Genomic DNA, 54,958 nt, shown 5'->3' on the forward strand with positions numbered 1-54,958 from the left:
CCCCCGTACTGGACGTACTTGGGCTTTCGGCCGGTGCGGCGAGAGTGCGTGCCGGGCACCGCGACGCCGCGGACCTCCGTCAGACACCCCCTAGAGGCCCTCCGGGGCTCAGAAGCCCTCCGGGGCGGCCCGGACCTCGGCCAGGCGGGCTTCCTCGGCCGCGGCCGCCGTGAGGACGCTGTCGAGCAGGCCCGGGAAGAGCTCCTCCAGTTCCTCGCGGCGCAGGGCGTTCAGCTTGGTGGTGCCGCGGTAGGTCTGACGGACGACACCGCTCTCCCGCAGGACGCGGAAGTGGTGGGTGGTCGTGGACTTGGTGACCGGCAGCTCGAAGGAGGAGCAGGCCAGGGCCGAGGCCGAGCCGTCGAGATCCCGGACGATGGAGAGCCTGACCGGGTCGGAGAGGGCGTGCAGAACGCCCTCCAGGCGGATGCCGGCCGCCTCGGGGTGGGCGAGGGCGCGGGCCGCGTCACGTTCCGTCATGTCCCTGCTCCGCTCGCTCGCCGTGGTCGGGCCCCCATCGTACGAGAGTCATCGTATGAGCAGGGCCGGATGCGGGCCCGCCGTCACCAGGACCGGTGGTACGGGGCGGGCGTACGGATCTCACCGCCCAGTTCGGCGGCCGCGCGGCGGGCCCAGTACGGGTCGCGCAGCAGCTCCCGGCCCAGCAGGACCGCGTCGGCTTCGCCGTTGGCCAGGATCTTCTCGGCCTGCTCCGGTTCGGTGATCAGGCCCACGGCGGCCGCGGGCAGGCTCGTCTCGGCCTTCACCCGGGCCGCGAAGGGGACCTGGTAGCCGGGGCCGACGGGGATCGTCACCCCGGGGGCGAGGCCGCCGGTGGAGACGTCGAGGAGGTCCACCCCGTGCTGCTCGAGCAGTCCGGCCAGCCGGACCGTCTCGTCGGCGGTCCAGCCGGCGTCCTCCAGCCAGTCGGTGGCGGAGATCCGGAAGAACAGCGGGAGCTCCTCGGGCCACACGGCCCGTACGGCGTCGACGACTTCGAGGGCGAAGCGGGTGCGGTTCTCGAAGGAGCCGCCGTACGCGTCGGTGCGCCCGTTGCTGTGCGGGGAGAGGAACTCGCCGATCAGGTAGCCGTGGGCGCCGTGGATCTCCACGACCTCGTAGCCCGCCGCGAGGGCGCGCTCGGCCGCGGCCGCGAACTGCCCGACGATCTCGTGGATCTCATCGATGGTCAGCTCGTGGGGGACCGGGTGGTCTTCGGAGAACGGCACGGCGCTCGGCGCGACCGGCTGCCAGCCGTGCGCCTCGGCTCCGACGGGTCCGCCGCCCTTCCAGGTGCGGTCGGTGGAGGCCTTGCGTCCGGCGTGGGCGATCTGGATGCCGGGGACCGTGCCCTGCGCCTTGAGGAAGGAGGTGATCCGACGCAGTGCCTCGACCTGGGTGTCGTTCCAGATGCCGAGGTCGTAGGGGGAGATGCGCCCCTCCGGGGAGACGGCGGTGGCCTCCTGGATGATCAGGCCGGTGCCGCCGACGGCGCGGGCGGCGTAGTGGGCGAAGTGCCACTCGTGTGCCACGCCCGCGTTCGGACCGGAGGCGTCGGCGCTGTACTGGCACATCGCGGCCATCCACACGCGGTTCGGGATCGTGACCGAGCGGAGGGTGTAGGGCGCGAACAGGGCTGCGAAGGCAGCGGGGGCAGCACTCATCAGGGCTCTCCAGACGTCACCGGGCGCACCGGGGATCGGCGGCTAAGTACGAGAGTCACCGTACTACGAAATCTCTCGTACTACGAGACCTCTCGTACAAGAGCGTCGAGCTCCGCCCGCAGCGCCTGCGCGAGGGCGGGCAGGTCGGGGACGGCCGCGGCGTCGGCGACGAGGCCGTAGTGGGCGGTTCCCTTGTAAGTGGAGACCGCCACGGCCAGGGACTGCCCGTGGGCCAGCGGGGCGAGCGGGTAGACCTCGCGGACCCGGCTCCCGCCGAGGGAGAAGGTCAGGCCGGGCAGCGGGACGCTGGTGATCAGGATGTCGAAGAGCAGCCGGGCCGCCTGGGCGACGATCGGGCCGCCGAGCCGGTGGCCCAGCGGGTGGACGTGGTCGGCGAGCAGGGCGACGGCCCCCGCGCCGCGGGCAGGCCCGGCGTCCTTGTTCCGGTCCATCGCCGCCCGTACCCGGTCCAGGCGCAGCAGCGGGTCCCGCTCGGCGAGCGGGAGCCGCAGCAGGTACCCGGACAGCCGGTTGGCCCCGCCGCCCCCGGGCCGGCCGCGGCGGGAGACGGGGATCAGGGCGCGCGGCCCCGGCCCGCTGGGCGCGGGGTCGCCCCGGCCCTCCAGCCAGCGCCGCAGCGCTCCGGCGACCACGGAGATCAGCACGTCGTTGACGGTTCCCCCGGCGGCCTTGCGGACGAGGTTGACCTCGTCCAGGTCGAGCGCGAGCCCCGCGACCGTACGGGCTCCCGCGCCGGAGGCTCCGGCGGTGAGCGCCCCGGGGACCCCGAGCGGCAGCCCGGCGCGGGCGACGGCTGCGCCGATCTCCAGGGCCTGGCCGACCCCCTGCACGCGGGCCGCCAGGACGCCGGGCAGCCGGCGCAGGGCGGCGCCGGCCCGCTGCCCGGGAAGGGCCGGCTGCTCGGGGAGGGGGCGGGGCGCGGGGCCGGGCGGCGCGGATGGCCGCAGGGCAGGGTCCTCGTCGAACAGCGCCGCGGCCAGGGCGAGCGCCCCCAGGCCGTCGGCGAGGGCGTGGTGGAACTTGAACAGGACGGCGAAGGAGTCCGGGTCCGGCCCGGCCAGCACGTGCGCCTCCCAGGGCGGCAGGTCCCGGTCCAGGGGCCGTGCCATCAGCGGGCCCGCAGCGGTGTGCGGGAGGGGGTCGTCCGTCGGGACGAGGAAGACGTGCCGTGCGGGGTCGAAGCCCGGGTCGGGGGACCAGGCGGCGGCGCCGACCGGCAGCAGGACGTCCCGGATCCGGCGGCGCAGGCCCGGGACGGCGGCGCAGCGGGCGGCGAGCAGTTCGGCGGCGTGCGCGGCGGCGTGCCCGGCGGCGCCGGATCCGCGGCGGCCGCCGGCCGTGAAGACGGCGAGGGCGCCCAGGTGCATGGGGTGGGCGGCGGATTCGATCCGCCAGAAGGCAAGGTCGAGCGGAGACAAGTGCTCGGTGGCCACGTACGTCCTCTCGCGTGCGACTGCGGTGGCCTGAAGTCAACCCATTCCGAACACCCGCATGCAAGCAACCACCATTTCACGGTCGTAAACGAGTGGTAAATGATCAGTATGAATCAGTGATTCCGAGCACCGCGCCGCCCGCCGGGCCGCTGTCGGTGGGCGGGTGCAGACTGGCCGGAAAGCACTGGAGCATGGACGACGAAGTCCGGAGGTGCGGCCATGGCCGACGTACTGCTGCTCGTGGGTACCCGCAAGGGGCTCTTCATCGGACGCCGCCGGGGCGGAGGCCCCTGGGAGTTCGACGGTCCCCGGTTCAACGCCCAGGCCGTGTACGCCCTCGCCATCGACCGGCGCGATCCGCAGCCCCGGCTGCTGGCCGGCGCGGACAGCACGCACTGGGGGCCGTCCGTCTTCAGCTCCGACGACCTCGGGGCGACGTGGCGGGAGCCGGCCGGGGCGCCGGTGAGGTTCCCCAAGGACACCGGCGCCTCGCTGGAGCGGGTCTGGCAGCTCCAGCCCGCCGGGCCGGAGGCGCCGGACGTGGTCTACGCGGGCACGGAGCCGGCCGCGCTGTTCCGCTCGACGGACCGCGGCGAGTCCTTCGAGCTGGTGCGCCCGCTGTGGGAGCACCCGAGCCGGGGCAGCTGGCAGCCGGGCGGCGACGGCGAGGGGCTGCACACGGTGATCACCGATCCGCGCGACCCGGACGCGGTGACGGTGGCCGTCTCCACCGCGGGGGTGTTCCGCACGAAGGACGGCGGGGCCAGCTGGGAGCCCTCCAACGACGGGGTGTCGGCGGTCTTCCTGCCCGATCCGCACCCCGAGTTCGGCCAGTGCGTCCACAAGATCGCCCAGGACGCCGGGAACACGGACCGGCTGTACCTGCAGAACCACTGGGGCGTCTACCGCAGCGACGACGCGGGGGCCCGGTGGACCGACATCGGCGGCGGACTGCCCTCCGACTTCGGCTTCGCGGTCGCCGCCCACCCGCACCGGCCGGACACGGCCTACGTCTTCCCGATCAACGCGGACTCCGACCGGGTGCCGGCCGAGCACCGGTGCCGGGTCTTCCGCACGCGGGACGCGGGCGCCAGCTGGGAGCCGCTCTCGAAGGGCCTGCCCGCCGGGGACCACTACGGCACGGTGCTCCGCGACGCGCTGTGCACGGACGACGCCGACCCCGCCGGGATCTACTTCGGCAACCGCAACGGCGAGCTGTACGCCAGCCACGACGACGGCGAGACCTGGCAGCTGCTGGCCGAGCACCTGCCCGACGTCCTGTGCGTACGGGCGGCGACGATCGGCCAGTAGAGTGATCCACCGTGGCAGCACGACCGTTGAACGAGATCGTCGAGCCGGGCTGGGCCCGGGCTCTGGAACCGGTGGCGGGACAGATCGCCGCGATGGGCGACTTCCTGCGCGCCGAGATCGCGGCGGGCCGGACCTACGTTCCCGCCGGGGCCCACGTCCTGCGCGCCTTCCAGCAGCCCTTCGACGAGGTCAAGGTCCTCATCGTGGGCCAGGACCCGTACCCCACCCCGGGGCACGCGGTGGGCCTGTCCTTCTCGGTCGCGCCCGAGGTCCGGCCGGTGCCGCCGAGCCTCGACAACATCTTCCTGGAGCTCCACCGGGACCTCGGGACCGGCCGGCCCGCGAACGGCGACCTCACCCCGTGGACCCGGCAGGGCGTGCTGCTGCTCAACCGCTCGCTGACCACCGCGCCCCGCAGGTCCAACGCCCACCAGGGCAAGGGCTGGGAGGCCGTCACCGACCAGGCCATCCGGGCGCTCGCCGCGCGCGGCAAGCCGCTGGTGTCCATCCTGTGGGGCCGGGCGGCCCGCAACCTGCGGCCGCTGCTCGGCGAACTGCCGGTGGTGGAGTCCTCCCACCCCTCCCCCAAGTCCGCCGACTTCGGGTTCTTCGGGTCCCGCCCGTTCAGCAGGACGAACCGGATGCTGGTGGAGCAAGGATCACAGCCTGTGGACTGGCGCTTGCCGTCCGTCAGTTGACCCTGTCTGCTCTTCACCGGATAAATGCGGACAGATGCCACCGGGGACGGCCCTGCCCGAACACCCGGTTCCGATAAGCCAGTAGCATGCGGCGCCATGAGCTCCCCCACTGGGCCCGCAAATGGCCTGCCCGTACGAATGCCGCGACCCCGCCAGACCGGACGGCACCGCCGGCCCGAGCCCGCGGCGGCGCCCGAGGGCGCGCCCGCGCTGGTGCTCGCCGTGCCCGGTGTCCCTTCGGCCGCCTCGCGCGGGCTGGCGGAAGAGATCATCAGCATCGGCCGTTCCGAGCTGCCCGGCCTCGATGCCCGCGTCGGCTTCCTCGAGGGTGACGACGCCTCCGAGTTCCCGTCCCTGTCCGGCGTCCTGACCGCCGTCGCGACCGAGCGCGCCGCGCGTGCGGAGTTCGCCCGCGCCGCCGGCCACGAGGTGCCCGCGCCCACCGGCCCGGACGCCGTGGTGGTCCCGCTGCTGGCGGGCCCCGACGGCGACCTGCTGCGCCGGGTCCGCCAGGCGCTCATGGACTCCTCGGCCGCGGCCGAGCTGGCCGACGTGCTCGGCCCGCACCCGCTGCTCGCCGAGGGCCTGCACGTGCGCCTGTCCGAGGCGGGCCTGGCCCGCGCCGACCGCGCCCGGCTGTTCACCGTGACCACCGCCGCCGACGGCATCGTCCTGGCCACCACCGGCGGCGAGGAGGCCGTGCAGGCCGCCGGGATCACCGGGATGCTGCTGGCCGCCCGGCTCGCCGTGCCGGTCAAGGCGGCCGCGCTGGACCAGGAGGGCTCGGTGGCCGCCGTCGCCGAGCAGCTGCGCCGCGAGGGTTCCACGCAGCTCGCGCTCGCCCCGTACCTGATCGGCCCGGAGGCCGCCGAGGGGCTGCTGGACACCGCCTGCAAGGAAGCCGACTGCGCCGCCTCCGAGGTGCTGGGCGCCTACGGCGCGCTCGGCAAGCTCGCCGTTGCGCAGTACTCCGCGGCCCTCGGGCTCACCCAGGGCACCTCGGCGCACTGACCTGCCCCGCTCCCGGACGGACGGAAGGGCCCCCGCCGACCGGCGGGGGTGCCCCGTCACGGGGTCGACGTCGAACCAGGTGACGTCCCCCGAGTGCTCGTTGGCCGCGTAGAGGCGGCGCCCCGCGCGGTCCGCGGCGAGGTCCCGCGGCCAGCTGCCGCCGCAGCCCACGGCTCCGCCGGGCTCCGGCTCCTCGGCGCCCGCGGCCAGGGAGAAGGTCGCGATGGTGTCGGCGCCGCGGACGGCGACCCAGACGAACCGCCCGTCGGGCGAGGCGACGACCGCGGAGGGGTAGGCCCGTACGGCCGCTGAGGGGCCCGTGGAGGCGACCGGAACCTCGGCGACCGGTTCCAGTTGCCCCGCGGCCGCGTTCCAGCGACAGACGGTCAGCTGCGGCTCCAGCTCGTGCAGGACGTAGGCGACCGTCCCCTGCGGGTGGAAGGCGAGGTGGCGGGGTCCGGTCCCGGCCCGCAGGGCGGTCTCGGTGTGCAGCCGCAGCGCGCCGGTGGCCGGGTCGAGCGCGCAGACCCGTACGGAGTCGGTGCCGAGGTCCACGCTGAGCACCCAACGGCCGCTCGGGTCGGGCAGCACCTGGTGGGCGTGCGGCCGCTCCTGCCGGTCGGCGTCGGGGCCGGAGCCCTCGTGCGCGAGGACGGCGGCGGGCCCGCCGGGGCGGCCGTCGGCGGCGAGCGGGAGGCTGCTGACGCCGCCCGAGGTGTAGTTGGCGGTGAGCAGCCGGTGCCCGACCAGGGCGAGATGGGTGGGTCCGCAGCCCCCGACGGGGACGGGTGCGCCGAGCGGGGCGAGGCCCTCGGCCGTGGGCGTGAAGGCGGCCACCGCCCCCTGCGCGGTCTCGCTCACCGCGTAGAGCACGCCGGAGTCCCGGGCGAGCGCGAGGTACGAGGGGTCCGCGACGGCGGCGCCGGTGGCCGCGAGCGGGGTCAGGGCCCCGGTGGCCGGATCCACGGCCGCGGTGGTGACACCGCGGCCGCCCCCCGAGGTGAACGAGCCGATGTAGGCCCGGTGTCCGCCGCTTCGGTCCGTGCTGTCCGCGCCGTCCACGGGATGCCCCTCTCCGCCGTTCCGGATCCGTCCGGGGCCGACGGTAACAGAAGGTCTATACCAAATCCCGCCCTTGGGCCCGCTCCTGGGCGCCCGGGTGGTGGACGTACGCCGTGCTGCTCGGCCGGTCCTCGTACGTGCGGTGGAAGACCGGGGTCGCCGAGCCGGAGATCGGCGGCACGATCCAGGACCAGTCCGCGCCCACGTCCCGGCCCTTGCGCTCCTCCCGCTCCAGGTGGGACAGGAAGCGCCGGGCTTCGGAATGGTGGTCGGCGATGGTGACCCCGGCCCGGTCGAAGGAGTGCAGGACCGCCCGGTTGAGCTCGACGAGCGCGCGGTCCTTCCACAGCGAGCGGTCGCTGGAGGTGTCCAGGCCGAGCCGCCGGGCCACGGCGGGCAGCAGGTTGTACCGGTCGGTGTCGGAGAGGTTGCGGGCGCCGATCTCGGTGCCCATGTACCAGCCGTTGAACGGCGCGGCCGGATAGTGGAGGCCGCCGATCTCCAGGCACATGTTGGAGATGGCGGGGACGGCGTGCCAGCGCAGCCCCCAGGCCGCCCAGCCCTCGTCGTCGGGGTGCCCGATCGGTACCTCCAGGACGGCGTCCCGGGGGGTGTCGAACCACCGGGGCTTGTCGTCGACGCCCTGCACCACGAGCGGCAGGAGGTCGAAGGGGGTGCCGGCGCCGCCGGGCCAGCCGAGCCGGAGCAGGGCCTCGGTCAGCGGGGCGTTGCGGGCGTCGCCGACGGTGACGGAGTGGTGGTCCCCGTAGCCGGCGTAGCGGACGAGCTGTTCGCTCCAGATCAGCGGGCCGGGGCGGCCCGGGGCGTCCGGGGCGAAGACCGTGATCGTGGGCCGGACCCGGCCGCCGTTGGTCGCCTCGCGCAGGTGCGCGAAGCATTCGGCGGCGATGTCGTCGGCGTCGGTCAGCTCCCGGCGGTCACGGACCCGCAGGGAGTTCCAATAGAGCCTGCCTATGCAGCGGTTGCTGTTGCGCCAGGCCACCCGCGCCCCGTGGACCAGCTCCTCGGGGGTGTGCCGGTAGGTACCGGTCTCCGCGAGTTCGGCCCGAACAGCGGCGAGCCGGTCACGCGGATCGCCGGCATCACGGTTCTCCCTGTGGAAGAGTCGGATGAACTCCTCGGCCGCTTCCCACACCTGGGCGGTGGTGGAGCGCTGTTGAAGTATTTCCATCCCGGGCCGGTACCCCCTGTTCGACCAGATCCACCCTGTACGTGCCGGATGAATGTGCAATGAACACTCACCCGTTGTACATGCCGCAGGTCAGCGCCGCGGGCAAGGGAGGCACGGAACACTCCTCCGGGTGATCTTCACCGATAGGCCTGCGGTCGGCACTCGAAGGGGCGTACGATCCGCCGCAACACGGGAGTTGACCCGGTCCGCCGACGCGTCAGCGGCAGGGCCGGCTCATGAAGAGCGCCCGCTCCCCCGCCGCGGGCGTACCTCCGTACAGCGTGGTGTCGAGACCGCACAGGGTGAACCCCATGCGCCGGTAGGCGTGTACGGCCGGGGCGTTGACGGAGCTCACCTCCAACCAGAGGTGCTCGGCGCCCCGTTCACGGGCGAAGCCGGCCGCGCACTCGATCAGCGCGCGGCCGATGCCGCGGCCCCGGTGGCCGGGCGCGACCTCGATGTCCTCGATGGTCAGCCGCCGGTTCCACGCGGCGTAGCCCACGGCGGCGAAGCCGCACACCCGGCCGCCGTCGACGGCCACGTAGGTGCGCGCGTCCCCGCCCGCGCCGGCCCCGCCCCCGGAGCCCTGCTCGTCGTGCTCCTCGGGCGGGAACTCCTTGTAGAGCGGCGGGTCCGCGGGCACCTCGCGGAGCAGGAACCCGAGGCCGGCGCCGCCGGAGGGAACCACCTCGAAGACCGTATCGGTGGTGAAAGAACCGTCGAGGGCCTCGATCGCCCCCGCGTCCTCGGGGCGGGCGAGGCGGTAGACGATGCCGTCGGCGGAGCCGTGTGCGGTGGTCATGGGACCACGGTACGCAAAAAATCCCCCGGCCGAATTCGCTGCCGAGGGAGGAGAGAGCGTATATTGAATGGTTCATGACTTCGCTGGGAAAGGAAGGCATGGAGAAGCATTCGAGGACACTGTATCGCGGCAGGAGTGCAATTGTCAACCGAGGAATTCCGGAAAGAGCAGCAATTCGTCACCGACCTCTACCTGCGCCTCGACCACCTGCGTGACCAGGCCGAACGTGCTGTCGCAGGGGCTTTGCGCGAGGTCGCCAACGGGGCTCAGGCACGTCTCGAGCGCGATGTCCTGGTCGCTGAGCAGTCCGGCCTGCTTTCCGCACTGAATGCAGGAGAGAACGGCCTGTGTTTCGGCCGTCTGGAGTTCTCCGACGGCCGTGACCACCACATCGGCCGGCTCGGAATCCGCGCCGACGACGCGGAGCGCACGCCGCTGGTCCTGGACTGGCGCGCGGAGGTGGCCCGCCCGTTCTACCTCGCCACCGGCCACACCCCCATGGGCCTGCGCCGCCGCCGGCACATCAGCAGCCGCGGGCGGGTGGTCACCGCCCTGCACGACGAGATCCTCGACCTGAGCGACGCGGAGCGCACCGGGTACGAGGGCGCCGACGCGGACGCCGTCCTGCTCGCCGCACTGGACGCCGCCCGTACGGGCCGGATGCACGACATCGTGCGCACCATCCAGGCCGAGCAGGACCGGGTCATCCGCTCCACGCACCGCGGGGTGCTGGTCGTCGAGGGCGGTCCGGGCACCGGCAAGACGGCGGTCGCCCTGCACCGTGCCGCGTACCTGCTGTACGCACACCGCGAGCTCCTCGCCAAGCGCGGGGTGCTGATCGTCGGGCCGGGTCCCGCGTTCCTGGGCTACATCGGCGGGGTGCTGCCGGCGCTGGGCGAGACGGGCGTGCTGCTCTCGACGCCGGGCGAGCTCTACCCCGGCGTCCACGCGACCGGCACCGACCGGCCCGGGGCGGCCGCGGTGAAGGGCCGGGCGTCGATGGCGCAGGTCCTGGCGCGCGTGGTCGAGGACCGGCAGCGCCTGCCCGAGTCGGTGCCGGCGGGCACCGGCGAGGAGTACGACACGGTCCCCGAGCCCGCGCTGGAGATCGACCACGACGACTACGGGACGCTGCTGCTGGACCGCACGATGGCCTACGAGGCGCGGGACCGGGCCCGGGCCACGGGGCTGCCGCACAACCAGGCGCGGCCCTCTTTCGCCTTCGGGATCATCGACGCGCTCACGGCGCAGCTGGCCGACCGGCTGGGGGCGGATCCGTACGGCGGCCCGAACCTGCTGGGCCCGGACGACGTGGCCCAGCTGGGCAAGGAGATCGCGATGAGCCCCGCCGTGCACGCGGCGATCGACTCGCTGTGGCCCTCCCTGACCCCCGAGCGCCTGGTCGCGGACTTCCTGGCCGAGCCCACGCACCTGCCGGCGCACGAGGCCGAGCTGATCCGGCGCGAGCCGTCCGCGCGGCCGCAGTGGAGCCCGGCCGACGTACCGCTGCTGGACGAGGCGGCGGAGCTGCTCGGGGAGGACGACAGCGCGCGGCGCGCGGCCGAGGAGCGCGAGCGGCAGCGGCGCATCGCGTACGCGCAGGGGGTGCTGGACCTGTCGGAGGGTTCCCGGTCCTACGAGTTCGAGGACGAGGAGAACGAGTACCTGGCGGCGCACGACATCATCGACGCCGAGCGGATGGCCGAGCGCCAGGAGGAGGCCGACCACCGCAGCGCGGCCGAGCGGGCCGCCGCGGACCGCACCTGGGCCTTCGGCCACGTCATCGTGGACGAGGCGCAGGAGCTGTCGGAGATGGCGTGGCGGCTGCTGATGCGGCGCTGCCCGACCCGTTCCATGACCCTGGTCGGCGATCCGGCGCAGACCGCCGAGGAGGCGGGCTGCGGTTCGTGGGAGCGGATCCTGCGGCCGTACGTGGGCGAGCGCTGGGAGCTGGTCCGGCTGGGCGTCAACTACCGCACGCCGGCCGAGATCATGGAGGTGGCGGCCGCCGTACTGCGCTCCCGCGATCCCGGCTTCGCCCCGCCGAGCTCGGTGCGGGCCACCGGGGTGCGTCCCTGGGCGCGGGCGGCGGGCGACCTGGCGGGGGCGGTAGCGCAGGAGGTGCGGCGGGAGCTGCCCGCGCAGGGGCGGCTCGCGGTGATCGCACCGCGGGAGCTGCACGCCCCGCTGGCCGGGCAGCTGCCGGGCGTACGGGCCGGGGCGGAGCCGGATCTGACCCGGGAGGTCGTCCTCCTCGACCCGCGCCAGGCCAAGGGGCTGGAGTTCGACACGGTGATCGTGGTGGAGCCGGCCGACCTCCAGCCGAGCGACCTGTACGTGGCGCTGACCCGGGCCACGCAGGCCCTCGGGGTGGTGCACACCCCGGGCCGGCTTCCGCAGGGGCTGGAGGCGGCCGGGGAGGGGCTGCTCAGGCGCTGATGACCAGGGGGGCCCGCGGGTCGGTGCGCAGCGGGGCGGCGAGGGCGACGAGGGCGTGCTCGAGGCCGTGCAGGTGGGCGAGGGCCGGTTCCGCGGGCTCGGAGGGCCGGGGCGCGACGATGAGCTCCGGGGTGCTGTCGGGGGCCGTGAGCGCCTCGACGGCGGCCTCCACGCGCCAGCACGCGGCGGCCAGCCGGGCGTCGTGCGAGGCCTGCGGGTCGGCGGCGACGGCGACCAGCCCGCGCACCTCGCGGGCGCAGTCGTCGAGCAGCGCCAGGACCTGCCGGGCCCTGGCCTTGCGGGCGCGCAGCGGGCTCAGCGGGTGGACGAGCGGCGCGAGGGCCATCCGGACGCGGGCGAGCAGCATTTCCAGCTCGGCGGCGTGGGGGCCCGGGTCGGCGTCGGGGTTCCCCGCGAGCCGTTCCAGCGCGGCCGCTGTGGAGGCGCGGACGCAGTGCAGGGCGCGCTGGATCCAGGCGTCGTTGGCGGCGTGGGTGGTCACCGGGAGGATGATCACGACGGCGAGCGCGGCGCCGAGCGCGCCGATCGCGGTCTCCTGGAAGCGCAGGACCAGCAGGCCGGGGTGCAGGACGCCGAGGAGTCCGTAGAGCAGCCCGGCCATGACGGTGACGAAGAACATCATCCAGGAGTACGAGGGGGCGGCGGTGTAGAAGATGCCGAAGACGCACACGGCGACGAGTGCGGCGGTCGGCGCGGGCGCGCCGTGCAGCGGTACGGCGATCAGCAGGCCGGCGGCGATGCCGAGGACGGTGCCGAGGACGCGCCGGAAGCCCCGTACAAGGGTCTCGCCGCGCGAGGCGGTGTTGACGAAGATCCACCAGGCGGTGCCGACGGCCCAGTACCAGCGGTCCTCGGACAGGGCCTGGCCGATGGCGAGGGCGAAGGCGCAGGCGGCGGTGGCCTGGAAGGCCTGGCGGGTGGTGGGCCGTGCGAGGCCCGTGCCCGGCAGCCCGGGCGGGGCGGCCGCGGGCGGGGTGCGCCGTTCGATGGGCCAGAGCACGAAGCGCACGGCCGCGGCGGCGAGGAGGGCCAGCCCGACGGCGGCGTACAGCTCGGGCAGCTGTCCGGGGAGGGCGTGCAGGAACTGGGTGACGAAGAACATCATGAAGCCGAAGATGCCGAGGGCGTGGCCGCGCGGGCCCCAGCGGCGGGCGTAGACCCCGGCGAAGACGACGGCGAGGAAGGCGGCGTCCCGGGCGAGCGGAACCCCGTGCAGGGTGGTGGCCAGCGCGAGGACGGGGAAGCCGGCGGCGGGCAGCAGGGCGGTGGTGGCGCGCTGGGCGCGCACGCTGGTGTCGACCACGGTGAAGAGGGCGAGCAGGGCGGCCAGTCCCCCGGTGATGGAGGCGGTCAGGGACAGACCGCAGAGTTCCGCGAGGGCCACGGCGGCGGCGACGCCGATCACCGCGCGGGCCGAGTTGCGCAGTCTCATACGCCCCGGGTCCGGAGCCACGAACATCCTCTTCACGGCGGTGTGCCGCCCCCCTTGCAGTGGTGCGCGCCGGCCCGGCGGCCGCCCGGGGGTGGTGGGCGGCGCACGGGCACGGCGAAGCGCCGCGCTCCGGACGGCCTCGTTGCCGTCCGGCGCTGCGCGGCGCCGAAAGTACATGGATACGACACAGATAAACATCTGTGAGCCCACTGGCTCAACACGGCGCCTCGTGACTGTGCCAATGGCCCGATTTTCTGCCGCGATCTTCGGCCATGGGGGTACCAACGGACCGGCCCGGACGCCAGGCACCGACGCGAGGCCCGGGCCGGGGCACCCGGCCTTCGGCGGGCACGAGACGGCCGCGCCGGCCCGTGGACCGGCCGCCTCCTCGGGTGGGGGGCCCGGCGCCTGCTCGGTACGCCGGTGCGCCGGGTCCCGGCGGCCTTGCGGGCACCCGGTGGAATTCAGCCAATCGGAGAGGCCCGGCGCCGCCGCGCGCCGGGCTCGTGTACGGGCGGCGGACAGGTGTCGTACGGGTCCTGGCGGCGCGGACGGCGGGGTCGCGTGATCGGGGCGGGCGGGCGGCCTGGATCCATTTCAGGTCAGGGCGCGCGACGCCAACGCAGGCGGGCGGCCCGCATCGTGACCTGTTGTCAAGTCTCGTGCGCTGAACGGATAAGATCCCGGGCTGTTGTCCAATGATCTTTCGCATTCGATCGTTTGAGGGTTCTGATGGTTCGAGAGGGATCGTCGCCCGGCAGTCCAGGGCCCACCTCACCCGTCGTGTGGGCGTTGCCCGCCCTGCTGACCGCCGCGCTCGCGGCGGTCACGGTGGCGCTGGTCTCCGCACCTGCCCGCACCCCCGTGGCGTGGGTCGGCGTCGCGGCCTTCGTCGCCGTCGCGCTCGCGTGCGGTGAGGCCGCCCGGCGCGGCAGGGCGCTCGCGGAGCTCCGTGCCACGGTCGCCGTGCAGGAGGCAGCCCTGTCGCGGCAGCAGACCGAGACCGTACGGCTGGCCGAGGCACTGCTGCCGGACGTCGTGGCGCGCCTTCGCAAGGGCGAGTTCCCGGAGGACGTGCTCGCCTCCCTGGAGGACGCCAGCACCTACCAGCCCGGGCTGACGCCCGCCTTCCGGGCCGCCCACCACGCGGTGCTGCGGTCGGTGCTCGACGCCGTGGTCGCGGAGGAGGACCTGCGCGACTCGGCGCAGCGGGCCTTCGTGAACATCGCCCGCCGCGTCCAGGCGATCGTGCACCAACAGGCCCAGGAACTGCGGGAGATGGAGGACCGGCACGGCCAGACCCCGGACGTCTTCGGCGATCTGCTCCGGCTCGACCACGGCACCGCGCTCATCGGCCGGCTCGCCGACTCCATCGCCGTGCTCGGCGGTGCGCGGCCCGGCCGCCAGTGGAACAAGGCCGTGCCGCTCTACAGCGTGCTGCGCGGGGCCATGTCCCGGATCATGGACTACCAGCGCGTGGAGCTGCATTCCGTCTCCCAGGTCGCCGTGGTGGGCCCGGCGGTCGAGCCGCTCATCCACGCGCTGGCGGAGCTGCTGGACAACGCCACCCGCTACTCCCCGCCGCAGACCAAGGTCCACCTGACCGCCGTCGACGTGAACTCGGGCATCGCGATCGAGATCGAGGACGGCGGCCTGAGCATGAGCGAGGAGGCCCGCAAGCGGGCCGAGCGCATGCTGCGCCAGGCGCAGGAGGGCATCGACCTCACCGACCTGGGAGAGACCCCGCGACTGGGCCTCGCCGTGGTCGGCCGGCTCGCGCAGGCGTACGGCTTCCGGGTGTCCTTGCGTTCCTCGGCGTACGGCGGGGTACGGGCCGTCCTCGTCGTTCCGCAGGAGCTGATCACCACCGTGTCGACCGCGACCGGCGTCGCCCACGGCATCGGCACCTCCTCGGGCCCCCGCGCGGCCCTGGAGCCGGCGGCCGCGTCCGCGCAGCCGCCCCGGCCGGCCTCGGGCCCGCAGTGGGCGGCGGAGGGGGACGGGGCTCCGGTCGTGACCGAGCGGACCCCGAACGGTCTGCCGCAGCGCCGCCGCAAGGCGCGTGCCACGGCCCACGAAGAGCCCGCAGCCGTCGAGCAGACCACGGCCGAGGTCCCCGACCGGACCGAAGCACAGCCCGGGATGTGGCTGGCCGCCTTCCAGAGCGGCCTGTCCGGGGAAAGCCGCCCCGCCGGAACCCACATCGCGGACAGCCAGACACCAGACGCCTCGCCGGCCTCGGCGAGCAAGGGGGAACAGCCATGAGTCAGCAGCAGACCAATATGGACTGGATGCTCAAGGACCTGGCCGAGAGCGTTCCGCAGACCCGGCACGTCATCGTGCTCTCCGCCGACGGACTGCGGATGGCCCAGTACGGCGCGGAGACCGACACGGCCGACCGTCTCGCCGCCGCCTGCGCCGGACTGCAGAGCCTCGCCGGTGCGGTGGCCTCCGAGCTCCCCCACAGCAACGGCCGGATGCGGCTCGTCGTGATCGAGATGGACGGCGGGTTCTTCTACCTGATGGCGGCGGGCGCCGGGGCGTATCTGGCGGTACTGGCCGACGAGGGCGTCGACGCGGGGCTGATGGGCCAGCGGATGCGCGACCTCGTGGCACGGATCGGAGAGCACCTCAGCAGCCCGCCGCGCAGCGACAGGCAGCCCGCGTGAGGGACCCGGGCAACAACTGGGAAGACGGCAGTCCCGAGCGGCTGTACGTCATCACGGGCGGTCGCAGCGGACCGTTAGTTCCCAGCGGCCTCGACCTGGTCACACTGATCGTCGCCACGTCGGGGCCCCGGCCCGGCATGCAGCCGGAGCACGCGGCGATCATGCGGCTGTGCCAGGCACCCCTCTCGGTGGCCGAGATCTCCGCGTACCTCGGCCTGCCGGTGAGCGTGGTCACCGTCCTGATCGACGACCTGCTCACGGCGGGCAAGGTGCTCTCCCGCGCACCCGTGGCCCGCGCCCAACTCCCCGACCTGGCATTGATTGAGGCAGTGATCGATGGACTTCGAAAGCTCTGAGGCGTCGCCCGCCGGGCCGCGGCGCGAGGACGTACTGCCGGCCACGGCCGCCGCCGCGGTCAAGGTGGTGATCGTGGGCGGGTTCGGGGTCGGAAAGACGACCCTGGTCGGCGCGGTGAGCGAGATCCGGCCCCTGACCACCGAGGAGACGATGACCCAGGCCGGGGTCGGCGTCGACGACCCCGCGGGCGTGGAGCGCAAGACGTCCACCACCGTGGCCATGGACTTCGGCCGGATCAGCATCAACGAGGAACTGGTGCTGTACCTCTTCGGCACTCCCGGCCAGCAGCGCTTCTGGTTCCTGTGGCGCGGTCTGTTCGAGGGCGCGCTGGGCGCGGTGGTCCTGGTCGACACCCGTCGGCTGGAGGTCAGCTTCGACGTGATCGGCCGGCTGGAGGAGCGCGGGGTGCCCTTCGTGGTCGCCGTCAACTCCTTTCCCGACGCGCCCCAGTACCCGGTCGAGGAGCTGCGCAGCGCCCTCGACCTGCCCGCGTCCGTCCCGCTGGTGCTCTGCGACGCCCGGCGCCGCGACTCCAGCCGTGACGTCCTGATGACGCTGATGCGCTATCTGCACTCCCTCGCCGTGACCCCGGAGGCATCGTGACCACTCCCCCCTCCCCCGCCGCTCCCACTCCGCCGCCGGGCTGCCCCGCGCACCGGCTCTACGGGCCGGAGGCCGAGGCCGACCCGATGGGTCTGTACGAGAAGCTGCGGGCCGAGCACGGCACGGTGGCCCCCGTCCTCCTCCAGGGCGACCTGCCGGCGTGGCTGGTGCTCGGCCACCGCGAGAACCTGGACGTGGCGCGCACCCCGTCGCGGTTCTCCCGGGACTCGCGCCGCTGGCGCGACATGCAGGAGGGGAAGGTCCCCGCGGACCATCCGCTGACCCCGGTGGCCGCCTGGCAGCCGGTGTGCAACTTCCAGGACGGCGTGGAGCACGAGCGGCTGCGCGGCGCGGTCACCGAGTCCCTGGAGCGCTTCGACCGGCGCGGCATCCGGCGGTACGTGACGCGCTTCGCCGACCAGCTGATCGACTCGTTCGCCGAGACGGGGCGCGTCGATCTGGTCGGTGACTTCGCCGAGCCGCTGCCGATGCTGGTGATGACCCAGCTGGTCGGTATGCCGGACTCCTACGGCCCGCGCCTCGTCGAGGCCGCCCGCGACATGCTCAGGGGCACCGAGACGGCCGTCGCCAGCAACGCGTACATCACGGACGCGCTGTTCCAGCTGGTGAGCCGCAAGCGGGCGGTGCCCGGCCGGGACTTCACCTCCTGGCTGCTGGAACACTCCTCGTCGCTGTCCGACGCGGAGATCATCGAGCACCTGCGGCTGGTGCTGATCGCGGCGTTCGAGACGACGGCCAACCTGATCGCCAACACGCTGCGGGTGGTGCTCACCGACGGCCGGTTCCGCGCGAACCTCTCCGGCGGCCACATGACCCTGCCCGATGCCCTGGAGCAGGTGCTGTGGGACGAGCCTCCGCTCACCACGATCCTGGGCCGCTGGGCGACGGGCGACACGGAGCTCGGCGGCCAGCAGATCAAGGCCGGCGACATGCTGCTGCTCGGCCTCGCCGCGGGCAACGTGGACCCGGAGATCCGTCCCGACCTCTCCGCCCCGGTGAACGGGAACCGTTCGCACCTGGCCTTCAGCGGGGGCCCGCACGAGTGCCCCGGTCAGGACATCGGGCGGGCCATCGCAGACACCGGCATCGACACCCTGCTGACGCGCCTGCCCGACGTGGAACTGGCCGTTCCGGAGGCGGACCTGCGGTGGACGGCCTCGCTCATGTCCCGCCATCTGGTGGCGCTCCCGGTGCGGTTCACCCCCCGCGGCAGCACGGTCACGGGCAGCACGCCCGTACCCCCGACGGCGCCCGCGCCGCCGGCCGCCCCGTTCTTCGAGGAGCGGCCGCCCGCCCGGGCGCCCTGGTGGGCACGGCTGCTGCGACGCCGCTGATCAGCCGTCGAGCTGCTGCCACCACCAGGCGATGGCCGGGATCGGCAGCGGCTCGAGGCTGGGGTCGCTGGGCGTGTCCCGCCAGGTGATCTCGTACGACGCGCCCTCGACCGGGAGTTCGTTGCGGTTGCGGGGGCTGGCGTAGCGCGGTGCGAGGTTCTGCCACTCGATGCAGCCCGACACGTAGTGGCCGAGCGAGTCGAGGTAGCGGCCGAGCTGCTCGTCGGCGCCCCCGGCGAGCTGCTCGCGCAGCCGGACGAAGAGGGTCATGGCACGGTCCCGCAGGGCCACGGCCGGGACCAGTGCCTCGCGCGGAGTACATCCGTGGTGCCGGGCGACGACGTTGAGCAGGTTCTGCTCCCAGGGCTCCTGGTGGTCCTCCTTGTTGTACGAGTAGAGGTCGTTGTCGCAGGAGACGATGAAGCCCGCGGCGTCGGTGAGGGCCTGTACGGACGGCGAGTACAGGACCTCGGCCGGTACGCGGATGCCGTTGGCCGCGTCGCACCAGGTCAGGGTGAAACGGGTGCCGTTGACCGACATCCGCATCGCCGCGAAGTCGTTGAGGGAGGGCATGACCCCGCGCTCGGCGTTGGAGGTCTGCCAGCCGGCTCCGAACAGCCAGTCCCGGGTCCCCTCGGTGAACCTGCGCAGCTGGAACGGCGTGAGCAGGGCGCGGGTGCGGGCCACGAGGTCCTCGAGGGCCTCGGTGAGCGGGCCCGGCGGCAGCAGCCCGGAGCCGGGGGCCTCGATGGAGCGGACCAGCCGCATGCTGTGGTCCGCGATGTCCGCGGTGCGGGTGGCGGTGGACCCGGAGTCCTGCCAGTCGTCGACCGCGTTGGCCCAGTAGTTCCACTCGATGAACAGCAGCACCGGCTCCACGTCGCCGTACGGGATGATGCGGCTGGTGAAGTCGGCGCTGTGGGTGGCCAGACCCCAGGCGCGCTCAGTGGCGTCGGGGTAGATGCCGAAGTCGTCGATCCATTGCGTCGCCCGCTCTTCGAGCTCGGCGGCCTTGGGATGGATCAGCCCTTCGTTGAACGGGCAGTAGAACGGCGGCAGTTGCCAGCCGATGCGCGAGGGGTGGGCGTCCTTGTCGTACACGGGAGGCATGGTCAGCTGCCCCCGCCCAGCCGGAAGAGCAGCTGTCTGGTCTCCAGCGCGTGGTCGCGCCAGACGCGGAACAGCTTGCCGTGCGTGATGGTCGATTCCCTCAGCCGCTCGCAGGACCAGGCGGAGGGCGTTTTGGTGCGCTCGATCCGGTCCAGCTCGGCGGTATTCCAGGCCATGGACTGGACCCAGAACTCGGCGACCCGGTCGGTGAGGTCCTCGTCCTGCTCCAGCTCGAACCCGGCGGCCTCGGCGGCGGCGATGTACTCGGTGAGGGTGCCGAGGCGGGTCTTGTAGTAGCCGTCGATGAACTCGGTCCACTCGGGACGGCGGATGAAGTGCTCCTGTATCCCGAACCACCCGCCCGGCTTCAGGGCTTTGGCGACCACCTCGAAGAGCCGCTCTCGGTCCATGTAGCCGGAGCTCTCGTTGGCGTAGGCGGCGTCGTACCTCTGCTCGGTGCGGAACGCGTGGACGTCGGCCAGCAGCGGGGTCACCCGGTCGCCGACGCCGGCCTGGTGCGCGAACCGCTCGATGAGGGGCACGTGTTCTTCCGCGACGGTGAGGCCGGTGACGGTCGTACCGTGCTCCTGCGCCCAGTAGAGCGCGCTGCCTCCGAGCCCGCAGCCGATGTCGAGGAGCCGGGCGGGCGGGGTGGTGTACGCGCCCCAGGTCCGGGCGGCGTGGTCGACTATCGCCTCCTGGGACTCGACGATGCGGCACTTGATCACGCGCTGGGAGACCGTGGTGTTGGGTGCCGCGCCGGGAGCGAAGAGCCCCACGTGGAAGTGGACCCGCGGTCCCGGACCGTACTTGTGGAGGATGTCAGCCGTCTTCCGGCTGTAGTAGAGCGGCACTTGGCTCTCGTCGAACGCCCGGCCACCAGTGTGGGGCTGGATGACGAGGTTGCTGTCCATCGGTTCTCCGGTTTTGCGGTCACGTGGGGGTGTTCATCGGCCGCCCCACTCTGCCCATCTGCGATCGGTAAAACGACTTGATCACACAGGCATTGAGCATAGTCACACATGAAATGGCGCGATTTCCGGCCAAGTTGGTCGCATATGGCGATGGGTCAGACCCCGTGGCCGCCGTGTTCCGTCGGTACGCACAGCACCGGGACCGGCGAGAGGTGCAGGAGCTTGTGCGGGGTGGACCCCAGGAGGGCTCCGCGGATCGGGCTGTCGCCCCAGGTGCCGACGATGATGACGCGCGCGTGGTGCCGCCGGGCGGCGTCGAGCAGGGCCTGCGCGGGCCTGTCGTCGACCACCTCGACCATCGAGGGCACACCCGCCTCGTCGGCGGCTTCCACGGCGTGCGCCAGGGCGCTGCGGCCGGCCTGCCGGACGGCTTCCCGGTGCGCCCGGTACTCCTCGCCGCCGGCGCCGGGGGCGGCGGCCCCGTAGACGAGGACGAGCGGCTCCCCGAAGGCGGTGGCGACCTCGAGCGCCACGCGCAGCGCCCGCTCCGCGCCGGGCGACTCGTCGTATCCGAGGACGACGGACATCGCGGCTCCTCAGCTCTTCCGGCCGTGGACGAGGTCCGGATCGGCGACCCCGCGGCGCTCCTGCCAGAACGTGCCGTCCCGCAGCCGCCAGAAGCACATGACGAGAACGCCGACGACGGCGATGGCGATGCCGATGACCAGCGGTGGGCCGAGCCCGAACCAGGACACCCCGCCGGCGGAGTTCTCCGGGTCGGACATGTCGCCGACCGACTCCACCAGCAGCCAGCCGAGCAGACCGGCGCCGAGGACCGGGCCGAGGCCGATGAGCAGGAAGTTGTGCGCGTTCTCCAGCAGGTGGCGCCGGTAGTAGACGGCGCAGGCCAGCCCGGTGAGCGCGTAGTAGAAGGCGATGAGCAGGGACAGCGCGGTCAGCGAGTCCAGGAGCGCGTTCTCGCTGATCTGGTTGACGACGAGGTACCAGCCGATCGCGATGCCCGCCACCCACCACGTGCTCACGTCCGGGGTCCTGAACCGCGGGTGGATGTGCGCCAGGCCGTGCGGCAGCGCGTGGCGGCGGGCCATGGACAGGGCGGTGCGGGAGGCGGGGATGATCGTGGTCTGGGTGGAGGCGAGGGCCGAGGTGCACACCGCCAGGAGGACCACCCAGTCCCAGCCGCCCATGACCTCGTGGGCCAGCACGGCGAAGACGGCCTCCTCCTCGACGGCGTTCTCGGCGAGGAATGCGGTGCCCGCGTAGCCGACGACGGCGAAGCCGACGGACAGGTAGGTCACGAGCAGGACCACCGTCGACCAGATGCCGGCCTTGCCGGGCGCCGTGGCGGAGTTCTGCACCTCCTCGGTGAGGTTGACCGCCGACTCCCAGCCCCAGTAGATGAACACGCCGAGGAGCAGGCCGCCGGTCAGTGCCGCGCCGCCGGCGCCGAAGGGGTTGAGCCAGGTGACGGACGGCTCGATCGCGTCGAGGGTGCTGGTCCCGGCGTAGATCCGGTAGAGGGCGACCACCGCGAAGGTCAGGAGGAAGAAGACCTGGGCGAGGATGAGCACGTCCTGGAGGTGGGCCGACAGCTCGGTGCCGATGACGCAGACGGCGGTCATGGCCACGATCACGCTCACGGTGAGGCTCTGGCGGACCACGTCGTGGGCGGCCCAGTCGTCGAGTCCGGCGGCGAGCAGACCGAAGGTGACGGCGACGTCCGCCAGCGAGCCGATGACCAGGACGCCGGTCATGGCGATGGCCCAGCCGCCGAGCCAGCCCGCCCACGGGCCCATGGCCCGGGTGACCCACGAGAAGGTCGTGCCGCAGTCCTGGTCGACCTTGTTGAGGTAGTAGAAGGCGGCGGCGATCAGGAGCATCGGGACGAAGGAGGCCAGCATCACGCCCGGCGCGTAGATCCCGACGAGGGCCACGATCGGCCCGAGCACGGCCGCCAGGGAGTAGGCGGGCGAGGTCGAGTTCAGGCCGATGACCAGCGCGTCGAGGAACCCGATCGCGTTGGCCTTCAGCCCCTGCTCCGGGGCCGCGGCCTGCGGGCCCTCGCGGCCCGCGCTGTCTTCGGACATGTACGCATGGTCACCCGCCGACGACGACCGCGCGCGGCGGCAGACCCCTACGGGCGGGTGTTCCAGCCCGCGATCACGGGGAGCCCGTGCTCCGTGGAGAGCGTGCTGACGGTGCCGGTGCGCAGCAGGAACAGCCGGCCCTCCGCCGGGCCCAGGCCCAGGTAGCGGGCGGTGAGGACGCGCAGGAAGTGGCCGTGGGCGACGATGACCACGTTGCCGCCGTCCGCGCGCAGCACCGGGGCGACCCGGGCCAGGGCGCGGTCCGCGCGGGCGCCCACCTGGGCGGCGCTCTCGCCGGGATGCTCCTCGTCGCCGGGCGGCACCCCGTGGGTCCACAGGGACCAGTCGGGTGTGGTCCGCTGGATCTCCGCGGTGGTGACGCCCTCGTAGCCTCCGTAGTCCCACTCGTACAGGTCCGGGTCGGTCACTGTGCCGGTGAGCCCCGCGAGCTCGGCCGTGGCGACGGCCCTGCGCAGCGGGCTGGTCAGGACGAGCGCCGGATGGCGGTCGCGGAAGTAGGGGGCCAGCGAGACGGCCTCGTCGACCCCGCGCGCGGTCAGCGGGACGTCGGTGCGCCCGGTGTGCCGCCCGTCGGCGCTCCACGCCGTCTCGCCGTGCCTCACCAGCAGCAGGTCGCTCATCCTCCGGACCCTAAGCCCTCCGGCATGTCGGCGGCGCGGGCCCCCGTGCGCGTGTCACTGTCGGGCCTCATGAAGGTGGGTGCGCGTGCCGTGCGTCCGACGCTGACGGGGCTGATGCTCGTCCTGACCGCGGTCACCGGGCTGGTCGAGGCGGTGAGCCTGCTCGCCCTCGGGCCGGTGTTCACGGCGATGCAGACGGGCAACGTGCTCTTCCTCGCGTTCGGGCTGGCGGGGGCGGGCAGCCTGCCCGCCGCCTCGGCCGCGCTGTCGCTGGCGGCGTTCGCCGGCGGGGCGGTGCTCGGGGCGCGCCTGGAGTCGGCCGCGGAGGCCCGGGGGTGGCGCTGGCTCGGGGTCGGCCTGTACGCCGAGGCCGCGCTGATCCTGGCCGGGGCGGCCCTCGGGTGGGGGGTGGCGCCGCGGTACGGGCATCCGGCCGCCGTGCACCTGGCGGTGACCGGCCTGCTGGCGGCGGCCATGGGCATCCGTACGGTGACGAGCATGCGGGTGGCCCTGCCCGGCGTGCCGACGACTCTGGTCACCCGGTCGATGACGGCGCTGGTCGGCAGCTCGGCGCTGGGGCACGACCATGCCTTCGGCTACGGGACGGGAGCCTGGCGGCGCCGGGCCCTGGCCGTGCTGGCGATGTTCACGGGCGGGCTGGCCGGGGCCCTGCTGGTGCGGGCCGGATGGACGGTGGGCGAGCTGCTGCTGCCCGCCGGGGCCGTGGTGCCGGCGGTGGCCCTCGCGCACCGGGCCCTGCCCCGGCTGCACACCGGATGACCTGGGCCGTTGGTACAGTCGCGACATGGCGGTGGACGAGCTGGACACGAGGATCCTGCGCCTGCTGATCGAGCAGCCGCGCACCAGCGTCCGCGAGTACGCACGGATCCTGGGCGTCGCCCGCGGCACCCTGCAGGCCCGGCTGGACCGGCTCGAGCGCACCGGGGTGATCACCGGGACGGGGCCTTCGCTCTCCCCCGCCGCGCTGGGGCATCCGGTGCTGGCCTTCGTGCACATCGAGGTGACCCAGGGGCATCTGGACGACGTGGGCGAGGCGCTGGCGGCCGTGCCCGAGATCATCGAGGCCTTCTCCATCACCGGTGGCGGGGACCTGCTCACCCGCGTGGCGGCCCGGGACAACGCGCACCTGGAGGACGTGATCCAGCGGTTGATCCAGCTGCCCGGGGTGGTCCGCACCCGCACCGAGGTGGCGTTGCGCGAGCGGGTCGCGCACCGGTTGCTGCCGCTGGTCGAGTCCGTGGGACGGGCGGCTCGCAAAGCCTGACAGGATGGTACGGACAGGACGCGACCGGCAGGACGGGCACAACGGATGATTTCCGTCATATTCGATCTCGACGGCACCCTCGTGGACAGCGAGCCGAACTACTACGAGTCGGGGCGCCGCACCCTGGAGCGGCACGGGGTGCCCGAGTTCACCTGGGAGCAGCACTCCCGCTTCATCGGCATCGGCACCCTGGAAACGCTGGAGATCCTCAAGGAACGGTACGCGATCCCGGCGCCGGTGGAACAGTTGCTCGCCGAACAGAACGCCTCCTACCTGGAACTGGCCCGCGCGGGCACCGAAGTCTTCCCGCAGATGCGCACGTTGGTGGAGCGGCTGTGCGCCGAGGGCGTGCCGATGGCGGTGGCCTCCGGTTCCTCGCGCGGGGCGATCGACGCGGTGCTGTCCGGTACCGGTCTGGACGCGCTGCTGACGACCGTGGTCTCGGCCGAGGAGGTCGAGCACGGCAAGCCTGCCCCGGACGTCTTCCTGGAAGCGGCCCGCCGGCTGGGAGCCGAGCCCGCCGACTGCGTGGTCGTCGAGGACGCGGCGCCGGGGGCCCTGGCGGCCCGTGCGGCCGGCATGGCGTGCGTTGCGGTCCCGTACGTGGCCGCGACCGCGCACGACGCCGCGTTCGCGCAGGCCGGGCTGCTCTTCCCGGGCGGGCAGCGGGAGTTCACGGCGGACGCGGCGTACGACTGGCTGACCGCGCGCTCCGCGCCCTGACTCCGGCCGGGACCGCGGGGGCCGCGACCGCCCGTCGGAGGCGGCCGCTTTCCGACGCACCGTCCTCTGGTGTCCCGGCACGGCGGCTGCCACGATGCCTGCGTGACCGCCACCACGCTGCCCCGGGGCGCCGGGAGCGGGCCGCGCCAGTGGCCCCTGCTCGGGAACCTGCCCGCCTTCGCCCGTGATCCGCTGGCCTTCTTCGAGTCGCTGCGCGACGACTACGGCGACTGGGTGCCGTGGGCGCTCGGGCCGCAGCGCAACGTGCTCGTCTCGCGGCCCGAACACGCCGGCGAGCTGCTCGGGGCTGTGGAGGGCACCTTCAAGCCGATGGAACTGGGCTGGGCCTTCCACCAGTTGCTGGGCGACGGGGTCGTCCTGGCCACCGGGGACGACTGGCGTCGCAAGCGCGCCCTGGTCCAGCCCGCCGTGCGGCCGCGCCAAGTGCGCGCGTACGCCGCCACGATGGTGGAGTGCGCGGACGCGCTCGCCCGCGGGTGGCGCGAGGGCGACCGGATCGACGTGCACCGGGAGATGGCCGGACTCACCCAGCGGATCGCCGTGCGCACGCTGTTCGGCAGCGACGCCGCCGGCCGGGAGGCGCCCATCAGCGCGGCCATGGCCACGGCCCAGCGGGAGCTGGGAGCCGAGTTCCGGGGGGTGACGCTGTTCCTGCCGCCCTGGGTGCGGACGCCGGGCCGGCGCCGGATGCGCGAGGCGGTGGCGGTCCTGGACCGGGAGATCGAGCACGTCATACGCGAGCACGAGGCGGCTTCGGCCGCCGGGGCCGAGCGGGACGACCTGCTGAGCCGGCTGCTCGCGGCCCGCGACGAACACGGCGCGCCGCTGTCCCGCAAGGAGCTGCGGGACGAGTCGATCACCCTCTACATCGGCGGTCACGAGACCACCTCGACCACTTTGACCTGGGCCTGGCAGCTGCTGTCCGGGGCTCCCGCGGCGCGGGCCCGGCTCACCGAGGAGCTGGACCGGGTGCTCGGCGGACGGCTGCCGGCGTACGAGGACTACGCGCGGCTCACCTGGACCCAGCAGGTGGTCAAGGAGGCGCTGCGGATCTATCCGCCGATATGGCTGATCTCGGCGGTGGCCGGGGAGGGAGCGAGCATCGGCGGGCGCCCCGTGGCCGCGGGGACCGGGGTGTGGACCAGCCCGTGGTCGATGCACCGGGACGAGCGCTGGTTCCCGGATCCGGAGGCGTTCCGGCCCGAGCGGTGGGACGCGGACGCCCCGCATCCTGTGCCCGAACACGCCTGGATCCCCTTCGGCGGCGGTCCGCGGGCCTGTCTGGGCGCGCGGTTCGCGCTGGTGGAGGCCGCGCTCGTGCTGGCGGTACTGGCGCAGCGGTTCCACCTGGACAGCGGGAGCGAGCCGGCGGGGGTCTTCCCGGGGCTCACCCTGCAGCCGTCAGGACCGGTGCGGGCGACGCTGCGCCCGGCCCGGGGGGTGTCTCTCGGGGCGGGCCCCGGCGGGGAAGATCCGGCCGCACCCCAGAGTTAGTAGAACCGTGAACGATATGACGCGGGACAGGGCTGCGGCCGTGGACGTGGACGTGGTGGTGGTCGGGGCCGGACAGGCGGGCTTGTCCAGCGCCTACCACCTCGCCCGTGCGGGGATCGACCACGTGGTCCTGGACCACGCGCCCCGTCCGGGCGGGGCCTGGCAGTTCCGCTGGCCCTCGCTCACCTACGGCCGGGTCCACGGGATGCACGCCCTGCCCGGGATGGAACTGACCGGCGCCGATCCGCTGCGGCCCTCCTCCGAGGTGATCGGCGCGTACTTCGCGGCCTACGAGGACCGCTTCGGCCTGCGCGTACGGCGGCCCGTGGACGTCTCGGCGGTCCGCGGCGGCGCCGACGGCCGGCTGCTGGTCGCATCCTCGGCGGGCACCTGGTCCGCCCGGGCCCTGATCAACGCCACCGGCACCTGGGACCGGCCGTTCTGGCCGCGCTACCCGGGGCAGGAGGCCTTCCGGGGCCGGCAGCTGCACACCGCGAACTACCCCGGACCCCAGGAGTTCGCCGGAGCCCGGGTGATCGTCGTGGGCGGCGGCACCTCGGCGGTGCAGCACCTGCTGGAGATCGCGGAGGTCGCCGCGGAGACGACCTGGGTGACCCGGCGGCCCCCGGTCTTCCGCGACGGCGGCTTCGGCGAGGCCGAGGGCCGGGCGGCGGTCGCCCTGGTGGACGAGCGCGTACGCCGGGGACTGCCGCCGCAGAGCGTGGTCAGCGTGACCGGGCTCCCGCTGAACGAGGCCGTACGGGCCGGGCTCGACTCGGGGGTGCTGGACCGCCGGCCCGTGTTCGACCGGATCACCCGCACGGGCGCCGTCTGGGCGGACGGCAGCCGGGTGGAGGCGGACGTCATCCTGTGGGCGACCGGGTTCCGCGCGGCCGTCGACCACCTGGCGCCGCTGCGCCTGCGCGAACCGGGCGGCGGCATCCGCGTCGAGGGGACCAGGGCCGTGCGCGACGAGCGGATCCACCTCGTCGGCTACGGCCCGTCGGCGTCGACCATCGGGGCCAACCGCGCGGGCGGGGCCGCGGTCCGCGAGATCCGCCGGCTGCTGGCCCGCCAACCCGCCGGGGAGCCGGTCGCGGCTCCCGTGGGCTGAGCCCTCAGTCGAGCTCCGGTCCGTCGAGCGGGAACGTCCGGTCCGGGGTTCCGCCGGCGGCGGCGGCCTCCCGGGTCGGGTACACGCGGCCCGTCCCGTCCCGGACGTCCAGAACGGGGTCCGTCCAGTTCTCGGTGTCCTGCGGGACGAGGATGCGCGTGGTGCCGCGCTCCGCGTCGTGGATCAGCAGGGAGACGATGTTGTAGAGCTGGTTGCCGATGTCACCCATCCCCTGGTGCGGGTGGTCCTGCGGCCCTTCGATCCGGATGGTGAAGAACCGCTCGTCCTCCCAGAAGCCGCCCTTGTCCAGCCCCTCGCCCTCCCCCACGCGCACGCCGTCCACCCAGAGCCGGGCCTCGAACGGGTGGTCGCGGAACAGCAGCACCGAGCGGTGGGTGTCGCCGGCGGTGAACGTCACGTCGATCTCGTGCCGCGACCAGCAGTCGAGGAAACTGCTGCACGCCCCGGGGATCCCCCCGTGCCGGTAGCTCTCGATCCTTCCTCCCGGCGGTACGTCGGGATCCTGGCTGCAGATCTCGGCGAAGCGGCAGGCCCTGTCCTCGCGCCGGGTGCAGCCGAGCCCCATCGCTGCGATGTCGCGCGGCGCGGCCTGCGAGAGCAGCTCTCCCAGCCGGTCCACGTAGCGGTCCTCGCCGACCAGAGCGAGCAGGTCGGCCTCGTCGAACCACCAGTGGAGCAGGTCCACGCCGACCGGCGAACGGGCCAGCCAGCCGCGCCACTCGGCCGCGTCGCGGCCCCATCGCCGGGCCACCCGATCGGTCGCTTCCCGCTCGGCGGCCGCAGCGGCCTCGGCAGCCGCGTCCAGGCGCCCCTGGACGCGCTCTTCCGACGCCTGCGCGTCGAACTCGTTCCCGGCCGTCGTTTCCGCCTGTGTCCCGACCGGTGCTCCGGCCGCTGCCTCGGACTTCGCCCCGGCCTTCGTCTTCGCTCTCCATGGCCACTTCACGGTGCGCCCCGCCCCCTCGGTCCTCGCGTCCGTCAGGCCGCCGATCGTAGGACCGCCTCCGGGGCCGGCGCCTCTTCATTTCCCGGGGGCAGCCCCCTGGTTGGGGCGGGAGCCCGCCCGGGCGCGGATCCGGTTGAACTCCGCCACGTGCTTCTTGTGTTCCTCGTACGTCGTCGAGAAGCGGGTGTCCCCCGGTTTGACGGTGACGAAGAACAGCCAGGTGCCGGGCGTCGGCGCGACCGCGGCCGCCATGGCCTCCAGTCCGGGGCTGTCGATCGGCGTGGGCGGCAGTCCCTGGCGTTCGTAGCTGTTGAAGGGGCTGTCGATCCGGGTGTCGCTGAAGGTGGTGTCCACGGTGCTGCGGTTCAGCGCGTAGTTGAGGGTGGAGTCCATCTGGAGCGGCATCGACTTCGCCAGCCGGTTGTGCACCACCCGCGCGACCTTGCCCATGTCGGCGCGGCTGTCGGCCTCCGCCTCGATGATGCTGGCCAGGGTGGCGGTCTGGTACGGGGTCATCCCGTGGGCCCTGCTGCCGTCCGCGACGGCCCGGGTGGCGAGCCGCTCGTTCGCGGTCCGCACCATGGAGGCGAGCAGGGTGTGCGCGGTGGTCCGCGAGGTCACCGGGTAGGTGGCCGGGAAGAGGTAGCCCTCCGGATTGCCCTTCGCCTCGGCGGGCAGCGCCAGGTCCGCGGCGGCCACGGCCGCCTTGGCGGAACCGGGCGGAAGCTTCAGCTCGCGGTCGATCGCCGCATACACCTGGGAGGCCCGCCAGCCTTCGGGGATCGTCAGCCGGCGTGGCTTCTCCGGCTCTGGACCACCTCTCAGCAGCGGGACGAGGGTGACCGCCCCGATCGCGAGCAGCGTGCCGAGGAGGAGCGCCAGCCGGCCCCGGCGGGTGAGCCGGGAACGGCGCTGTGGCGGCCGGTACTCATGACGCATGCGGGCACGCTAACCCGCACGGCGCCGCGTGTCCGGCATCCACCCCGCGCACCGGTCATACGATCACACGTTCACCGGAGCCAGCTCGGCTTCCGGTGCCGTCTCCGGCGGCTGCGCGGCGTCCCGGTCCCGGCGGACCAGTGCGGCGTACCGGCCGTCCGCCTTCAGCAGTTCCTCGTGGGTGCCGCGCTCGGCTATGCGGCCTCCGTCCAGGACCACGATCTGGTCCGCGTCGCGGACGGTGGACAGGCGGTGCGCGATGGTGATGGTGGTGCGGCCCCGCGACAGGTTGTCGATGGCCCGCTGGACGGCGTGCTCGGTGCGGGTGTCGAGGGCGCTGGTGGCCTCGTCCAGGATCAGCACGGGCGGGTCCCGCAGGATGGTGCGGGCGATCGCCAGGCGCTGTTTCTCTCCGCCGGAGAACCGGTAGCCGCGCTCGCCCACCAGGGTCTCGTACCCGTCGGGCAGGGACTGGATGTGGTCGTGGATCTGGGCGGCCCGGGCCGCCTCGGTGATCTCCTCGTCCGTCGCGTCCGGCTTGGCGAAGCGCAGGTTGTCCGCGACCGAGGCGTGGAAGAGGTAGGTCTCCTGGGAGACCACACCGATCGAGCGGGCCAGCGAGTCGAAGTCGAGGTCGCGCACGTCCACCCCGTCGAGGGTGACCCGTCCGCCGGTGACGTCGTAGAGCCGGGGGACGAGGTAGCTGAGCGTGCTCTTGCCGGAGCCGGTCGGGCCGACCACGGCGAGCGAGCTGCCGGCCGGGACGGTGATGTCGATCCCCGTGAGGGTCGGACCGCTCTTGGCGTCGTACGCGAAGTGCACGTCCTCCAGCCGGACCTCGCCCCTGGCCCGGTCCAGGCGTACCGGGTCGGCGCGCTCGGTGATGTCCACCGGCAGGTCCAGGTACTCGAAGATGCGGGCGAACAGGGCGAGCGAGGTCTGGATCTGCACGCCGGTCGACAGCAGGCTGACGGCGGGCCGGAACAGGCCCTGCTGCAGGGTCACGAAGGCGACGAGGGTGCCGACCGACAGCGAGGGGGCGCCCGTCTGGAGGGCCATGCCGGCGGCCCAGTAGATGAGCGCGGGCATGGCGGCCATGACGATGCCGATGGTCGACATCCGCCAGCGCCCGGCCATGCTGGAGCGCACCTCGAGGCCGACGAGCTTCTCCGACTCCTCGGAGAACGCGTCGGTGAGGGAAGCGGAGCGGCCCATCGTGCGGCCCAGCAGGATCCCGCTCACCGACAGCGACTCGGTGACGGTCGCGGCCATGGCGGCCATCTGCTTCTGCCGCTGGGTGGTGATCCTCTTGCGCTCGCGGCCGACCCGCCGGCTGATCCACACGAAGAGCGGGAGCAGGAGCAGCGAGACCAGGGTGAGCCGCCAGTCGAGCGCGAGCATCGCGACGACGGTGGCGATGACCGCCGTCAGGTTGGAGACGAGGGAGGTCGCGGTGGAGGTGACGGTGGCCTGCATGCCGCCGATGTCGTTGGCTATGCGGGACTGCACCTCGCCGGTGCGGGTCCGGGTGAAGAAGGCCAGCGGCATGCGCTGGAGCTGAGCGTAGACGGCGGTGCGCAGGTCGTGCATGACGCGCTGGCCCACCGTGGTGGAGAGCAGGGTCTGGAGCACGCCGAAGACGCTGGTGACGACGGCGGTCAGGATCATGCCGAGCGCGAGCAGGCTCAGCAGCCCGGTACGGCCCTGCGGGATCGCGACGTCGAGGATCTCCTTCAGCAGGAAGGGAGAGGCGACGCCGACCAGCGAGGAGGCGCCGACCAGCAGGCCGACGACGGCGAGGCGGCCGCGGTAGGGCCGGAACAGGCGCACGATACGGCCGAGCTCGCGCGGCTGCTCGGCCGGGGCCGGACGGCTGGGGTCGAGGGATTCTTTCGAGGGGATCCACTTCGGTTCGTCGCGCATGGGCGCCTCTCGGGGTCGGGGTCAAGGCCATTGGAGCACAGGTCATTGTTACCTGTACTCACAATGAACGGCATCCTGATATTGTTCCCGGCATGAGCTCCGCCTCCGACACCGACCGCCTCCTCGCCGAACAGCTGCTGCGCCTGACCCGCAGGCTCCACCGGATCCAGAAGCGCCACATGGAACCGCTCGGGATCACTCCCGCCCAGAGTCGGCTGCTGCGCACGGTCTCGCACTACGAGGGCGCGGAGGCACCCCGAATGGCAGATCTCGCCGCCCGCCTGGAGGTCGTTCCCCGCGCCGTGACCACCCTGGTGGACGGCCTGGAAGCGGCCGGCTGCGTGCGCCGGGCGCCGGACCCCGCGAACCGCCGGGTCATCAGGATCGAGCTCACCGAAACCGGCCGCGCCACGCTGCGCCGCCTGCGCAACGCGCGAACCGACGCGGCAGAGGAGATCCTGGCTCCGTTGACCGCCGAACAGCGCGAGGTGCTCGGCGGTCTGCTGAACGCCCTGTCGGACGCCCCGGCGGAGCGCAGCTGCTGACGAGGCCACGCGTGGGCCGCGACGAGGCGAGGGGCCGCACATGCCGCTGCTGGAACCGGAGCCGGGGGCCCTGCGCCCGCGCCGCGTCAGCGGCCCCGCCCACGACCGGGTACCGGACCACCGGGCCGGCGGCACCCCGGAGCCGCTGCGCACCGAGCTGACCGAGCTGCTCGGCGCCGACAAGGTGCTGTGGAAGGTCTCCGACCTCGTCCGCTACGCCTCCGACGCCTCCCCCTACCGCTTCGTCCCCCAGGTCGTGGTGATCGCCGAGGACATCGACGACGTCTCCGCCGTGCTCTCGTACGCCCACGGCCGGCAGCGCGAGGTCGTCTTCCGCGCCGCCGGCACCTCCCTCAACGGCCAGGCCCAGGGCGAGGACATCCTCGTCGACGTACGCCGCCACTGGGCCGGTGTCGAGGTGCTGGAAGGCGGCCGGCGCGCCCGGATCCGGCCCGGCACCACCGTCCTGCGGGCCAATGCCGCCCTCGCCCGGCACGGCCGCGTCCTCGGCCCCGACCCGGCCAGCGCCCTCGCCTGCACGCTCGGCGGCGTCGTCGCCAACAACGCCTCGGGCATGACGGCGGGCACCACGAGGAACGCGTACCGCACGCTCTCCTCGCTCACCCTCGTCCTGCCGGGCGGCACCGTCGTCGACACGGCGGACCCGCTGGCCGACGAGGAGCTGGCGCGCGCCGAGCCCGCCCTGTGCCACGGGCTGATGGAGATCAAGGGGGAGATCGAGGCCGACCCGGAGCTGGTGGCCCGGATCCGCGCCAAGTACGAGATCAAGAACACCACCGGCTACCGGCTGGACGCCTACCTGGACGGCACCACCCCGGTGGAGATCCTGCGCGGGCTGATGGTCGGCTCGGAGGGGACCCTCGGCTTCATCTCCGAGGTCGTCTTCGACACCCTCCCGCTGGACCGCGAACTGTGCTCCGCCCTGCTCTTCTTCCCCTCGCTGCCCGCCGCGGCCGCGGCCGTGCCCCTCTTCAACGAGGCGGGCGCCCTCGCCGTGGAGCTGATGGACGGCAACACCCTGCGCGCCTCGGTCAGCGTCGCGGGCGTGCCCGCCGACTGGGCGGACCTGCCCAAGGACACCACCGCCCTCCTCGTGGAGTTCCGTGCCCCGGACGAAGCCGCCCTGGACGCGTACGAGAGCCGCGCGGCGCAGCTGCTCGGCGGACTGGACCTCGTGGCGCCGGTGGCCTCGGTCACCAACGCCTTCACCCGGGACCCGCGCACGATCAACGGCTACTGGAAGGCCCGCAAGGCCTTCGTCACCGCCGTGGGCGGCGCCCGGGCCCCCGGCACCACGCTGATCACCGAGGACTTCGCGGTACCGCCGTCCCGCCTCGCCGAAGCCTGCGGGGCACTCCTCGAACTCCAGGCGCGGCACGGCTTCGACGCGGCGGTCGCCGGTCACGCCGCACACGGCAACCTGCACTTCCTGCTCGCGTTCGACGCCGCGAACCCGGCCGACGTCGAACGGTACGCGGCCTTCATGGACGCCTTCTGCCGGCTCACCGTCGAGCGGTTCGACGGCTCCCTGAAGGCCGAGCACTCCACCGGACGCAACATGGCACCCTTCCTGGAACTGGAGTGGGGGCCCGGGGCCACCGAGCTGATGTGGCGCACCAAGCGCGTCGTCGACCCGGACGGGGTGCTCGCCCCGCGCATCCTCCTCGACCGCGACCCCCGGGCCCACCTGCGGGGCCTGAAGACGATCCCGCGGGTGGAGGCGGTGGCCGACCCGTGCATCGAGTGCGGGTTCTGCGAACCGGCCTGTCCCAGCGGGGACCTGACGACCACTCCGCGCCAGCGGATCGTGCTGCGCCGCGAGATGGTGCGCCAGCAGCCCGGCTCCAGGGTGCTCGACGGCCTGCTCGGCTCCTACGGCTACGACGCCGTCGACACCTGCGCGGGCGATTCCACCTGCAAGCTCGCCTGCCCGGTCGGCATCGACACCGGCACCCTGATGAGGGACTTCCGCCACCGCCGTCACAGCGCCCGCGAGGAACGCGCCGCCGCCCTGGCCGCTCGGCGGTTCGGAGCGGTGGAAGCCGCCGCCCGGCTGGCCGTGGCCGCCGCCGACCGGCTTGCGGACCGGGGCGGGGACGGACTGCTCGCGGCGCTCACGGAGGCCGCCCGCAAGGCGGTACGACCGGACCTGGTTCCGCGGTGGCTTCCGCAGATCCCCGGCGCCGCCGCACGCAGGCCGCCCGTCACCCGGCGGACGGGCGCCCGCGCCGTGTACTACCCGGCCTGCATCAACCGGATCTTCGGCAATCCCGGCGACCGGCCCGGCCCCTCGCTGCCGGAAGCCGTGGTCGCCGTGTCGGAGCGGGCCGGGAAGCCCGTGTGGATCCCGCGGGACGTGAGCGGCACCTGCTGCGCGACGATCTGGCACTCCAAGGGCTACGAGGCGGGCAGCCGCATCATGGCCAACCGCATCGTCGAGTCCGCCTGGGGCTGGACCGCCGGCGGGCGGCTGCCGCTGGTCGTCGATGCCTCCTCCTGCACGCTGGGCATCGCGCGCGAGGTGGTTCCCCTCCTGACGGAGGAGAACCGGGCCCTGCACGCGGAGCTGCGCATCGTCGACTCGGTCGTCTGGGCTGCCGAGGAACTGCTGCCGCACCTGGAGGTCCGCCGCACGGTGGGCTCCGCCGTCCTCCACCCCACCTGTTCGATGCGGCACTTGGGCGACGAGGCGCAGCTGCGGGCCGTCGCCGAGGCGTGCGCCGACGAGGTGGTGGTTCCGGTCGACGCGGGGTGCTGCGCCTTCGCCGGCGACCGGGGCATGCTGCACCCCGAGCTGACGGCCTCGGCGACGGCGCGCGAGGCCGCCGAGGTGACGGCCCGGACCTTCGACGCGCACCTGTCGGCGAACCGGATGTGCGAGGTGGGCATGGACCGGGCGACCGGCCGTTCCTACTCCTCGGTCCTGCTCGAACTGGAGCGCGCCACCCGCCCGTGAGCGCCGGTGTGCGCGGCCGGGCTGACCAGGCACGACTCGGCCGACGTCTGCGCAAACCTGCGTGTGACGGGCCTTCGCCGACGGAAAATCGATTGCCCGGCCGCCGTCCGGAAGGCGAACCTTGCACGGTTTGGACCACTCGAGCCGTCCTGGGGCCGTCATGCAGATCAGCGACCTTCCGTATCCGGATCCCGGCGTACCCGACGCTCGATCCGGTCCCCGGTTCCTGCTGTGGCTGGGCCGTGGCCAGCTGGGCGGCCAGGTCAAGAGCCTGGCCTGGGGGCTGGTGCACTTCTCCGGAGTCGCCGGACTCCCGTACGTGGTGGGGATGGGCGTCGGCGCGGTCGTCGACCGCGATTCCGGCCGGCTGCTGCTCGTCGGCGGGCTGCTGGTGCTGCTCGGCGTCGCCATCGCGCTCGGTGATTCCATGCTGCACCGCACCGCCGTCACCAACTGGATCACCGCCGCCGCACGCGTGCAGCAGCTGCTGGCGCGCAAGACCGCCGAACTGGGCTCCGCGCTGACCCGCCGGGTGGCCGCGGGCGAGGTGGTCGCGGTCTCCACCGGGGACGTGGAGAAGATCGGCTGGTTCGTCGAGGCCGTCTCACGCTTCCTGGCCGCACTGTTCGCGGTCGTCCTCATCTGTGTCGGCCTGCTGTTCCACGCACCCGAGCTGGGCGTGGTCGTGGCGATCGGGGTACCTCTGGTCGCCCTGGCCGCGCTGCCGCTGCTGCCCCGCGCCACCCAGCGCGCGGACGTCCAGCGGGAGAAGGCGGGCAAGGCCACCGAACTGGCCTCCGACACCGTCGCGGGCCTGCGGGTGCTGCGCGGCATCGGCGGCGAGGAACTCTTCCTCGGCCGCTACCGCGAGGCCTCCCAGGAGGTCCGCAAGGCGGCCGTGCGCAGCGCCCGGATGTGGGCGCTGATCTCCGCGATCCAGGTGCTCCTGCCGGGGGCGCTGCTGATCACGGTGGTCTGGTACGGCGCCACGCTGGTGGGGGACGGGCGCACCGGGGTGGGTGAACTCGTCGCGGCGTTCAGCGCGGTGGCGACGATGCTCTACCCGCTGCGCCACTTCGAGGAGCTGGCCATGGCGTACTCCTTCTCCCGGCCTTCCGCCCAGCGGGCCGCCCGGGTGCTCTCCCTGACCCGTACGGACGCCGCCGAGCGTCCGGCGGCCGCGGTCGCGGCGAAGGTGCCGCCTCCGGGAGGGGACCTGTACGACCCGGAGACCGGGCTGCTGGCCCCCGCGGGCCGGTTCACCGCCGTGGTGTGCGGTGACCCGGACCTGGCGGGACGGCTCGCGGAGCGGCTCGGCGGCCATCCGACGGACGCGGCCGCCGACGGACCCCCGGTCCTGCTGGGCGGCGTCGCGCTGGACGGCCTCGACCTGGACACCGCCCGCAGGCTGGTCCTCGTACAGGACAAGGATCCGGTCCTGCTGTCCGGAACCCTGCGCGAGCTGTTCGCCGTGCCGTCCTCCGGGACGGTCGAGGCCGGTGCCGCCCTGGCGGCGGCCCAGTGCGCGGACGTGCTGGAGGCGCTGCTGCAGTCGGCGCCGGACGGGGTGGAGGATCCGATGGACGCGCGGATCACCGAGCGCGGCCGGTCGCTGTCCGGCGGGCAGCGCCAGCGGCTCGCCCTGGCACGGTCCCTGGTGACCGACCCGGAGGTGCTGGTGCTGGACGAGCCGACCTCGGCGGTCGACTCGCACACCGAGGCACGGATCGCGGAGGGGATCGCGGCGCTGCGCGCCGGGCGCACGACCGTGGTGCTGGCGTCCTCGCCGCTGCTGCTGGACCGGGCCGACCGGGTCGTCCTCGTCCACGCGGGCGCGGTGGCGGCGGCCGGTACGCACCGCGAGCTGCTGCACGGCGAGCCGCTCTACCGGGCGGTGGTCACCCGTGAGACGGAGGACGAGCAGCGGCTCGCCCGCGCGGAACTGGCCGAGCTGGAAGAAGCACTCACAGAAATCGAGGAATCCGCATGATCGGCGTGGCACGGCCGGATCACGATCCGGCGGCCCCGGAATCGGCCGCGACCCTGCCGGTGGGCACCTCGGCGACCGTAACGGGTTATGTGCGCGAGCTGCTGCGGCGCCACCGGAGGGCCTTTGTGGTGCTCGTGACGGTCAACGCGGTCGCAGTGACGGCCTCCATGGTCGGCCCGTACCTGCTGGGCCGGGTCGTCGACGATCTCGCCGCGGGGGTGCGCGAGCTCCATCTGGAGCGCATGGCGCTGCTGTTCGCGCTGGCGCTCGCCGTACAGACCTTCTTCGTCCGCCAGGTGCGGCTGCGCGGGGCGATGCTCGGTGAGGAGATGCTCGCCGATCTGCGCGAGGACTTCCTGGTGCGGTCGGTGGGGCTGCCGCCGGGCGTGCTGGAGCGGGCCGGTACGGGCGATCTCCTGTCGCGGATCACCACCGACATCGACCGGCTGGCCAACGCGATGCGCGAGGCCGTCCCGCAGCTGGCCATCGGCGTGGTGTGGGCGGGCCTCTTGTACGGTGCGCTGGCGGTGACCGCGCCGCCGCTGGCGCTGGCCGCGCTGGTGGCGCTGCCGGTGCTGGTGATCGGCTGCCGCTGGTACTTCCGGCGGGCGCCTTCGGCGTACCGCTCGGAAGCGGCCGGATACGCGGCGGTCGCGGCCGCGCTCACCGAGACGGTGGACGCGGGCCGCACGGTGGAGGCGCACCGCCTCGGGCCGCACCGGATCGCGCTCTCGGAGCGCCGGATCAAGGAGTGGACGGCGTGGGAGCGGTACACGCTGTTCCTGCGGACGGTCCTGTTCCCGGTCATCAACGTCACGTACGTGACGATCCTCGGCGCCGTGCTGATGATCGGCGGCTACTGCGTGCTGCGGGGCTGGATGTCGGTGGGGCAGCTGACCACGGGTGCGCTGCTCGCCCAGATGATGGTCGATCCGATCGGCCTGATCCTGCGCTGGTACGACGAACTGCAGATCGCCCAGGTGTCGTTGGCCCGGCTGGTGGGCGTGCGGGAGATCGAGCCGGACGCCGGGGACGCGGCGGTGCGGCCGGAGGGCCGGGACGTGCGGGCGGACGAGGTGCGCTTCGGCTACCGGGAGGGCGTGGACGTCCTGCACCGGGTGTCGATGTCCGTGCCGCCGGGCACCCGGATGGCGCTGGTGGGCCCTTCGGGTGCGGGCAAGTCCACGCTGGGCCGGCTGCTCGCGGGCATCTACGCTCCGCGCACCGGTGAGATCACCCTCGGCGGGGCGCGGCTGTCGCAGATGCCGGCGGAGCGGGTGCGCGAGCACGTGGCGCTGGTCAACCAGGAGCACCACGTGTTCGTGGGCTCGCTGCGGGACAACCTGCGGCTGGCCAGGGCGGGTGCGGGCGACGCGGAGTTGTGGGCGGCTCTGGGCGCGGTGGACGCGGACGGCTGGGCGCGCGCCCTGGAGTCCGGTCTGGACACCGAGGTCGGTTCCGGCGGGACGGCGCTGACCCCGGCCCAGGCGCAGCAGATCGCGCTGGCCCGGCTGGTGCTGGCGGACCCTCACACGCTGGTGCTGGACGAGGCGACCTCGCTGCTGGACCCGCGGGCCGCACGGCACCTGGAGCGGTCGCTGGCCCGGGTACTGGACGGGCGTACGGTCATCGCGATCGCCCACCGCCTGCACACCGCGCACGACGCGGACGTGATCGCGGTGGTCGAGGCCGGCCGGATCAGCGAACTGGGCTCGCACGACGAACTGGTCGCGGCCGACGGCGCGTACGCGGCACTGTGGCGCTCCTGGCACGGCTGACGCGCGCTCCGCGGGTGCGGTCCGGACCCGGAGGTCCGACCCGGGTCCAAGTCGGGCCCACGCGGCGGTCCGATCCGGCGGTCCGGCTGCCCTCGCGTAACCCCTCCCGGGGGGACTATATGAATCCGAGGGCCGACGCCCCGCCGAAGCCGCCCAGCAGGACGAACACCGGCATGAGGAGCTTGAGCTCCACCCAGCTGCCGGCCCGGAAGCGCATCATCTTCGGCGGGCCGATCGGGTACCAGCGCTTGCCGGCGATCGGGAGGGGCCACAGGACCGGGCAGCCGGAGACCGTCAGGGCGTCGCCGATGTCGTGGACGAGGGCGCCGAGCAGGATCGGCAGGCCGAGCCAGAGGTACTCCTGGCCCGGACCGGTGAACAGCCAGCCCGCGCCGTTGCCGGGCTGGTCGAGCACCCCGGCCAGGATCCACGCACTGGTGGCACCCAGCAGCCAGACCAGGACGTCGCTGGACATCCGGGCGGCCCTCCACAGCAGGCCTTCCACCGCCAGCACCAGGTGGACGAAGAGCAGCGCGAGCACGCCCCAGCGGTCGGCGGTCGCGGCGAGCGCGGAGGCACCGCCGCCGATCAGGACGGCCCAGACCCAGGTGTGGGTGAGAGTGCGGTGGCCCCCGCTGCGGCGGGCGTCCTTCGGTGAGCGGGTGGCCTTGTAGACGGCGTAGGAGATCTTGTCGACCACCTCGCACAGGCCCCGGGACAACGGCCCGAAGGCGCGCGAGATCGTCGCCGACTTGTGGTCGAGGTCGGGGGCCAGGGCTGCTCCGGCGCAGATCAGCGCCCCGACGACGAGCACCGGCCACGGCATGGGGTGCCCGGCCGCCGCGGTCGCCGCGCCCACCCCCAGCCAGGCCGCTGCCCCCGAGAGTGAATGCGCCGGACCCATCATGGTCGTTCCCCGCCCCGGTGGTGTGGTGTCTGGTGTCGTCTTCCAGCTCTGTCGACGGCCCCGCCGGGGCCGTGTCGACGGCACAGCGTACAGTCGATGATCTTCCTTCCGTCCGCCGGTTCCCTCTTCCGGGGGGAAGGCAGGCAAGATGGGGGGCGTGACCCTCATTGATCAGCTCCCGCCGAACGCCGACCCCGACGCCCTCTTCGAGGCTTTCTCCTCGTGGGCGGAGGACCAGGGCATCACCCTGTACCCGGCTCAGGAGGAGGCACTGATCGAGGTCGTCTCCGGGGCGAACGTGATCCTTTCCACCCCGACCGGCTCCGGCAAGAGCCTGGTCGCCGCGGGAGCGCACTTCACCGCGCTGGCCCAGGACAAGGTGACCTTCTACACCGCCCCGATCAAGGCCCTGGTGTCGGAGAAGTTCTTCGACCTGTGCAAGCTCTTCGGCACCGAGAACGTCGGCATGCTGACCGGCGACGCCTCCGTGAACGCCGACGCCCCGGTGATCTGCTGCACCGCCGAGGTCCTGGCCTCCATCGCCCTGCGCGACGGCAAGCACGCCGACATCGGCCAGGTCGTGATGGACGAGTTCCACTTCTATGCCGAGCCGGACCGCGGCTGGGCCTGGCAGATCCCGCTGCTGGAACTGCCGCAGGCCCAGTTCATCCTGATGTCGGCGACCCTCGGCGACATGAAGCGGTTCGAGGAGGACCTGACCCGGCGGACCGGCCGGCCCACCTCCGTGGTCCGCTCCGCGACCCGGCCCGTTCCGCTGTCGTACGAGTACGTGACCACGCCGATCACCGACACGATCACCGAGCTGCTGGAGACCCGGCAGGCCCCCGTGTACATCGTGCACTTCACCCAGGCCCAGGCGGTCGAGCGGGCGCAGTCGCTCATGAGCATCAACATGTGCACCCGCGAGGAGAAGGACAAGATCCAGGAGCTGATCGGCAATTTCCGCTTCACCACCAAGTTCGGCCAGAACCTCTCCCGCTACGTCCGGCACGGCATCGGCGTGCACCACGCGGGCATGCTGCCCAAGTACCGGCGCCTGGTGGAGAAGCTGGCGCAGGCCGGTCTGCTGAAGGTGATCTGCGGAACCGACACGCTCGGCGTCGGCGTCAACGTCCCGATCCGCACGGTGCTGTTCACCGCGCTCACCAAGTACGACGGCAACCGGGTCCGCACGCTGCGCGCCCGCGAGTTCCACCAGATCGCCGGCCGCGCCGGCCGGGCCGGCTTCGACACGGCGGGCTATGTGGTCGCCCAGGCGCCCGAGCACGTCATCGAGAACGAGAAGGCGCTCGCCAAGGCGGGCGACGACCCGAAGAAGCGCCGCAAGGTCGTGCGCAAGAAGGCTCCCGAGGGCTTCGTCGCCTGGTCGGACACGACCTTCGAGAAGCTCATCGCCGCCGACCCGGAGGCGCTGACCTCGCGCTTCAAGGTCACCAACATCATGCTGCTGTCGGTCATCGCCCGTCCGGGCGACGCCTTCCAGGCGATGCGCCACCTGCTCGAGGACAACCACGAGCCGCGCAAGGCGCAGCTGCGGCACATCCGCCGGGCCATCGCGATCTACCGCTCGCTGCTGGACGGCGGCGTGGTCGAGAAGCTCGACACCCCGGACGCGGAGGGCCGCACGATCCGGCTCACCGTCGACCTCCAGCAGGACTTCGCGCTCAACCAGCCGCTGTCCACCTTCGCGCTGGCCTCCTTCGACCTGTTGGACCCGGAGTCCCCCTCCTACGCGCTGGACATGGTGTCCGTCGTCGAGTCCACGCTGGACGACCCGCGCCAGATCCTTGCCGCCCAGCAGAACAAGGAACGGGGCATGACAGTCGGCCAGATGAAGGCCGACGGGATCGAGTACGAGGAGCGGATGGAGCGTCTCCAGGACGTCACCTATCCCAAGCCGCTCGAAGAGCTGCTCCTGCACGCCTACGACGTGTACGCCAAGAGCCACCCGTGGGTGCGCGACCACCCGGTCTCCCCGAAGTCGATCATCCGCGACATGTACGAACGCGCGATGACCTTCACCGAGTTCACCTCCTACTACGAGCTGGCCCGCACCGAGGGCATCGTGCTGCGCTATCTGGCGAGCGCGTTCAAGGCGCTGGACCACACCATCCCCGACGACCTCAAGTCCGAAGACCTCCAGGACCTGATCGAGTGGCTCGGCGAACTGGTCCGCCAGGTCGACTCCAGCCTGCTGGACGAATGGGAGCAGCTGGCGAACCCGGAGGTGGAGACGGCGGAGCAGGCCCAGGAGAAGGCCGACCAGGTCAAGCCGGTCACGGCCAACGCGCGCGCCTTCCGCGTCCTGGTCCGCAACGCCATGTTCCGCCGGGTGGAGCTGGCCGCCCTGGACCACGTCAACGTGCTGGGCGAGCTGGACGCCGAGTCGGGCTGGGACGCGGACGCCTGGGGCGAGGCCATGGACGGCTACTGGGACGAGTACGACGACCTGGGCACCGGGCCCGACGCGCGCGGCCCGAAGCTGCTCCAGATCGAGGAGGACCCGGCGCACGGTCTGTGGCGCGTCCGCCAGACCTTCGCGGACCCCAACGGCGACCATGGCTGGGGCATCAGTGCCGAGGTCGACCTGGCGGCGTCCGACGAGGAGGGCCGGGCCGTCATCCGGGTCACCTCGGTGGGCGAGCTCGGCTCGCTCTGAGCACGCATCCCCACGCCGACGGCCCACCGGCCCCGCCGACTCCCGCTTCCCGCCGGCTCCGCCCGGCCCTGACAGTGGAGAACCTCTGATGACGAACCCCGCCGAGAGACTCGTCGACCTGCTCGACCTGGAGCAGATCGAGGTCAACATCTTCCGCGGCGCCAGCCCCCAGGAGTCCCTCCAGCGCGTCTTCGGCGGCCAAGTCGCCGGGCAGGCACTGGTCTCCGCGGGCCGCACCGTGGAGAGCGACCGCCCGGTCCACTCACTGCACGCGTACTTCCTGCGCCCCGGCATCCCCGGGGTGCCGATCGTGTACCAGGTGGAGCGGGTGCGCGACGGGCGGTCCTTCACCACGCGCCGGGTCACCGCGGTCCAGCAGGGCAAGACGATCTTCAATCTCACCGCCTCCTTCCACCATCCGGAGGAGGGCAGCATCGAGCACCAGCTGCCTCCTCACCACGTCCCCCATCCGGAGACGCTCCCCAAGGTCGCGGACGAGATCCGCGAGCACCTCGGGGCGCTGCCGGAGTCGCTGGAGCGGATGGCCCGCCGCCAGCCCTTCGACATCCGGTACGTGAACCGGCTCCGCTGGACCCCCGAGGAGCTCAAGGACGCCGATCCGCGCAGCGCGGTGTGGATGCGGGCGGTCGGCCCGCTGGGCGACGACCCGCTCGTGCACACCTGCGCCCTCACCTACGCCAGTGACATGACCCTCCTCGATGCCGTGCGCATCCCGGTGGAACCGCTGTGGGGGATGCGCGGGTTCGACATGGCGAGCCTCGACCACGCCATGTGGTTCCACCGGCCGTTCCGCGCGGACGAGTGGTTCCTGTACGACCAGGAGTCCCCCATCGCGCACGGCGGCCGGGGCCTGGCCCGGGGCCGCATCTACGACCTGGAGGGCAGACTGCTGGTCTCCGTGGTCCAGGAAGGCCTCTTCCGCCCTTATCCCGCCACGCCTCCTCGGCCTGCCCCTTAGGCCGTTTCTTTCGGATCTGGCTCCCCCAGCTACCGCTGGGAGGTGCCCCCAGACCCGCGTCGCCCGGCAAGATCCGAAAGAGACGACCTAGTCCGGGAAGCCCCCGCCGTCCCAGCCCGCCACGAAGAACCGAGCACACCCATGCCCACCCCGGCCCTCCCCTGCCCCTGCGGGCTGCCCGCCGCCTACCCGGAGTGCTGCGGCCGCTTCCACTCCGGTGCGGCGCAGGCCCCCACCGCCGAACGCCTGATGCGGTCCCGTTTCAGCGCCTTCGCCGTCGGCGACACCGCCTACCTGCTGCGCTCCTGGCATCCCTCGACCCGCCCGGACCGGCTCGACCTGGACCCCGGCCAGCGCTGGGAGCGGCTGGAGATCCTCGCCACCGAGCGCGGCGGGATGTTCGAGACGGAGGGCTCGGTGGAGTTCCGGGCGCACTACCGCGAAGGCAGGCACACGGGCTCGCTGCACGAGCACAGCGCCTTCTCCCGCGAGGCCGGTGCCTGGGTCTACGTCGGCCCCCTCGCCCCCGTCGAGTTCGACTGACCACGGGCCCCCGTCAGGGCGAAGTCCAGGCTGGTGCGGTACCAGTGGACCTCCTGCGGCGACTCGGCCTTCAACAGCCGCAGCGCCACGGCCGCGGACGCCGGCGCCTGCGGGTGCCCGTACGGCGGGGGCGGGGCGAGGGCGGCCAGGACGATCCGCTCCGCCGGGTCGGGCACGGCCCGCCGCAGCTCTTCTTCCGGGAGGACGGACGCCAGGACCGCGGCACGCTCCCAGGGATCGGCGGTCCGTCTCAGCAGCAGCCCGACGTGCCGCCCGCGCCACGTGCGCGGGCGCAGGTCCGCCTTGGTCTCGAGCAGCTTCCGGTCCGCCGGCGGTGCGACGCCACGCAGCCGCGCCGGCTCGCGCTCCGCGAACTCCCTCAGCTCCGCGGTCAGGTAGAGCCAGACGACCGCCCGGTACCGGTTGATCCGGTAGCCGACGGGGGTCAGGTGCCCGCAGCGGGCGAGCCGGGTGAACCGGCTCGGCCCGACCCCCAGTACGCCGGCCGCCGCCTCCGCCCCGGCCACGGTCGCGACCCGTTCGCGCAGGGCCTGCGGCCCGCCCTCACCCGGGCCGCCCTCGGCGGCCTTGACCCGGTCCAGCTCGGCCCGCGCGTAGCGCGCGCCGCGGCCGGGCGCCGAAGGCCCGGCGCGCACGATCCCCAGCTGCACGGCCCGGGCGAACTCCCCCCGGGTCAGGCCCAGTTCCGCGGCGGCCTGGACGCCGCCCACCAGCACCTCGGCCTGCTCGTCTGCACGTAGGGCATCGGGACGGCTTCCGGCGGGCACGGTCTCCCGGAGCGCGGTCCCCGCCCCGGTCCCCGCCCGCGTCCCCGGCCCGGTCCGCGTCACCGTCCCCGGCCCGGTCCGCGTCACCGTCGTCGTCATCATGGTCGCTGTCATCATCACGGTCTCCCCCACGAGCATCGATTACTCTGTGTGAAGACCGTAACTCAGCGCAACGACACCCCGCGAGGCCTGTGGACAACTCAACCGCCGGTGATGCGCCGCTCCGCGACACCCAGGTGCTCACCGACCCGGTTGACCAACAGCGTCATCTCGTACGCGACCTGCCCGATGTCCGCCTCGGAGGCGCTGAGCACGCACAGGCAGCTGCCCGCGCCCGCGGCCATCACGAAGAGCACCCCCTCGTCGTACTCGACCATCGTCTGGCGGACCTCCCCGGCCCGGAAGTGCCGGCCCGACCCTTTCGCGAGGCTCTGCAGCCCGGCCGCCACAGCCGCCAGGTGCTCCGCGTCCTCCCGAGCCAGCCCGGCGCTCGCGCCCGTCACCAGGCCGTCGTTGGACAGCACCACCGCATGCCGCACCTGTTGGACCCTGCGCGTCAGGTCGTCCAGCAGCCAGTCGAGCTGCTTGTCCAGTGCCATGTCGAGCCCCTCCCCGTCGACGCCGCCCAACCGGCCGCGCCGCGCCCCGCGTAGTCGTTCCGCAAGCCTTCCCCACCAGTGCCTTTCCGGCAAGGAGGATGTACTCATGGCGAAGAAGATGACTCAACGGGAATGGCGGGCGTTCGTCTCGCACTCCACCCGTACCGGAAAGCTCTCCACCGTGCGCGAGGACGGCAGCCCCCACGTCGCACCCATCTGGTTCGTACTGGACGGCGACTCCTTCGTGTTCAACACCGGCAAGGACACCGTTAAAGGGCGCAACCTGGCCCGTGACGGCCGGGTCGCACTGTGCGTGGACGACGACCGGCCGCCGTTCTCCTACGTCGTGCTCCACGGGCGCGCCGAGATCAACGAGCACGGCGACGACCCGGACGCGAACCTCCACTGGGCGACCAGGATCGGCGCCCGCTACATGGGCGAGGAGCGCGCGGAGGCCTTCGGCCGCCGCAATGCCGTGCCGAGCGAGCTCCTCGTCCGGGTCCGGATCGACAAGGTGACCGCCCTCGCCGGGATCTCGGACTGATCGACCATCCGGTCGGTACGGACGGCCGGTTCACACCGGACCGGCCTGCGGCTCCACCGAGTCCAGCAGCCGGGCGGTGTGCACCCGCCCGGCGTACTCGACCAGCCTGATCAGTACTTCCTTCCCCGAGTCCTTGTCCCGCGCGTCGCACAGCACCACCGGTGTCCCCTGGGCCAGGTCCAGCGCCGTCGACACGTCGTGGGCACCGTAACGCCGCGCGTCGGTGAAGCAGTTGACGGCCACCACGAACGGGATGCGCCGGTGCTCGAAGTAGTCCACCGCCGGGAAGCAGTCCTCCAGCCGCCGCGTGTCGGCGAGCACCACCGCACCCAGCGCCCCTTGGGACAGCTCGTCCCACAGGAACCAGAACCGGTCCTGGCCCGGCGTGCCGAACAGGTAGAGGGACAGCCCGGACCGGATGGTGATCCGCCCGAAGTCCATGGCCACGGTCGTGGTCGTCTTCTGGTCCACCCCACCCGTGTCGTCGACGAGTTCGCCCGCCTCGCTCAGCAACTCCTCCGTCCGCAGCGGCCTGATCTCGCTCACCGCGCCCACCAGCGTGGTCTTGCCGACCCCGAAGCCGCCCGCCACGAGGATCTTCAGTGCGAGCGCGGCCAGTTCGGTGTCGTCCCCGGGACCGGGATCCGCCGGTCCGTCGTCGTACAGTCCCATCACAGCGCTCGCAATCCCTCGATGACTTCCCGCAGAATCCGCTCGTCCGGCAGCTGTGCGGGCGGTACCGGCCTCCTGACCTTCACGTGCCCGCCCTCCAACAGGTCGCCCAGGAGCACCCGCACCACCCCCACGGGCAGGTCGGCGTCGGCGGCGAGCTCCGCCACCGACTGGGTTTCGGACCGGCAGAGTCCGAGCAGTGCCCGGTGCTCCGGCCCGAGCAGCGACTCGGCAGCCGCGTCGGTGCCCTCCGGATCCACGACGACCAGCGCGATCAGGTCGAAGCGGACCCCGTGGGGTCCCGGCTTCGTACGCCCGCCCGTCATCGCGTACGGACGCACGAGGGGGCCCGCGTCGGCGTCGTACCACTGGCCGTCCATGTGCCGGACCGCCGCCCTCAGCCGGCGGCCGGCGGCCGCGCCGCGAACCGGGGCGGGGTATACAGGTGCTCGCCGACCCGCTTCACCAGGCGGGCCATCTCGTACGCGATCAGCCCGATGTCGGCGCCGGCCCCGCTGAGTACGGCCAGACAGGATCCGTCCCCGGCGGCCGCGACGAAGAGGAAGCCCTCGTCCATCTCGACCATGGTCTGGCGCACGCCCCCGGCGTGGAAGTGGCGGCCCGCGCCCTTGGCCAGGCTGTGGAAGCCGGAGGCCACGGCGGCCAGGTGCTCCGCGTCCTCCCGGCTCAGCGCGCTGGAGGCGCCGACCGGCAGGCCGTCGTTGGACAGGACCACGGTGTGCCGGACCTCCCGGACCCGCAGCACGAGGTCGTCCAGCAGCCAGTCCAGTTCGCCGGACCTGCGGATACCGCCGTCGAGGCCGATTCTCTGGTGTTCGATCATCACACTTCTCCTTTTCTGCCTGCGCCGCCTTGACGGCCCTCACGGCCCTCACGGCCCTCACGGCTCTCACGGCCTTCATGCTCTTCGCTGCCTGCGTGCGGGGAGTTCTCCCGGGCGCCGCGGACCCATCCGGCCCGGTAGGCGGCCATCCGGTCCCGGGCCTGCTCCGGACTGCGCGCCGGCCGCTCCTCGGCGGGGCGCCCGCCCGCCGGTGCCGTGGGGGCGGGGCCCTCGCGCAGCTGCGGGACGAGGCTGGCCTGGCGCACGCGGCGCGGCAGTTCCGTCACGGAGGCGGCGGGGGCGGTGACGTACGTACCGGTGACCGTGCCGCCCGCAGTACCCGGGGGGCGCGGCCGCAGCGCGGCCACCGGGGCGGGGCGGGGCTGCGCCCGCGTGGCAGCGGGGGCGGGATCCGGGTCCGGGAGTCCGCGCGCGTCCTCCCGTACGACGGTCATCGCGGGCGGCTGCTCCGCCTCGAGCGCCGCCGGAGCCGGGGTCGGGGCCGGTGCGGGCACCGCCACGGGCTCCGGGGCCGCGGACCGCGCCGCGGCGCCCGCCCCAGGCCGGGGCTCCGGCCGGGGCTCCGACTCGGGGGCACCGGCCGTGATCGCGCCCTGGAGCAGGGAGTTCGGCAGCAGTACGACAGCGGTGGTACCCCCGTACGGTGACGTCCGCAGGTGCACCTTCACCCCGTGCCGGGATGCGAGGCGGCTGACGACGAAGAGCCCGAGCCTGTCGCTGTCGAAGAGGTCGAGCGCCTCGGACTGCTCGATGCGCCGGTTGGCGTCGCTCAGGGTCTCGCGGCCCATGCCGAGCCCGCGGTCCTCGACCTCCAGGACGTAGCCGGCGCCGACCGGCTCGCCGCTGACCCGGACCTTGGTGTGGGGCGGGGAGAATTGGGCGGCGTTCTCGATGAGTTCGGCCAGCAGGTGGGTGAGGTCGGCGACGGCTCCCCCGACCACGGCGGCCTCCGCGAGCTGGCGCACCTCCACGCGGGGGTAGTCCTCGATCTCGGAGACGGCGGCCCGTACGACGTTCGTGAGCGGGACCGGCATCCGCCAGGCCCGGCCCGGGGCCGCACCCGAGAGGATGATCAGGCTCTCGGCGTGCCGGCGCATGCGCGTGGTCAGGTGGTCGAGGCGGAACAGATCGCCGAGTTCGTTCGGGTCGTCCGCGCGCCGTTCCATCGAGTCCAGCAGGGTGAGCTGCTTGTGCACGAGGACCTGGCTGCGACGGGCGAGGTTGACGAAGACGCCGGAGACGCCGCTGGCCAGCTCCGCCCGTTCGACGGCGGCGCTGAGCGCGGCCCGGTGGACGGTGGCGAGGGCCTCCCCGACCTGGGTGATCTCGTCCTCGGCGGGCGGCCCGGCGGGGGTTTCGGCGGCGATGTCGATGTCCTGGCCGGCGCGGAGCCGCTCCATGGCGTACGGGAGCTTGCGGTGCGCGATGTCCAGCGCCGTGTTGCGCAGCGAGACCAGCTCCACGACCAGGACGCGGCCGATGCGGACGGAGATGACCAGCGAGGCGGCGACGGCGGCGAGGCCCAGCAGCACGGCGGCTCCGGCCGGGCCGAGGGCCCCCGCGGCGAACGGGTCGGAACGGTCGGCGGCCGCGGCGTGCGCGGCTGCCTCGATCTCGCGCAGGGAGGCGGCGATGCCGGTGTGGGCGGCCTCCCACCCGGCGGGCGCCCCGCGCACCTCCTTGGCCGTGCCGGCGGCCACCGCCCGGTCCTCGGCTGCGGTGAGGTCGGCGTAGGCGGCGCTCTTGGCGACGGACTGCCAGGCGGCCTGCTGGGCCGGGGGCAGGTCGCGGGTCGCGGAGGCGGTGAGGGCGCGACGGGTCTCGATGGTGCCGGTCAGCTGCCGAAGCGTTTCGGCGCTGCGCGGGCCCGGTACCGCGAGCAGTGCGTCCTCCCGGGAGAGGAGTTCCCCGGCCCGGGCGAGTTCCAGCAGGACCCGGGAGTCGGGACCGAGTTCGGCGTGCGCTCCGCCGGTCAGGGCGCCGCCCACGGCGAGGGCCGCGTCGACCACGCGGGTGTAGATCTCGTACGCGGCTTCGGGGGTGGCGCGGCGGCCGGTGATGTCCTTGCGGGCGGATTCCAGGGCCTCGGCGTCGGCGACGAACGCGCCCAGGCGGACCACGATGTCCGAGCCGTAGTCGCCGGAGTCGGCCGCGGTGTTGCGCTCCCCCAGCCGCAGCCGCCGGACGGCAGCGTCGGTGCGGCGGGCCTGCTGGTCCAGGGCGGCCAGGTCGGCGGCGGAATCGGCGAGGAGGCGGACGGCGGCCCGCCGCTCGGCCTGGAGCTCGGTGACGGCGGCGGCGACGGGGGTGCGTATCTCGGTGTCGACCTGCTGGACGCGGCTGAGCCGGGCGATGTCCTGGGCGGTGCTGACGGTGGCGAAGGCCCAGAGGGCGAGGAGGGAGACGACGGGGACCATCAGCAGCGAGACGATCTTCGCGCGGACGGTGGCTGGGCGCAGTCGCAGTCGCGGGCCGCGGTCGTGCGGTGGCCGCGCGGCCTGGGCGGGCCGGGGGCCCGGGGCGGGCTGGTGGAGCGCCTGCTGCGGGTGTTCGTCAGCCGGCGGACCGGCGTGGGCCCGGCGGCCCGTTCCCGCGCCGTGGCCGTGGCCGTGGCCGCCCGCCGGCGCGGGGAGCCGCGGCGCCGCTGCTTCCGGTTGTCTGCGGGGTCTGCGCATGGGCTCCTCGTTCCGGTGCGGTACCGACAGGTGCGGGTGGTGCGGGTGGTGCGGGGGTGCGTACGGGCCGTGCGGTGCGGGCGGGCGGGGGGCGGGCGGGCGGGCGGGCGGGCGGGGGGACGGTGCTCGCCTGCGGGTCTTCAGTGGGCGGCCGCGGCCCGCTCCCCCAGGCTGCGGACGGAGTCGGAAGCCGCCCGCTCGTCGGCGGTGGGCGACAGCGCGACGAAGGCGGCGGTGATGAACAGGTAGGAGCCCAGTCCGACGGCGAGCGGGAAGATGAACTGCAGGGCCGTGGCGCCGGGCAGGGCGGCGTCGGAGGGGCTGACGCTGACGGCGACCGCGGTCATCCCCGTGTAGTGCATGCTGCTGACGGCGGCGCCCATGACCAGCGAGGCGACGGCCACGGCCACCGGTGACTTGATGTTGAGCGCGGCCCAGAGGGCAGCGGTGGCCGCGACCACGGCGATGCCGACGGAAAGTCCGACGGTGAGCGGGTCGTAGGAGACGTGCCCGTGCAGGCGCAGGGCCGCCATGCCCAGGTAGTGCATGCTGGCGACGCCGAGACCGGTGGTGAGACCGCCCAGGACGAGGGCCCGGCCGCGGTCCTTGCCGTAGCCGACCGCGAACACCCCGGCGCCGACGACCAGCATGGCGACGATCAGGCTGAGGACGGTGAGCGGAACGTTGTAGTGGATCTCGGTGCCCGTGACCTCGAAGCCGAGCATCGCGACGAAGTGCATCGTCCAGATGCCGGTGCCGATCGCGGAGGCCGCGGTGAGGAGCCAGTTGCGGCGGGAGGTTCCGGTCGCGGCGAGCGCGCGGACGGTGCAGCGCAGGCCGAGGGCGGCGCCGATGGATGCCATCACGTATGACAGCACGGGTGTCAGCCAGCCGTAGGCGGCGTGGTCCAGGTGTCCCAGGTGTCCCATGGCCAACGGACGCTAGTCCGGGTGAGGGCGCGAACAGGGGGCGCATTCCGAAAGCCGCTGTAACTGCTGGAATATGACAGAGATACGTTCATCTTCGATCACGGCGCGTGCCACCTTGCGCACGGTCCGCAGACCCGTGCGCCCCGCCGGTGGGGGATCATGGGCGCATGAGCGAAGACCACACACACGTGCAGGAGTTCTTCGGAGCGCGCGCCGCCGACTGGGACCGCAAGTTCCCCGAGGACGCGCCCGCCTTCGCGACCGCCGTCGCCGAGTTCGGACTGCGGCCCGGCGACCGCGTGCTCGACGCGGGCTGCGGCACCGGGCGGGCCCTGGCCCCGCTGCGCGCGGCCGTCGGGCCCGCCGGCACCGTGCTCGGGGCCGACCTCACCCCTCAGATGCTGGCCGAGGCGCAGCGGGCGGGGCGGGACGCGCAGGGCGCGCTGCTGCTCGCGGACGCTGCCCGGCTGCCGCTGCGCGACGGGGCGCTGGACGCGGTGTTCGCCGCCGGACTCATCGCGCACCTGCCGGACCCGGCCGAGAACCTGCGCGAACTGGCCCGGGTGGTCCGCCCCGGCGGCCGGCTCGCACTGTTCCACCCGATCGGGCGGGCGGCCCTCGCCGCCCGCCACGGCCGCGAACTGACCCCGGACGACCTGCGGGCCGAACACAACCTCGGCCCCCTGATGGCCCGTTCGGGCTGGGAGATGACCTCGTACGCCGACGAGGACGCCCGCTTCCTGGTGCTGGCGGTACGCCAGGGGTGAGACCGCCGGCACCGGGGACACCGGTCACCCCGTGACCCCGTGCCACCGATCACGCCCATGACACATGTCTCGTACGTCGGCCCCTCACCCCGGATGCGCGCAGGACCCCACGGCTACGCCGGAGGCTGGGCCTCGGCTCCCGCGGGCCGGCGGGGATGCGGAACGGGGCAGCCGCCGGCTCCGGGCACGGGGAACGTGCCGAGCTCGCCCACGTCGTAGCCGCCGGGGTAGCTCTTGATCTCCGGGTTCTGCCGGGCGTAGTGCGGGGCCTTGCGCGGCGGCAGCAGGCGCACCGCGCGCCCGCGCAGCCGCAGAGCGCCCTGGACCAGCCGCTGCACCCGGGGGTGCGGGCGGGCGAACCGGAAGGCGTCCAGCAGCGGCTCGTCGAGGAGGGCCAGGCTCGCGCCGCGGACCGCGGGGGCGAGCGGCGCGGGGTACCAGGAGGCCATCAGGTCCAGGGTGGAGTCCGCGACCTTCCGGGCGCCCTCGTCCCAGCCGAAGTGGGCCTCCTCGTAGGCGTTCAGCGTGGACCCGAATTCCTCGAAAGTGCCGGGAATGTCCGTGATACCCAGATGGCGGCCGAGGGTCGCGTAGTAGTTCGCGGAGGCCCGGCGCTCGTGGTGGGTCAGCGGACGCCAGCCGTACGCGTCCACCCAGCGCGAGGGAATCACCACGAAAGTGCACAGGACGTAGCGCATGTCCTCGTTGGAGATCTCGTAACCGCGGTGCATCTGGTTGACGCGGCGGATCGCGGTGCGGGCGGTGTCGCTCTCGAACCCGTGCTCCACGATGGCGTCGAGGAGCAGGGCGGTGTCGTCGTAGCGCTTCTGGGTGCGGTCCGTGAACTCGGCGGTCTCGGCCAGCAGGCCGCCGATGGCGGGGACGGCGTAGGTGCGGAACAGGGCCAGCTCCAGGGCCCGGGTGAAGTCCCACGGGAACTCATAGGTGGCGGTGAGCCGGTAGATGGCGAGGAAGTCCTTGTCGGGGTCGAGACGGAGGATCTCCCTCAGCCGGTCGTAACGCTGCACCGGTGTCCCTTTCTGTGGCGGGCCCCCAACTCTACGTGCAGGTAGCGGCCTTGGAAATCGTGGGCCGCAGGCCCTCGACGGGCGGGTTACCCGCTGGTTAAGGTGCGCCGACAAGAGAGCTACCGGGAGGCCAGGTGTCCGACGACGAGGGTGGCGGCTCGCTGTACGTGCTGACCGCCGTGCTGCTGACCCCCGCGCAGTTCCCCAGCGTCCTGGGCGACGACTTCCCCGAGGCCTGCTCCCTGCTGGGCGTGGTGCCGAACCGGGAGGGGTACGGGCTGGTCCTCGGCCAGGACGAGGAGGGCGCGCGCTGGACGGTCGTCGTGGACGACGTCTCGCTCGTGGCCACGGCCATCGCCTCCTGGGACTGCGGGATGGACTACGACCTGTCCCCCGACGAGCGGTCGATCGTCGTCTCCCTGGCGGGCTGGCCGCTGGAGCTCTCGGTGGCGGCCTCCGGGATCCCGGAACCGCACGATCCGGAACAGGGTGCGGACGGCACCGGCCGGGTGCCGCTGGCGCCGCCCTCGGCGCAGGCCTGGGGACCGGTGCAGCGGCGGATGGCCGCCGACCAGATCGCCCGGCAGTGGGGTGAGTGGCGCGAACGCGAGGCGCTGGACGGCGGGGCGGCCGCGGCCGCCCACCCCGGGCTGGCGCGGGCGCTGGAGGAGGCCCTGGGATACACGGTGGCACCGCCGCCGCCGGGCCGGGTGCGATCCTCCTTCGCGGGTGAGGAGGCCCGGACACTGCGGGCGGACGGCCCCGGCTGGTCGCTGGTGGCCCGTACCGGTGACGCGGCCTTCGTCCTGCTCGACGAGGAACCGAGCGGGGTGCTGGCCGTCCCGCGCGACGGCAAGACGGACCTGCCGGAGCTGCTGGCGGCGCTGGACCGCATCGCGGTGCGCCCGGCGTGAACACGAACGGCCCGGACGGACGTCCGGGGGCAACGGGGGAGCGATGACGGTGGAGTGCGAGCCGGTGGGCGTGGTCGTGGGCGGCCGCGCGGAGGTGGCCGACGACGACTGGGGACGCGAGACGGCGGTGATCCGCCTGGACGCCGGCCGGTTCGGCCCGGAGGCGCTGTACGGGCTGGAGGACTTCTCGCACGTCGAGGTCGTCTACCACTTCGACAGGGTGCCGGTGGAGAAGGTGGAGACGGGCGCACGGCGTCCCCGGGGGAACCCGGACTGGCCGCTCGTCGGCATCTTCGCCCAGCGCGGCAAGAACCGGCCGAACCGGCTCGGCGTCTCGCGGTGCCGGGTGGTGAAGGTGGAGGGCCTCGACGTGCACGTGGAGGGCCTCGACGCGGTGGACGGCACGCCTGTCCTCGACCTGAAACCGTACATGGACGAGTTCGGCCCCCGCGGCGAGCTGCGGCAGCCGCGGTGGGCGACGGCCCTGATGCGCGACTACTACTGAGCCGGCGGTCGGATCGGCCGCCCCGGCACCGGAGCCCGGGCGCGGCCGCTCCTGCGGCTGTCGGCGGCCCCTCGGCCGTCAGCGGCCGATCTGCTTCCTGGACAGGCCTCGCACACGACGGCGCTGGGAGGAGTCCAGCAGGAGATAGGCGGCCGCGGGCACACCGATCAGGACCAGCAGCCCCGCCCAGAACCCGACCGTCCAGAACAGCACGATGGCTGCCGCGACTCCGGCAACCGCAACTTTTCCGCTCGTGGACATCTGCGGACACCTCCACCCGTCGTCGGCCACTACCCCCTCAACGCGCCACCACGACCGCACGTTCCCGGGCCCCCGACTGGCCGGCAAGAGGGTGGGCTTCGCCTGGGTGCTCCGGGGAGCGGCATGCTCGGTAGCGTGACGGTCACTGCATGGGTGCCCACGTGTCCCGCTGCTCGGTGCGGGGCTTTCGACGGAGAGTGACGAGGCTGCAATGGGTGAACTGACGAAGCCCGAGGTAGACGTTCCGGAGGGTGACCCTCCTGCCGAGCTGACCGTTCGGGACCTGGTCGTCGGGGACGGGGCCGAGGTGAAGCCGGGGATGGTGGTCAGGGTCCACTACGTCGGGGTGGCCTTCGAGTCCGGGAAGGAGTTCGATGCCTCCTGGGACCGGGGCGAGCCGTTCAAGTTCGCCCTGGGCAGTGGCCGGGTCATCAAGGGCTGGGACCGGGGGGTGAGGGGGATGAAGGTCGGGGGCCGGCGCGAGATCATCGTTCCCCCGCGGCTCGGATACGGCAACCAGTCGCCCTCGCCGTTGATCCCGGCCGGCTCGACCCTCGTCTTCGTGGTGGACCTGCTCGACTCGTATTCCGGCACGGCCGGGTGGAGCAACGCCTAGGGGGTGTCTGACGGAGGTCCGCGGCGTCGCGGTGCCCGGCACGCACTCTCGCCGCACCGGCCGAAAGCCCAAGTACGTCCAGTACGG

The 54,958-nt window shown here is 73.3% G+C and carries 50 protein-coding genes and 1 pseudogene; 26 read left to right on the top strand and 25 right to left on the bottom strand.

Annotated elements, in window-relative coordinates; translation table 11 throughout:
- Positions 1 to 108: 108 nt before the first annotated feature.
- From AB0D44_RS26085 to AB0D44_RS26095, 3 genes are all read right to left on the bottom strand, one after another.
- The gene (locus AB0D44_RS26085; RefSeq protein WP_362595241.1) at positions 109 to 480 is read right to left on the bottom strand and encodes a helix-turn-helix domain-containing protein; all 372 of its coding nucleotides are present in this window, start codon (positions 478 to 480) and stop codon (positions 109 to 111) included.
- 83 nt (positions 481 to 563) lie between these two features.
- The gene (locus AB0D44_RS26090) at positions 564 to 1,664 is read right to left on the bottom strand and encodes an NADH:flavin oxidoreductase/NADH oxidase (protein ID WP_362595243.1); all 1,101 of its coding nucleotides are present in this window, start codon (positions 1,662 to 1,664) and stop codon (positions 564 to 566) included.
- A gap of 80 nt (positions 1,665 to 1,744) precedes the next feature.
- Entirely contained in the window at positions 1,745 to 3,118 is a 1,374-nt protein-coding gene (locus AB0D44_RS26095) for a wax ester/triacylglycerol synthase family O-acyltransferase (protein ID WP_362595245.1), read from the bottom strand.
- Positions 3,119 to 3,337: 219 nt separating this feature from the next.
- On the opposite strand from AB0D44_RS26095, the gene AB0D44_RS26100 reads away from it, so the two are divergent.
- The 3 genes from AB0D44_RS26100 to AB0D44_RS26110 all read left to right on the top strand — a co-directional run bounded on the left by AB0D44_RS26100 (position 3,338) and on the right by AB0D44_RS26110 (position 6,138).
- Positions 3,338 to 4,429 carry an exo-alpha-sialidase gene (locus AB0D44_RS26100; RefSeq protein ID WP_362595247.1) on the top strand — a complete coding sequence of 364 codons (1,092 nt, stop codon included), beginning with the start codon at positions 3,338 to 3,340 and terminating at the stop codon, positions 4,427 to 4,429.
- Positions 4,430 to 4,440: 11 nt separating this feature from the next.
- Positions 4,441 to 5,127 (top strand): uracil-DNA glycosylase, encoded by a 687-nt coding sequence (locus tag AB0D44_RS26105; protein WP_362595249.1) that lies wholly within the window; start codon positions 4,441 to 4,443, stop codon positions 5,125 to 5,127.
- A gap of 96 nt (positions 5,128 to 5,223) precedes the next feature.
- Positions 5,224 to 6,138: a hypothetical protein gene (locus AB0D44_RS26110; RefSeq protein WP_362595251.1), complete on the top strand. Its 915-nt coding sequence runs from the start codon at positions 5,224 to 5,226 to the stop codon at positions 6,136 to 6,138.
- 42 nt (positions 6,139 to 6,180) lie between these two features.
- Here the strand turns inward: AB0D44_RS26110 and AB0D44_RS26115 are convergent.
- The 3 genes and pseudogenes from AB0D44_RS26115 to AB0D44_RS26125 form a co-directional block, all read right to left on the bottom strand.
- Positions 6,181 to 7,200: pseudogene (locus AB0D44_RS26115) on the bottom strand (lactonase family protein); the annotation flags it as partial.
- Between the two features lie 55 nt (positions 7,201 to 7,255).
- A complete protein-coding gene (locus AB0D44_RS26120) occupies positions 7,256 to 8,392 on the bottom strand; it encodes a nitric oxide synthase oxygenase (RefSeq protein WP_362595253.1) in 1,137 nt (378 codons plus the stop codon).
- Positions 8,393 to 8,609: 217 nt separating this feature from the next.
- A complete protein-coding gene (locus AB0D44_RS26125) occupies positions 8,610 to 9,194 on the bottom strand; it encodes a GNAT family N-acetyltransferase (RefSeq protein WP_362595255.1) in 585 nt (194 codons plus the stop codon).
- Between the two features lie 141 nt (positions 9,195 to 9,335).
- Between AB0D44_RS26125 and AB0D44_RS26130 the strand changes: the two genes are divergently transcribed.
- Positions 9,336 to 11,633 (top strand): ATP-binding domain-containing protein, encoded by a 2,298-nt coding sequence (locus AB0D44_RS26130; protein WP_362595257.1) that lies wholly within the window; start codon positions 9,336 to 9,338, stop codon positions 11,631 to 11,633.
- Here AB0D44_RS26130 and AB0D44_RS26135 read toward each other — a convergent pair.
- Positions 11,623 to 13,113 (bottom strand): FUSC family protein, encoded by a 1,491-nt coding sequence (locus AB0D44_RS26135; RefSeq protein WP_362595333.1) that lies wholly within the window; start codon positions 13,111 to 13,113, stop codon positions 11,623 to 11,625. The two genes, AB0D44_RS26130 and AB0D44_RS26135, sit on opposite strands and share 11 nt — an antisense overlap.
- A gap of 705 nt (positions 13,114 to 13,818) precedes the next feature.
- Between AB0D44_RS26135 and AB0D44_RS26140 the strand changes: the two genes are divergently transcribed.
- The 5 genes from AB0D44_RS26140 to AB0D44_RS26160 are packed head-to-tail and all read left to right on the top strand — an operon-like array spanning position 13,819 to position 18,070.
- On the top strand, positions 13,819 to 15,351 hold the full coding sequence (locus tag AB0D44_RS26140) for an ATP-binding protein (RefSeq protein WP_362595259.1): 1,533 nt from the start codon (positions 13,819 to 13,821) through the stop codon (positions 15,349 to 15,351).
- Positions 15,348 to 15,755 carry a roadblock/LC7 domain-containing protein gene (locus tag AB0D44_RS26145; protein ID WP_362595261.1) on the top strand — a complete coding sequence of 136 codons (408 nt, stop codon included), beginning with the start codon at positions 15,348 to 15,350 and terminating at the stop codon, positions 15,753 to 15,755. Before AB0D44_RS26140 ends, AB0D44_RS26145 begins: the two co-directional genes overlap by 4 nt.
- Positions 15,752 to 16,111, top strand: a complete 360-nt coding sequence (locus tag AB0D44_RS26150; protein WP_362595263.1) for a DUF742 domain-containing protein — start codon at positions 15,752 to 15,754, stop codon at positions 16,109 to 16,111. Before AB0D44_RS26145 ends, AB0D44_RS26150 begins: the two co-directional genes overlap by 4 nt.
- Entirely contained in the window at positions 16,092 to 16,715 is a 624-nt protein-coding gene (locus AB0D44_RS26155; RefSeq protein ID WP_362595265.1) for an ATP/GTP-binding protein, read from the top strand. The genes AB0D44_RS26150 and AB0D44_RS26155 overlap by 20 nt, the downstream gene beginning before the upstream one ends.
- Positions 16,712 to 18,070, top strand: coding sequence for a cytochrome P450 (locus AB0D44_RS26160; RefSeq protein ID WP_362595267.1), 1,359 nt, complete (start codon positions 16,712 to 16,714; stop codon positions 18,068 to 18,070). Before AB0D44_RS26155 ends, AB0D44_RS26160 begins: the two co-directional genes overlap by 4 nt.
- On the opposite strand, the gene AB0D44_RS26165 is transcribed toward AB0D44_RS26160, so the two are convergent.
- From AB0D44_RS26165 to AB0D44_RS26185, 5 genes are all read right to left on the bottom strand, one after another.
- A complete protein-coding gene (locus tag AB0D44_RS26165) occupies positions 18,071 to 19,180 on the bottom strand; it encodes a hypothetical protein (protein ID WP_362595269.1) in 1,110 nt (369 codons plus the stop codon).
- Positions 19,181 to 19,182: 2 nt separating this feature from the next.
- Positions 19,183 to 20,094, bottom strand: a complete 912-nt coding sequence (locus AB0D44_RS26170; protein ID WP_362595271.1) for a methyltransferase domain-containing protein — start codon at positions 20,092 to 20,094, stop codon at positions 19,183 to 19,185.
- Between the two features lie 155 nt (positions 20,095 to 20,249).
- Positions 20,250 to 20,681: a universal stress protein gene (locus tag AB0D44_RS26175; RefSeq protein WP_362595273.1), complete on the bottom strand. Its 432-nt coding sequence runs from the start codon at positions 20,679 to 20,681 to the stop codon at positions 20,250 to 20,252.
- A gap of 9 nt (positions 20,682 to 20,690) precedes the next feature.
- On the bottom strand, positions 20,691 to 22,202 hold the full coding sequence (locus tag AB0D44_RS26180; protein WP_362595275.1) for an APC family permease: 1,512 nt from the start codon (positions 22,200 to 22,202) through the stop codon (positions 20,691 to 20,693).
- A 47-nt stretch (positions 22,203 to 22,249) separates the two neighbouring features.
- Complete coding sequence (locus AB0D44_RS26185; protein ID WP_362595277.1) at positions 22,250 to 22,843, bottom strand: histidine phosphatase family protein; 594 nt, start codon at positions 22,841 to 22,843, stop codon at positions 22,250 to 22,252.
- Positions 22,844 to 22,933: 90 nt separating this feature from the next.
- Here AB0D44_RS26185 and AB0D44_RS26190 point away from each other — a divergent pair, with 90 nt between their 5' ends.
- The 5 genes from AB0D44_RS26190 to AB0D44_RS26210 all read left to right on the top strand — a co-directional run bounded on the left by AB0D44_RS26190 (position 22,934) and on the right by AB0D44_RS26210 (position 27,480).
- Positions 22,934 to 23,623, top strand: a complete 690-nt coding sequence (locus AB0D44_RS26190) for a YoaK family protein (RefSeq protein WP_362595279.1) — start codon at positions 22,934 to 22,936, stop codon at positions 23,621 to 23,623.
- A 25-nt stretch (positions 23,624 to 23,648) separates the two neighbouring features.
- The gene (locus tag AB0D44_RS26195) at positions 23,649 to 24,128 is read left to right on the top strand and encodes an Lrp/AsnC family transcriptional regulator (protein WP_362595281.1); all 480 of its coding nucleotides are present in this window, start codon (positions 23,649 to 23,651) and stop codon (positions 24,126 to 24,128) included.
- Positions 24,129 to 24,173: 45 nt separating this feature from the next.
- Positions 24,174 to 24,851, top strand: coding sequence for an HAD family phosphatase (locus AB0D44_RS26200; protein WP_362595283.1), 678 nt, complete (start codon positions 24,174 to 24,176; stop codon positions 24,849 to 24,851).
- Positions 24,852 to 24,953: 102 nt separating this feature from the next.
- On the top strand, positions 24,954 to 26,366 hold the full coding sequence (locus tag AB0D44_RS26205; RefSeq protein WP_362595285.1) for a cytochrome P450: 1,413 nt from the start codon (positions 24,954 to 24,956) through the stop codon (positions 26,364 to 26,366).
- Between the two features lie 16 nt (positions 26,367 to 26,382).
- Positions 26,383 to 27,480 (top strand): FAD-dependent oxidoreductase, encoded by a 1,098-nt coding sequence (locus AB0D44_RS26210; protein WP_362595287.1) that lies wholly within the window; start codon positions 26,383 to 26,385, stop codon positions 27,478 to 27,480.
- 4 nt (positions 27,481 to 27,484) lie between these two features.
- Here the strand turns inward: AB0D44_RS26210 and AB0D44_RS26215 are convergent, their stop codons facing one another.
- From AB0D44_RS26215 to AB0D44_RS26225, 3 genes are all read right to left on the bottom strand, one after another.
- Entirely contained in the window at positions 27,485 to 28,447 is a 963-nt protein-coding gene (locus AB0D44_RS26215) for a hypothetical protein (RefSeq protein WP_362595289.1), read from the bottom strand.
- Positions 28,448 to 28,522: 75 nt separating this feature from the next.
- Positions 28,523 to 29,386 carry an endolytic transglycosylase MltG gene (mltG, locus tag AB0D44_RS26220; RefSeq protein WP_362595291.1) on the bottom strand — a complete coding sequence of 288 codons (864 nt, stop codon included), beginning with the start codon at positions 29,384 to 29,386 and terminating at the stop codon, positions 28,523 to 28,525.
- 63 nt (positions 29,387 to 29,449) lie between these two features.
- On the bottom strand, positions 29,450 to 31,309 hold the full coding sequence (locus tag AB0D44_RS26225) for an ABC transporter ATP-binding protein (RefSeq protein WP_362595293.1): 1,860 nt from the start codon (positions 31,307 to 31,309) through the stop codon (positions 29,450 to 29,452).
- Positions 31,310 to 31,401: 92 nt separating this feature from the next.
- Between AB0D44_RS26225 and AB0D44_RS26230 the strand changes: the two genes are divergently transcribed.
- From AB0D44_RS26230 to AB0D44_RS26245, 4 genes are all read left to right on the top strand, one after another.
- Complete coding sequence (locus tag AB0D44_RS26230; protein WP_362595295.1) at positions 31,402 to 31,854, top strand: MarR family transcriptional regulator; 453 nt, start codon at positions 31,402 to 31,404, stop codon at positions 31,852 to 31,854.
- 40 nt (positions 31,855 to 31,894) lie between these two features.
- Positions 31,895 to 34,831 carry an FAD-binding and (Fe-S)-binding domain-containing protein gene (locus AB0D44_RS26235; RefSeq protein WP_362595297.1) on the top strand — a complete coding sequence of 979 codons (2,937 nt, stop codon included), beginning with the start codon at positions 31,895 to 31,897 and terminating at the stop codon, positions 34,829 to 34,831.
- Positions 34,832 to 34,991: 160 nt separating this feature from the next.
- Positions 34,992 to 36,821 (top strand): ABC transporter ATP-binding protein, encoded by a 1,830-nt coding sequence (locus tag AB0D44_RS26240; RefSeq protein WP_362595299.1) that lies wholly within the window; start codon positions 34,992 to 34,994, stop codon positions 36,819 to 36,821.
- Positions 36,818 to 38,599, top strand: coding sequence for an ABC transporter ATP-binding protein (locus AB0D44_RS26245; protein ID WP_362595301.1), 1,782 nt, complete (start codon positions 36,818 to 36,820; stop codon positions 38,597 to 38,599). Before AB0D44_RS26240 ends, AB0D44_RS26245 begins: the two co-directional genes overlap by 4 nt.
- Positions 38,600 to 38,714: 115 nt before the next feature.
- Here AB0D44_RS26245 and AB0D44_RS26250 read toward each other — a convergent pair whose 3' ends face one another.
- Positions 38,715 to 39,506, bottom strand: coding sequence for a metal-dependent hydrolase (locus AB0D44_RS26250; protein ID WP_362595303.1), 792 nt, complete (start codon positions 39,504 to 39,506; stop codon positions 38,715 to 38,717).
- Positions 39,507 to 39,663: 157 nt separating this feature from the next.
- Here AB0D44_RS26250 and AB0D44_RS26255 point away from each other — a divergent pair, with 157 nt between their 5' ends.
- From AB0D44_RS26255 to AB0D44_RS26265, 3 genes are all read left to right on the top strand, one after another.
- Entirely contained in the window at positions 39,664 to 42,186 is a 2,523-nt protein-coding gene (locus tag AB0D44_RS26255; RefSeq protein WP_362595304.1) for a DUF3516 domain-containing protein, read from the top strand.
- Positions 42,187 to 42,274: 88 nt separating this feature from the next.
- Positions 42,275 to 43,165 carry an acyl-CoA thioesterase II gene (locus tag AB0D44_RS26260; protein WP_362595306.1) on the top strand — a complete coding sequence of 297 codons (891 nt, stop codon included), beginning with the start codon at positions 42,275 to 42,277 and terminating at the stop codon, positions 43,163 to 43,165.
- A gap of 141 nt (positions 43,166 to 43,306) precedes the next feature.
- Complete coding sequence (locus AB0D44_RS26265) at positions 43,307 to 43,708, top strand: YchJ family metal-binding protein (RefSeq protein ID WP_362595308.1); 402 nt, start codon at positions 43,307 to 43,309, stop codon at positions 43,706 to 43,708.
- On the opposite strand, the gene AB0D44_RS26270 is transcribed toward AB0D44_RS26265, so the two are convergent.
- Positions 43,672 to 44,613: a DUF6397 family protein gene (locus AB0D44_RS26270; protein WP_362595310.1), complete on the bottom strand. Its 942-nt coding sequence runs from the start codon at positions 44,611 to 44,613 to the stop codon at positions 43,672 to 43,674. The genes AB0D44_RS26265 and AB0D44_RS26270 overlap by 37 nt on opposite strands.
- 83 nt (positions 44,614 to 44,696) lie before the next feature.
- Positions 44,697 to 45,095 carry a roadblock/LC7 domain-containing protein gene (locus AB0D44_RS26275; RefSeq protein WP_328924404.1) on the bottom strand — a complete coding sequence of 133 codons (399 nt, stop codon included), beginning with the start codon at positions 45,093 to 45,095 and terminating at the stop codon, positions 44,697 to 44,699.
- A 106-nt stretch (positions 45,096 to 45,201) separates the two neighbouring features.
- Between AB0D44_RS26275 and AB0D44_RS26280 the strand changes: the two genes are divergently transcribed.
- Positions 45,202 to 45,639 carry a PPOX class F420-dependent oxidoreductase gene (locus tag AB0D44_RS26280; RefSeq protein ID WP_362595312.1) on the top strand — a complete coding sequence of 146 codons (438 nt, stop codon included), beginning with the start codon at positions 45,202 to 45,204 and terminating at the stop codon, positions 45,637 to 45,639.
- Between the two features lie 30 nt (positions 45,640 to 45,669).
- Here the strand turns inward: AB0D44_RS26280 and AB0D44_RS26285 are convergent, their stop codons facing one another.
- From AB0D44_RS26285 to AB0D44_RS26305, 5 genes are all read right to left on the bottom strand, one after another.
- Complete coding sequence (locus tag AB0D44_RS26285) at positions 45,670 to 46,311, bottom strand: ATP/GTP-binding protein (protein WP_362595314.1); 642 nt, start codon at positions 46,309 to 46,311, stop codon at positions 45,670 to 45,672.
- The gene (locus tag AB0D44_RS26290) at positions 46,311 to 46,691 is read right to left on the bottom strand and encodes a DUF742 domain-containing protein (protein WP_362595316.1); all 381 of its coding nucleotides are present in this window, start codon (positions 46,689 to 46,691) and stop codon (positions 46,311 to 46,313) included. The genes AB0D44_RS26285 and AB0D44_RS26290 overlap by 1 nt, the downstream gene beginning before the upstream one ends.
- 17 nt (positions 46,692 to 46,708) lie before the next feature.
- Entirely contained in the window at positions 46,709 to 47,155 is a 447-nt protein-coding gene (locus AB0D44_RS26295; protein ID WP_362595318.1) for a roadblock/LC7 domain-containing protein, read from the bottom strand.
- Positions 47,155 to 49,851 carry a nitrate- and nitrite sensing domain-containing protein gene (locus AB0D44_RS26300; RefSeq protein WP_362595320.1) on the bottom strand — a complete coding sequence of 899 codons (2,697 nt, stop codon included), beginning with the start codon at positions 49,849 to 49,851 and terminating at the stop codon, positions 47,155 to 47,157. Before AB0D44_RS26300 ends, AB0D44_RS26295 begins: the two co-directional genes overlap by 1 nt.
- Positions 49,852 to 49,991: 140 nt before the next feature.
- Positions 49,992 to 50,771, bottom strand: a complete 780-nt coding sequence (locus tag AB0D44_RS26305) for an MHYT domain-containing protein (protein ID WP_362595335.1) — start codon at positions 50,769 to 50,771, stop codon at positions 49,992 to 49,994.
- A 176-nt stretch (positions 50,772 to 50,947) separates the two neighbouring features.
- On the opposite strand from AB0D44_RS26305, the gene AB0D44_RS26310 reads away from it, so the two are divergent.
- A complete protein-coding gene (locus AB0D44_RS26310) occupies positions 50,948 to 51,547 on the top strand; it encodes a methyltransferase domain-containing protein (protein ID WP_362595322.1) in 600 nt (199 codons plus the stop codon).
- 113 nt (positions 51,548 to 51,660) lie between these two features.
- On the opposite strand, the gene AB0D44_RS26315 is transcribed toward AB0D44_RS26310, so the two are convergent.
- Entirely contained in the window at positions 51,661 to 52,575 is a 915-nt protein-coding gene (locus AB0D44_RS26315; RefSeq protein WP_362595323.1) for an oxygenase MpaB family protein, read from the bottom strand.
- Positions 52,576 to 52,709: 134 nt separating this feature from the next.
- Here AB0D44_RS26315 and AB0D44_RS26320 point away from each other — a divergent pair, with 134 nt between their 5' ends.
- Together AB0D44_RS26320 and AB0D44_RS26325 are read left to right on the top strand one after the other, a co-directional pair.
- The gene (locus AB0D44_RS26320) at positions 52,710 to 53,489 is read left to right on the top strand and encodes a hypothetical protein (protein ID WP_362595325.1); all 780 of its coding nucleotides are present in this window, start codon (positions 52,710 to 52,712) and stop codon (positions 53,487 to 53,489) included.
- A gap of 43 nt (positions 53,490 to 53,532) precedes the next feature.
- Positions 53,533 to 53,994 carry an SAM-dependent methyltransferase gene (locus AB0D44_RS26325; RefSeq protein WP_362595327.1) on the top strand — a complete coding sequence of 154 codons (462 nt, stop codon included), beginning with the start codon at positions 53,533 to 53,535 and terminating at the stop codon, positions 53,992 to 53,994.
- 78 nt (positions 53,995 to 54,072) lie between these two features.
- Here AB0D44_RS26325 and AB0D44_RS26330 read toward each other — a convergent pair whose 3' ends face one another.
- Positions 54,073 to 54,255, bottom strand: a complete 183-nt coding sequence (locus tag AB0D44_RS26330) for a hypothetical protein (RefSeq protein ID WP_362595329.1) — start codon at positions 54,253 to 54,255, stop codon at positions 54,073 to 54,075.
- Between the two features lie 211 nt (positions 54,256 to 54,466).
- On the opposite strand from AB0D44_RS26330, the gene AB0D44_RS26335 reads away from it, so the two are divergent.
- Positions 54,467 to 54,871, top strand: coding sequence for an FKBP-type peptidyl-prolyl cis-trans isomerase (locus tag AB0D44_RS26335; RefSeq protein ID WP_362595331.1), 405 nt, complete (start codon positions 54,467 to 54,469; stop codon positions 54,869 to 54,871).
- The last annotated feature ends 87 nt before the right edge of the window (positions 54,872 to 54,958 follow it).

This window comes from Streptomyces sp. NPDC048349 (assembly GCF_040651925.1).
Lineage (GTDB): Bacteria > Actinomycetota > Actinomycetes > Streptomycetales > Streptomycetaceae > Streptomyces.

Coding starts and splice junctions, on each gene's coding strand:
- AB0D44_RS26335 (WP_362595331.1), top strand. CDS start 54,467: ATGGGTGAACTGACGAAGCCCGAGGTAGACGTTCCGGAGGGTGACCCT.
- AB0D44_RS26260 (WP_362595306.1), top strand. CDS start 42,275: ATGACGAACCCCGCCGAGAGACTCGTCGACCTGCTCGACCTGGAGCAG.
- AB0D44_RS26300 (WP_362595320.1), bottom strand. CDS start 49,851: ATGCGCAGACCCCGCAGACAACCGGAAGCAGCGGCGCCGCGGCTCCCC.
- AB0D44_RS26135 (WP_362595333.1), bottom strand. CDS start 13,113: ATGTTCGTGGCTCCGGACCCGGGGCGTATGAGACTGCGCAACTCGGCC.
- AB0D44_RS26145 (WP_362595261.1), top strand. CDS start 15,348: ATGAGTCAGCAGCAGACCAATATGGACTGGATGCTCAAGGACCTGGCC.
- AB0D44_RS26310 (WP_362595322.1), top strand. CDS start 50,948: ATGAGCGAAGACCACACACACGTGCAGGAGTTCTTCGGAGCGCGCGCC.
- AB0D44_RS26090 (WP_362595243.1), bottom strand. CDS start 1,664: ATGAGTGCTGCCCCCGCTGCCTTCGCAGCCCTGTTCGCGCCCTACACC.
- AB0D44_RS26100 (WP_362595247.1), top strand. CDS start 3,338: ATGGCCGACGTACTGCTGCTCGTGGGTACCCGCAAGGGGCTCTTCATC.
- AB0D44_RS26125 (WP_362595255.1), bottom strand. CDS start 9,194: ATGACCACCGCACACGGCTCCGCCGACGGCATCGTCTACCGCCTCGCC.
- AB0D44_RS26120 (WP_362595253.1), bottom strand. CDS start 8,392: ATGGAAATACTTCAACAGCGCTCCACCACCGCCCAGGTGTGGGAAGCG.
- AB0D44_RS26110 (WP_362595251.1), top strand. CDS start 5,224: ATGAGCTCCCCCACTGGGCCCGCAAATGGCCTGCCCGTACGAATGCCG.
- AB0D44_RS26085 (WP_362595241.1), bottom strand. CDS start 480: ATGACGGAACGTGACGCGGCCCGCGCCCTCGCCCACCCCGAGGCGGCC.
- AB0D44_RS26275 (WP_328924404.1), bottom strand. CDS start 45,095: ATGGCACTGGACAAGCAGCTCGACTGGCTGCTGGACGACCTGACGCGC.
- AB0D44_RS26270 (WP_362595310.1), bottom strand. CDS start 44,613: ATGATGACAGCGACCATGATGACGACGACGGTGACGCGGACCGGGCCG.
- AB0D44_RS26290 (WP_362595316.1), bottom strand. CDS start 46,691: ATGGACGGCCAGTGGTACGACGCCGACGCGGGCCCCCTCGTGCGTCCG.
- AB0D44_RS26235 (WP_362595297.1), top strand. CDS start 31,895: ATGCCGCTGCTGGAACCGGAGCCGGGGGCCCTGCGCCCGCGCCGCGTC.
- AB0D44_RS26140 (WP_362595259.1), top strand. CDS start 13,819: ATGGTTCGAGAGGGATCGTCGCCCGGCAGTCCAGGGCCCACCTCACCC.
- AB0D44_RS26245 (WP_362595301.1), top strand. CDS start 36,818: ATGATCGGCGTGGCACGGCCGGATCACGATCCGGCGGCCCCGGAATCG.
- AB0D44_RS26295 (WP_362595318.1), bottom strand. CDS start 47,155: ATGATCGAACACCAGAGAATCGGCCTCGACGGCGGTATCCGCAGGTCC.
- AB0D44_RS26250 (WP_362595303.1), bottom strand. CDS start 39,506: ATGATGGGTCCGGCGCATTCACTCTCGGGGGCAGCGGCCTGGCTGGGG.
- AB0D44_RS26280 (WP_362595312.1), top strand. CDS start 45,202: ATGGCGAAGAAGATGACTCAACGGGAATGGCGGGCGTTCGTCTCGCAC.
- AB0D44_RS26285 (WP_362595314.1), bottom strand. CDS start 46,311: ATGGGACTGTACGACGACGGACCGGCGGATCCCGGTCCCGGGGACGAC.
- AB0D44_RS26185 (WP_362595277.1), bottom strand. CDS start 22,843: ATGAGCGACCTGCTGCTGGTGAGGCACGGCGAGACGGCGTGGAGCGCC.
- AB0D44_RS26330 (WP_362595329.1), bottom strand. CDS start 54,255: ATGTCCACGAGCGGAAAAGTTGCGGTTGCCGGAGTCGCGGCAGCCATC.
- AB0D44_RS26170 (WP_362595271.1), bottom strand. CDS start 20,094: ATGGACAGCAACCTCGTCATCCAGCCCCACACTGGTGGCCGGGCGTTC.
- AB0D44_RS26265 (WP_362595308.1), top strand. CDS start 43,307: ATGCCCACCCCGGCCCTCCCCTGCCCCTGCGGGCTGCCCGCCGCCTAC.
- AB0D44_RS26200 (WP_362595283.1), top strand. CDS start 24,174: ATGATTTCCGTCATATTCGATCTCGACGGCACCCTCGTGGACAGCGAG.
- mltG (WP_362595291.1), bottom strand. CDS start 29,386: ATGCGTCATGAGTACCGGCCGCCACAGCGCCGTTCCCGGCTCACCCGC.
- AB0D44_RS26325 (WP_362595327.1), top strand. CDS start 53,533: ATGACGGTGGAGTGCGAGCCGGTGGGCGTGGTCGTGGGCGGCCGCGCG.
- AB0D44_RS26180 (WP_362595275.1), bottom strand. CDS start 22,202: ATGTCCGAAGACAGCGCGGGCCGCGAGGGCCCGCAGGCCGCGGCCCCG.
- AB0D44_RS26240 (WP_362595299.1), top strand. CDS start 34,992: ATGCAGATCAGCGACCTTCCGTATCCGGATCCCGGCGTACCCGACGCT.
- AB0D44_RS26155 (WP_362595265.1), top strand. CDS start 16,092: ATGGACTTCGAAAGCTCTGAGGCGTCGCCCGCCGGGCCGCGGCGCGAG.
- AB0D44_RS26175 (WP_362595273.1), bottom strand. CDS start 20,681: ATGTCCGTCGTCCTCGGATACGACGAGTCGCCCGGCGCGGAGCGGGCG.
- AB0D44_RS26210 (WP_362595287.1), top strand. CDS start 26,383: ATGACGCGGGACAGGGCTGCGGCCGTGGACGTGGACGTGGTGGTGGTC.
- AB0D44_RS26230 (WP_362595295.1), top strand. CDS start 31,402: ATGAGCTCCGCCTCCGACACCGACCGCCTCCTCGCCGAACAGCTGCTG.
- AB0D44_RS26195 (WP_362595281.1), top strand. CDS start 23,649: ATGGCGGTGGACGAGCTGGACACGAGGATCCTGCGCCTGCTGATCGAG.
- AB0D44_RS26225 (WP_362595293.1), bottom strand. CDS start 31,309: ATGCGCGACGAACCGAAGTGGATCCCCTCGAAAGAATCCCTCGACCCC.
- AB0D44_RS26165 (WP_362595269.1), bottom strand. CDS start 19,180: ATGCCTCCCGTGTACGACAAGGACGCCCACCCCTCGCGCATCGGCTGG.